This window comes from Micromonospora sp. NPDC003944 (genome assembly GCF_053605225.1).
In genome coordinates, this window is sequence record NZ_JBSGIV010000015.1 from 55,894 (window position 1) to 113,564 (window position 57,671).

The window sequence follows — 57,671 nt, forward strand, 5'->3', positions numbered from 1 at the left end:
TGACGCGGTCCTCGCCGCGATGGAGGTTGCCGGTGCCGCGCGTCGCCTGCCGGTCACCGAGGACGGTGACGAGCTGTGGGTGATCGCCGATGGTGACCTCGCCACGGTGGACCCGGCCAACGCGCCGACGCACACCACGTGCTCGCTGTGCGGGCACACCCGCAAGATCCGCCGCCCGTCGGTCCGGCGTGCCGCCGCCCCCGGCCGCACCCTCGGTGAGATCAACAGCGACGGGTCGGTCAAGTTGGGCAAGAACGAGTTGCGCAACCGGGTCGAGGCGTTCATGCGCGACCTCGGCCCCGGCCACGACGTGACCCCGGGCACCGTCGCGCGTGAGATCGGCGGACGCAGTCCCGGCGCGGTCGGCAACGGCATGCGGAAGATGGCCACGGCCGGGGTGCTGGTGCTGACCCGCGAGGCCCCGGAAACCTACGCCCTCGCCGACGACGCGCCCGCCCCGACGGCCGAGGTGCGCGCGTTCCTCACCCGGCCCCAGACCGCCGCCGCCCCCGTCGGTGCCGACGCCCTCACCGGCGACGAGGCCGACACCGACGAGGCCACCGCCGCGCCGCTCGCGGCCTGACCGATCACCCCGCCGGGGCCGGGCACCACGCCCGGCCCCGGTACCCGCACGCCCACCCCCAACCGGAAGGGACAACCCATGACCACCCCGCACGATCACCCCGACCACGAACCGACCACGCCCGGCCCGGGGTCGCTGCGCTGCCCGGAATGCAAGGAACCGGCGCGGCTGGTGCCGCCGCGTGACTGGCCCCTGAACGGGTTCGCCGCGTGTCCCGGCGCGTCCCATACCGACGGCACGCCGCTGTGCCCGGTGCCCGGCCCGAACGGGTCGCAACCGGCCGACCCGGTGGGCGCGCCGGCCCGGCTGACGCTGTGGCAAGCCGTCCGGCAGACGTGGCTCGCTCACCCTGATTGGACCGTCACCGATCACCTCGCGTGGCTCGACGGTGAGGGCTACGACACCGACACCTCGGACGGTGATCCGGCCGACCTCATCGGCCGGTGGCTCGCCGCACTCCGATGTGCCGCCTCGCTGTCCTCGCCGCCCGATCACGGCCGGGTGTATGCGATCTTCGGCGCTGACATCCTGATCGTCTTCGACGACGCGCACAGCGCCGGTGACGTCCTGACCATGTTGCGGGTCGCGCAGGTGCCATACGAGGTGTACGTGTTCAACGCGGCCGGGTGGGACGAGGTGGCCCGTGTCGTGCGCGCGGTCAACCCGGACCTCGTCATCAGGGACAGCCGCCCCGGCCCCGTGAGCAGCCAGTCATGACGCACCCGCCCGGCAATAGGCCAGACCTACCGCCCGCGCTGGCCGCACGTCCCCACGACGCGCGGCGCGGCCTACCCATCCCACCGGTCAACATCCACCGCAACCCGACCGGCGACGGGTCACACGTGGACTTCACCACGATCAACACCACCACCTCGACCCGCCTCGCCATCGAGCGCCGCTGCTCACTCTGCGGCGAGCCCATGGGCTACTGGGTGGCGTTCCTCGGCAGCCCTCGGGCGGCCGAGCTGATGCGCTACGCCGACCCGCCGGGACACCCCGACTGCATGACCGCCGCACTGTCACTGTGCCCACACATCGCGCTCGGTCGGCACCGCCGCGCCCGCGCCGACCGGCCCGGAGCGGGCATCATCCCGCCGGGGTCACACGGCGACAAACCCGACCGGCACCTGATGGGCATCACCCGCACCTACCGAACGCGGTTCATCCCCGAACACGGGTTCACCGTCTACCTACCGGCCCCATTCAAAACCGTTCGCGCGTACGCGTACGGCCCCGACGGGCTGCTACACCCAGTCGCCGACACCCGGTAGGCCACGCCCGGCGGTGGGCGTCAGATTCGCCGCAGAAACCTTCATCGACTCCACCCGATCGTCTTGATCGACCTGTGGAGGGTAGGAACCATTGCTGTTGACGGCGCGACCCGGGGGACGCAACCCCCCGGCCGCGACGCCAGACCGAATCCACCAAACCCGGAAGGGGTGCCACCGTGGCACACGAACTGGAAACTCTCGCGAACGGTCAGACGGCCTTCGCCTCCGCGCGGGTCACCGCCTGGCATCAGCTCGGCACTGTGGCCGACGAGTGCATGACCGCCGAGCAGGTTATGAGTAAGGCGTGGCTCGGCGGTTGGGAGGTCCGCAAGATCGCCCTTCAGGGCATCGAGGTCACCGAGCGCGGCGTGACGAAGGTCGACTGCACCGACAAGTACATGACCGTCCGGACCAACCCGGTCACGGGTGAGACCGAGTACCTCGGCGTGGTCGGCGAGGACTACAGCGTGGTCCAGAACGAGCAGGTCGCCGAGACGCTCAACCTCCTGGTCGACGCCTCCGGCGCGCACTTCGAGACCGCCGGCTCGATGCGCAAGGGACGCTCGGTGTTCGTCACCATGAAGCTACCCACCGCGATGCAGATCGCCGGGGTGGACGACATGGACCTCTACCTCGCGGCCACCACCTCCCACGACGGCACCGCCGCCCTGCGCCTTGATGCGACGCCCGTGCGGATCGTCTGTAAGAACACGCAGAATCTGGCTTTCGCCCGGTCGGTCAGCTCGTACACGTTCCGGCACACCTCGAACGTCACCAGCAAGATCGCCGAGGCGCGGCAGGCCCTCGGCCTGATGTGGAAGGCGTTCGGCGACTTCGAGACCGAAGCCGAAAAGATGATCAACGAGTCGCTGACCATGGGCGAGTTCGAGAAGATCATCGCGCAGGTATGGCCCGTGGCCGACGACACCTCGGACACCGCGAAGAACAACGCGAAGCAGCGCACGGCCGCGTTGCGGTACCTGATCCGGGACGCGGACACGCAGAAGGCGATCAAGGGCACCCGGTGGGCCGGCTACCAGGCGATCACCGAGTACGTGGACCACTTCGCCCCCGCCAAGACCGACCTCGCCCGCGCCACGCGGGCGCTGACCGGTGCCGGTGCGGATCTCAAGGCCCGCGCGTTCGAGCTGCTGGCGGTCTGACGTGGCCCGGCACGGGGGCCGGGCCACCACGCCCGGCCCCGGTACCGGCAAGCACCCCGCCACCGGTACCGCGCCCGTCCCCCCGCCCACCGCCGAGCCCATGCTCGCGCCGGAGCCCACCGCCGCATCCCTGATCGGACTGGCCAACCGGGTGAGCGCTCACCACGCGGCGGCCGAGGTCGCCCGCGCGATGGCCGAACACTCGACCAGCGAAGCCGAACACGCCCACTTGATCGCCCGCGCCGAGCACTGGGAAGCCCTCGTCAACGAGCAGTGGAACGCACTCTGCTCAGCGATCTGGGCGACTGCACCCGGCGGGGCGACGGTCGAGCGGTTCCTGCCGGTCCGGCCGCTGACCAACGGCCACGTCGAGCTGCACGCCTACAGCACGGAAGGCCGCCGACTCGTCGTGCTGCTCACCGGCGCGCAGGCCCTCGCTGTCGGCGCGCACCTGACCGCGTACGGGGCACTGAGCCTCGACCGCAGCGGCCAGAAACTCGACGCCGGCCTACCCCACGTCAAGGCCGCACCGCCGTTCGACGCGGACGGGATCGCCGGTGCACCGGCCACCCCGAACGCCGCCGCCGGGTCGCCGCCCGCCCATCCCTGACCGCCCGTGATGTGCCGCGCGGCCACGGTCGCACCCCGGGCCGTGCGGCACGCCCCGGCGTCCCCTCGACATCATTGCGGAGCACCCATGAGACCTGAACACCTGTTCACCGTCGCCGTCGAATTCGCGGAGGCGACCGGCAAAGCCGAACGCGCCCGCGCCCTCGCGGCCAGCGCCACCGGCGACGAGCGCACCGTCCTCACGAACACGGCAACACGCTACGACGCGGTTGCCATGCGCCGGCGCGAGTTCCTCCGCGCCTCGCTGGGCGAGGCCCTGAGCGGAACTGTCATCGCCGAGCCGGACACCGAGCAGCCCGCCGCACTGTGGCGGCGGCGCCACGTCGAGGTCCGCGCCCGCACCGGCGACGGCTCCCGCGTCCGCGTGCGCTGCACTCCGACGCAAGCCGTCGCCCTCGGCACCGCCCTCATCGGTCTCGCGGCCCTGACCGATCAACTCGGCGGTGGCGTCCTGGGCGAGACCATCGCCACCTTCCCACCCACCTCCTACTCCACCGCGGAGCCCGAGGCGAGCGGCGAGAACGGGAAGCTGGCATGACGACCTCGATCGACCCCTCCGAAAACACCGACGGTATCGGCGACGGCCAGCGCACCCTCGACGGTCAGCAGCTCGCGGAGGCGCTCGCTCTGCTCGGCGCGGTCGACCCTGTCTGCGTCGAAGTGCTGACCCGGCTCAACCTGCGGGTCTACCCCGGCGAGCCCGGCGACCGCACCGCCTACGTCGTCCTCGACGTGCACGGCGTCTCGATCGGCATCCGACGGCGCGCCGACGACCTCTACCTGCACGCCGACACCACCGAGACCGACGACCGGCTCATCGCCTTCGAGATCAACGGCTACGGCGAGACCGACCACACCACCAACCCCTCCCACCCCGGCCTCTGAACGGAGCACCGATGTACCGCTCCATGGAATGCGGCGACACCGCCCGCGTCATCACCCCCGCCGACGCCACCGAGCACCGCCTCGGCACCGTCACCGACGTCACTTACTCCACGCCGCACACCACCCACGCACGCCGCTACACGCTGCGCTTTCCCGGCGGCATCGAGCGCAGCTTCCCGGCCGATCACGTCGTCAGGTGCACCCGCGCCGACGACCAGGCCGCCCTGGAGGCCGCCTTCACCACCGCGTGTGTGGCCCTGCGCAACGCCTGCCGCCTCGCCCACGACTACGACCCCGACCTCAGCGTCGGAACCGCGAGCCTGATCCGGCGACTGGTCGACCTCAGCCGGCTACGCCTCGGGCTAACCCTCAACCCGTCCGGCACCGCTGGCGTCGCCGAGACCGGCTCGCCGAACACCCGCAACCAGGGTGGGGGCAATCAGTGATGCCGCAGCTTCCGCAACCCGACCAACCCGGGGAACCTTTCGGGCCGAGTGCGCTCGGCTACACCTCGCCGCCACTTTTGGAGTCGCCGTACTGCCGGCGCTGCCGACGAGGCGTCAGCATCCACATCAACGACTTCGGCATGGTGACGTACCAGCACGCCAACAAACGAAGCGACAACGGCGACCACGACCCCGAGCCTGCACCCGTCACCGAGATCCCGAACCCGATCATCGAGTGCGACTTCTGCTCCGCGCCCGACGCGGCCTGGATCTACCGATGCGCCAACCAATTCAGCGAGCACCGACGCGTCACCGCGCGAGTCATCAGCGTCAGCGACTACCGGTCTCGGCACGCAGCGGCCCGGTCACGCCGCACCGACACCGAGCACGCTGTCACTCAGGCGTGGGGTGAACGGTGGCCCGCTTGCCACGGCTGCGCCGACCTCATCGAGGCCCGCGACCTCTACGGGCTGATCCGCCGCGTGGTCGACGCACTGCCCGCCAAACTCACCCGAGGCAAACACCTCGTACGCGTTCGCGGGGAGCTGCACGCCACCTACTCCGAGGTATTCGACACCCTCGCACCCGGACGAGGCCGCATCGTTCCCGGCCATCCTCTCGGCATGTGGCCAGGCACGGAGACGACCTCATGACCGACACCTCACTGCACCAGCGGCCGGCGCTCACCCACGCGAAGGCCCGACGCCGCCTCGGCGCGGTATGCGCAGCCGACGACGGACCGCTGACCCGCATCACCGACGACCCGCACCTCGTCACCTGCCCAGACTGCGAAGGACTGGTCGAGTTCGACGCGCTACCCGACGACGCCACCGCAGGTGATCCCCGCGTCATCGAGGTGCTGCGCGAGGTCACGCGCGGCAACTGCCGCAAGATCGACGGGGTGATGGTGGACATGACCACCGCCGCCGCGATCCTGACCGTCTACGACGCGCTGAAACCCGCCACACGGGTGAAACTGGCCGCGCTGCGAATCGACCGGATGGCGCAGGTGGCGTGGCGGCTGCTACGCCCGCACGTGTAGACCGGGGCGGGACGGTGGCCGGCGGGCACACCCGAGGGTGTGCGCAACCCCGCCGGCCACCTCGCCCGTTCCGGGCTGACCAGCGGACCAAACAGCCGCCTTCACCCAGGCCGGGCGTGCCGCCGATCCTACGGCGAAGAACAGACCCACCTCGACCTTCGGCGCCGCCTGGAGCTACTCAGGGGAGGATGAACGGTGTGGCACGACACGTGATCGACGGACGGACCGCCCTCGATCGGGCCGGCGTCGCCGCGCACCTCGGCGCGGCGTACTCCACGGTCAACCACTGGCACCGCCACCGCGCCCGGTTCGGCTTCCCCGAAGGCTTCCAGCACGACGGGCGGGAGTGGTTCTGGCTCGACGACATCGAGGCATTCCGCGCCGCGCACCAGGTCGCGAAGCGCGCCGAGCTGACGAGGGTCGACCGCCGCGGCGACTCCGACGACCTCATTGGCTCGGGCACCGCGGCGAGGGTCCTCGGCTACGGCTCGTACCGCAACCTGCCCCACACCCTGCTCGACCACCCCGACCGCGTCGAGGTGTTACCAGACGGGCGACTGCGCCGACGGTGGTTCCGGCGCACCGTGTGGGCCGTAGCCGACGCGCGCACGGGCCGTCAGTCCACCGGCCGCACCCCCGGCACCACCGGTCCCCGCAAACCGCACCCGTACGCCGACGACCCTCGGCTTCCCGCCGCTATCGCGCTTTTGGCCGAGGCGGACCGCGCCGGGCGTGACCGGCGTGGCCTCGGTGTCGCGCTGGCACACAAGCTCGGCATCACTGAGCGCACGGCGCAGCGGCTGCTGCTTGCCGCCGCGTACGCAGCAAGCGGTACCTCTTCCGGGCAAACGGCCTGAGTACGACAGGTGCCGCCGAGGCCGGGCTGACCCGACTCGGCGGCACCTGTCGTACAAGCTGCTCAGTCTTCGACGTCGGCAGGGGCAGTCCGAGGCGTCGGAACCTCGATCAGGTAGCGCAGCGCACCGTTGATGTCGGTGTCTCGGCTGACGGCGGTGCGCTCCAGCACGTCGAACACATCGACATCAACCTCTACGGTGCGAGGCGCGAGTGGCTGGTCGGTCATGGTCAGTTCCTCCTGACAGGGTGTGACAGGGTGTCCCGGTTGGGCATCCGGATCCATCCACGCCGACCTCGGTCGAGCGATCAAGCCTGCCGGTGGCCGCGACCTGGGGCGCAACGACGTCTCTGCGTGAAATCGACGGCGATCCTTAGGGTGACCATCCCCGCTGCGGCTGCCCATCGTCCGTCTTCTCCCAGCGCTGGCCGGCACTGTCGATGAAGCGAAGCGTGACGGGCGCCAAGCCGCCCTCCGGGGACCAAGACTCCGCCGAGACCTCGATGGGTGTCTGGTAGCTCTCCGAGAAGATCTGGTGCTGTCCGGGCGGTATCAGCTCCGCAGGGGGAAGGATGAGCACTTGACCGCCGGGCAACTGGATGTGGGCGTTCGCCCAACGAATGAGTCCCGATCCGTAGTTGTGGACGGTGCAAGCGGCGTTATGGATCTTGCCGTTCACTGTGCCGAACCGGGCTGCGGTCACGATCACCGCCCGTGGAGCAATTAGGGCTGCTTCCGCTCGCTCGGACGCTAGCTCGGCTCGGGCTTGCCGCGCTTCTCCCCGCTCGTGTAGCAACAATGCCGTGGCAGCCCCGGCGGCAGCCAGGCCGGCGAACACCCCGGCGATGCTGCCCCACGCCTGCATCCAGTCGGTGACCTTAGGCCGCTCGGGGCCGCTCTCTGGGGCGTTAGCGACTGCCCACGCAGCGATGCACAGCACCACAGCAAACGCGAACAGGGCGGCGGTGGCGATGAACAGCCATGCCATGCGATTGAGCTTCACCCAGGCATCTTGCCCGCCGCTTGCCCGCCTAGCGCTGTCGGCTCGGCGACAGCAATGCATACCGTGCGTCTACATGCAAGCGAAACACATCGCACCCGCTGTCCGTTGAGCTTTCGCGTCTGCTCCGTTGATCGTCCGCGCCAGGTAGTCACCTGGCGCGAGGCCGTAAGGGGCGGTGCACCGATGACAGCGGGCACCGCCCCGGCCTCTGCCTCAGATGGGAGAAGGCACAGGCAATGTCGGTAACGAAGGGGAAGGGAAGGCGGGTGCGCCGAGAGCGGGGCAGAGGCCCCGCCTGGCTCGAACGGGCGGGGCTGATCGTGGCAGCATCCAGCCTCCTCCTGGGAGTGCTGGAGCTAGCCGGCCGCTGCTCGGCGTAGCGCCTCGACCGGCCCGTCAGGAGCGATTCTGGCGGGCCGGACGCCGTCAACGGCCTGGCTAATGAATCCGTTCACGCGCGGCCTCCTCGCGGGTGTGGTCGTGCGTGGTGAGCCGATGTCGGCGCGCTAGACCGACGTGGTCGTTCGGGAGCCGTTGACCGGGCGTTCCTCGCGACGCAGCGCGGCGAGCAGCGCGGACACTCCGCTGTTGCGAATGGAATGGCCGTTACGGCGTAGCCGCCGGGCGAGGGCATCGCGACTGACGGTGTGGCCTTCGCGGGTCAGTTCTGCGCGGGCAGCGCGGGCGGCGGGCAGCAGCGGCACCAAGTCCGGGGCGAGGTCTCGGTCAGCGTTGTCGGGGTCATCCTCATCGTGCGGATCGTTGTCGGGGTCATGGTCGCCCTCGCTGCCGTCGGACCGGGAGTCGTCGGAAATCTCGTCGGGGTGTGACGTGCCGGCGTCGATCTCGACGGACATGCGCTCGGGCAGGGGAACGGCCGCCACGGCATCACTCGGCACTGGCTTCGCCGGTGCCGGTGCCGGATGGTCGGTCGGGTGTGGCGTGAGCGGTGCCTCGGTCGGTCCCGACTGTGGTTGACGTTCGAGTTCGCGGCGGCGGGCGGCGAGTTCGACGAGAGATACCGAGGCGACGATGATTAACCCGTCCACCGACAGTGGCAAGAGGTACGGCACGCTGCCCGTCTCGCCATACTGAGCGACGACTCCGACCATGTGGTGATAGCTGATCCAAGCGGCAATGCCGGCGATCGCCGAGGCGGCGATGACCCGGAGGACACCGAGTGCCCGTCGGTGCACGGGTACGCGGGTGACTAGCTCGACGGTGATCAGCAGAGCCAGGGGCGGCCATGCTGCGATGGCCTGGGAGATCGGGTTCGTTTGTGCGTGCAGGATGTTCGCGGTGACCGAGGCGGCCACGCCGAGGGTTAGCGTCGCCCGCACGGCCCATTGCATACGCTGGAGCCGCATCCCGTTCATCGTGACCCTCCGATGGCCGATGCGGTGGGAGTGAGTTGTCGTTCGGCGACGCGGCGGGTTGCCTGCGACGGTTCGGCGTCGGCGAGGTCGGCGAGGTGTTTCTCCAGGCGGCGGAGGGTTCGCCGCACGGCGTCGGGTCGTTGCTGCCGGCCGTGGATCCGCATGATCCGCTGGTACAGCTCCTCGTTGATCGGGTCGAGGTCGGCGGCGCGTTCCAAGGCGGCAACTGCCTCGTCGGGGTGGTCAGTTTCGAGGATCTCGGCGATGCGCGCGTAGGCGGTGAGGATCTGATGGCGGTAGCTGGCGGCGTAGTCGATGACCCAGTGGTGGTCGTGGCCTTCGGCGAAGTCACCTGCATATAAGTCGGTCGCCTGGCGCAGCGCGGCTAGCCTCTCGGCGTCGGTCTCGGCGGTGTTGGCGGCCTGGTGGATTGCGGTGAGCATCTGCCAGAGATCCACCGCGACCGTCTGAGGATCCAGCAGGTATCGGCTGGCGGCAGGGTCGAAGGTGACGAACATCGGCTCGTCGTGGCCGGTCGCGGTGCGTAAGATCCGCCGGGCGGAGGTGATGTCGGTGCGGACGCGCTTGACGGCGGTGGTCGGGTCGATGTCGGGGTGTAAGTCGGTGGCGAGCTGGTCGAGGGTGCGGCCGGTCGGGTGGGCGGCGAGCACGGCGAGCACCGTGTAGGAGCCTTTTCGCATTCCGGTGGTCACCGGGCCGGTGTCGGTCGTGACGGTGACGCGGCCGAGCACCCTGAGCCGAACGAGGGCCGCTGTGCCGTCGCTCTGGGCAGGTGCTGGCTCGGTTGCCTTGGTGGGCGTCGTGGCCGGCTGGGTCTCGGTTGGTGGGTCGTCGATGTCGGTGCCGGGTTCGGGGCGTGCTTGGACGGTGGTGAGCATGGCGAGTACGGCGGCGAGGTGGTCCGCGCTGAGGGTGGACAGCCGGGCCAGCGGACATGCCGTCTCGCTGGTGACGATGCCTCCGGCAATGACTTCGACGGTGGGGATGCCGTTCTGGTGGCCCAGGATGACTGGGTGCAGGTCCAGGGCTGCGCGGTGGGTGGCGACGGCCTGGAGGCGGGCGGCGTGCCGGCGGGTGGACTCGATGAGCAGCAGGTACGGCGGTTGCGTCTCGGCGTGGTCGGTGCGGGCGTTGAGATTCGCGATGGTGGTGGTGTTGAAGGTGTCCAGCAGCCGCCGTCGGCCGATCATCTCTTCCTCGGCGTGAGCGATGGCTGCGGCGGTGTCGGCGAGGACGATGAGTTGGTCGCCGTCGTAGGCGGTGCCGTCGGGGTCCAGCCCCATTAGCGGGGCACCCGGGGGGAGAAGTCGGGCGAGTAGGTCTGCCGTGGTGACGACTACCGGGCGGGCGGTGGCGCTGTCGGTGACGCCGGTGGTCAGGACAGCGGCGAGGACGGCGCACGCTGCCGGGATGGCGTCGGCTCCCGTCAGGGCGAGACCGGGACCGGGCAGGTGGAACAGGCTCACCTCGTTGCCTTCAAGGTCGACGCCGACCGGAGCTCGTACGGCGGGGTTGGCACGGCGGTGGTCACCAACAGCGGTGCTGAGGTCGCGGCTGCCGATGGTCTCGATGTAAGTGAGAGACGGCGGTGTCAGGGTGGGCTGCGACCCAGGGCTAAGAGGTGCCGGAAAGATCAGCCGGGCGTGGCGGCGGCGGTGGAGACGGAGCAGCGCGGCCACGACGGCGATAGCGGCGGCCAAGCCGAGGCTGATCCAGCCCCGCGTTGGTAGTGCGCCCCCAGCCTCGTCGCCTGGTTGATCGGGCGGCGATTCGGAGGCGGACGCCGCACCGTCGGCAGGGACGGTCGCCGTGGCCGGCGCGGGGGTGGGCGGCCTCGGCGTACTCGTTGTCTTATCGTCGGGGGCCGGTATGGCGCTGGCGGGTGGTGCCTGCGGCGCGGTGGGCGCGGTGTCGGTTGCCCCGGGTGTCGTGACGTCAGGGCCGCCGGGGGTGGGGTCAGGTGGGGCAGGTGCTGGTGTGGTTTCACGGGCGGGAAGCGCGAGTGTCCACCCGATATGGATTTCGTCGGGGTCGGCGAGGGCGTAGCCGTTGGCCTGTTTGTGCCCCCGGTTGAGTGCGTAGATCTCATGCCAGCGTTTTGGGTCACCGAGATGCTTCGCGGCGAGATCCCACAGGGTGTCTGCGGCGACGACTCGGCACGTCCCACCCGGGGTGGAACGAGCCACGTTGGCACCCGCAACCTGGCGAAGGGTCGGCGGCGCGGCGGATCGGACGGAGACGGTCAGGGCCGGCAGCGTTCCCAGAGTTTCCCCGTGCGGCAACCGTGATGCGGGAGCCGGCGGGGCATCCAGGGCCTCGGGAATAGGTCGCCCCTCGTCTACCGACGATGGGGCGTCTGGTGACGGCTCGGCGTCCATCGCGGTGGTGCTGCCGGCGGCAGCGGGCAACGCGGCCACCGTGGTGACGGCAGTGCTGCCTAGCAGAACCGCCGTGAGCGTTTGCAGTGGCCGGGGTAAGTGCAGCACGACGTGCCACCGCCGGCGATCGGCGAGGTATTGGTGGGTGTGTTCCGCGATGGCCACGGCAAGGAGCAGCCACAGCAGCCAGGCCCCGAGTTGCCCCAGCAAGGCGAGGAAATCGGCGCTCAGTGGCTGGCTCAGCCACACGCGCAACTGGTCCGCCGACACCATCCCGGGGCTGATCCAGCCGGCCCGGTAGAGCAGCACCGGCGGTGCCAGCGCGAGCACGAAGGTACCGGCGCGTACGAGCATTGCTGAGGTTCGTCTCGCCATGGCGTGTCTCCCTCCCGAGGTGAGCAAGGGTCGGTGAACTGACCGTAGGAGCTGGATGAGCTGCTGATACCGATGCCGGTGCTAACAGCACCTCACACGGCCTTACACGGCCTTACACCCGCAGGTCACGGCCTTGCCGTTCCTCCACGCCTCGCAACGTGGGGGAGTGAGGTGACGATGCGGATTCGTTGCCGCTTCCTCCTCTCTTCACAAACACGCTCTTCGATGGACATGATCGCTGTAGACGATTGCCGTCTACCCGATGTCGAGGAGGCCGCTATGCGGATACGACTCTCTGCCCGCTCCCACCGCGCTGTACATGCCGTCACGGTTGCCACCACCGCCGTAGTCGTCGCGAGCGCTGGCCTCTTGGGCGTCAGCGCGCAGCCGGCGTCCGCCACGCCCCCGGGCATCCCATCGAAGGCGACAGCGCAATCGCAGCTCAACGCGCTGACCGTGGCCTCAGAAGGCTCGACTAGCGGCTACTCCCGGGACCTGTTCCCGCACTGGATCACCATTAGCGGCAGCTGCAACACCCGGGAGCAGGTCCTCAAGCGCGACGGCACCTCCGTCGTCGTCGACAGCGCCTGCGTGGCCACCTCAGGCCGTTGGTACAGCCCGTACGACGGAGCGACCTGGTCGGCGGCCTCCGACGTTGACATCGACCACGTCGTGCCCCTCGCGGAGGCGTGGCGCTCCGGCGCCAACTCCTGGACGACCAGCCGTCGGCAGAGCTTCGCCAACGACCTGAGCCGCCCGCAGTTGATCGCGGTGACGGACAACGTCAACCAGTCCAAGGGTGACCAGGACCCGTCCACCTGGCAGCCGTCCCTGTCGTCGTACCGATGCACGTACAGCAAGATGTGGATCACCGTGAAGTACAACTGGGGCCTGAGACTGCAGTCGTCGGAAAAGTCCGCGCTACAGGCCATGCTGAACACCTGCAGCTCCTGACCGCAACGTTGGCCAGCGGCGGCATCACAACAGGCCGCCGCTGGCCGGATGCGTCGTCAGGCTCGTCATCCACGCCGCGATTAGTTGCCGAGCGCGCGGAGGGTACGCGAGCAGACGGACCGAGGCCGGTTCAGGCTGGGTGAGTCGGGCTATTGCCGGCTGACGCCGGCTGCGTTGCTGGCCCTGCGCGGGAGGCGATCGGGGGCATCGTCGTCGAGTCCTGCCTTCGACAGGAGGTGCAGGTAGCGGCCCTGCAGTTCGGTGGCCGCTTCGTGGTCACCGTGAGCGGTGAGCGCGCTGCGGGCGCGGGCGTGTAGGTCTGCGTTGTATGGGTCGATGCGCAGGCCCGTCTGCAACAGGGCGAGGCCCCGCTGGGGGTCGAGTTCGGCGTCGGCGAGGGCGGCGCAGGTGTCGATGACATGCCGGCGGGTCGTTTCGCGGATGGGGTCGAGCCATGGCCAGGTGCGTCCGGCGGCGAGGTCAGCGGGGTAGGCGTCGAGGATGGCTTGCCAGGCAGCGGTGGTGTTGGTGACGGTGCTGGCGGCGTGGTGAATGGCGGCTTGCAGTTGCCACAGGTCGACGTTGAGGTGTGCCGGGTTGAGGCGATAGCGGTCGTCGGTGTGTTCGATGGCGTGCATCCCGCTGGCGTCCCGGATGACCGTGCGGAGTTCGCTGAGGGTGGTGTAGAGGCGTCCGGTGAGGGAGCGGCGGGGGACACCCGGCCAGATGGCATTGGCCAGCTGTGAGGTGGTAGCGCCGGTGGGGTGGTTGGTGGCGAGGAAGACGAGGATCTGGAGGGCGGCGCTGCGGCGGATGGTGACGGGTTCGCCACCGATCAGCAGGGTCGGCTCGCCTAAGACGCGTAGGTGAAACCGCCGAGAGGATGCATCGGGCCGGCTGCGGGGCTCGTCTCGGGTCGTCTGCCGCGGTAGGCGGGTCTTCGGTGGCACCACGTGCGGCAGGAGTGGGCCCGGAGCCGCTGAGGGCGGTGTCGGGTCGGGGTGGACGATAACGGCGAGTAGGTCAGTCGCCGCCACCTGGTCCAGCACACAGAGTCGAGGTCCAGGTTCGTCGGGGCGCAAGGGGTCGTGCAGGTGGCCTGTCGCTGCGGCTTGCCAGGTCGGGCCCGCCGGCCATCCTCCCAGAACGACTACCCGCCCAGCGGTCATGGCCGTCATATCAGCGAGGTGGCTGATGTCGTAGCCGTCGCACTCCTCCTTCAGCAGGAGGACGATTCTCGGTGAGGTGGTGGGATCGACGAGCCGCGTAACGTCGCGGATGGTGTCCACGGTAGTGAGCTGTGGTAGTCGCCGGTTGAGCGTCTGCGCGTCGCCGCCCAGGAGGCTGGTCAGTGTTGCCCTGGTGGTGATCAGCGTTGGGGTGCGGAGGTGGTGCCCGGCCAGCAGGGCGGTGATCAGCAGTCCTCGGCCGATCGATAGCGTGCCTGCTCCGCTGATGCCCAGACCGCTGACCGGGAGGGCACCTACGAGGGCGGCGAAGCTGGCCGACGACTCCGGTGCAATCGACGGGGCGGGAGCGTCGGCGAAGGCTGCCTGCACGGCCGCGACGGTGGGAGGCAGTCCTACGGCGTCGAGTTCCTCGGGTCGGTTCGGGCCGGGTGGGCGGGGCCGGTAGTCGCGGCGGCGGCGCAGCCAGACGAGGGATGCGGAGGCAGCGACCTGCCCGGCAACCTCGTCAGGCAGCCAGCCGCCAGCCAGGTGAATCCCGTCATCGCTCGCCGCTGTGTCGCCTCGAATGGGGCTAACTCTGTCGGAATCCTCGGACATCCCTGCTGCAAGCGGAGGCGACGGCTGCGGCGGGGCGACGGTGACCGCGTTGGTGGCGACGCCGAAGACTGCGGCTCCGGCCATCCCGCTGGCGGTCGCTTGCAGCGGCGTCGGTAGCGGAAGCCGGCGCAGCCATCCCACGGTCGTGCGTAGACGGGTTAAGACCCGTACGGCGACGGTGTAGGCGAGCAGCAGCCACAGTAGCCACGCGCCGATCGTCAAGGCGGCGGTGAGGGTCTGCTCGGTCAGTGGTTGCTGAACCCACGCCTGTACCTGCTCGCTGCTCGGCCACCTCCGTACGGGTGGGCCGATCAGGAGTAGCAGCACCATCGGCGGGCCGGCCAGGAGCGCGAGGACGACCAGCAGCGACATCAGCTGGCGCGGCCACCGCACCTCACCCACCCCCACCCGACGGGCCGGCACCCACAGATCCCTGCCCACCGACGAGGCTCGTGGCGGCAGGGCGAACGACACGGGTCCACAAGCGGGCCGCCCACCACATCGCCACGGCCACGGCATAGCTGACGCCGAGAATGCCGGCGGCCTGCTTGCTGACGATCGCGGCGCTGATCACCGCGACGGGGGCACTGAGGATGAGACGGAACATCACCGGAGTCACTAGCGCCATGACCAGCCCGACGCCGAGGAGGAGTCCACCGACGCGCCCGGCGATGTCGATTAACAACAGCCGGTCGGGCCACCTGTCGGCCGTCAGCGAGTATTGGATCATCCCCATGCCGAGCCCGGCGGTGACGATCGATCCGGTCGGGGCGGCCAGCAGCGCCGACCAGCCGCCGTGTGGGGCACGCCATTGTCGGGCGGCGACCACCGCCATCGCCACGGCCATCACCACGATCGGGGCGATCGGCCACAGGGCCCATTTCAGGAAGGGGCCTACGGGTTCGCCGAAGTACTGGCTGGTGACGACCGCGTAGAGGCCGGCGATGGCCGCGCCGAGGCTGACTGCGGCGAGGATGCCGATACTGACCTTCCCGCCCTCGGTTCGGGTACTCGGCGTCGGGTTGCGCGCGGCGATCAGGGAACCGAGAACGGTGCCGGCGGCGAGGCATGCCAGCAGGGCGAACACGGCGGCCATCGCGAACTCACCCCAGTTCAACTGCACCGAGCGGTATACGTTCATCACGTTGTGCTCGTCGGCAGTCAGCAGGCATTGCCAGATCAGGGCGAGCGACGCGAAGCCGGGCACCGCGATCGCCACCGCCCGTCGCACCGGCGGCACCGGCATCTCCACCGCGACCGCCATCCCGGGGTTCGAGGCACGAGCGTCCGCGGCACCCCGGGCCGCCACGAGCTGAGGCTCGGGAACAACCGTGGCGGCGATCCCTGTGTGCTCCGCTACGACCGTGTCCAACTGCGGCAAATGGGCACTGCCGCCGACGCAATAGATCCCCACCAGGTCGCTGGGGGAGAGTTCGGCGGCGGCGATGGTCTCCCCGACCAGCTCCGCCACGCGTCGAATTACCGGCAGAGCGGCTTCGACGAGCATGGCGCTGTTCGCGATGACCGGTGCCTGCCCGGCGAGCGGCACCGTGACGGCAGGGTGCGCGCCCAACGTCTCCTTCGCAGCGCGGACGCTCTGCGTTGTCGCCCAATCGCCCATGCCGTCGCCGGTCGCGTCCCGGCCGCCTGTCAGAGCGGCAGTCAAGGCCAGGTCGACGGCGGTGCCGCCGGCGGCAGGGTCAGCGAGGGTCGAGAGGACCTCGAACCCAGCCGGGCCCCGGCGAAGCACCGTCACCTCCGCGCCCGCGCCGACGTCGCAGACGACGATGAACGCCCCGACCGGCAGTTGCAGGCCGGTCGTCAGCAAATGGTCGCCAACGGCTACCGGGGCCTCGACGAGACGCGGCTGCGCAAGACCCGCCCGATGCGCCGCCTGCCTCATCCACGTACGGCGTCGCGGCCCCCAACCTGCCGGCACCACCAGCCGCACATCCCGCACCGGCCCACCAGCAACCCGCTCGGCCTCGGCCGCGACCGTGCGCAGCGGCGCCGCCGCCAGCGCGAGTGCCTCCACCGGCGTCTTGTCGACCATGACGTTGTCGTCGACGGCGCGGCGAGGGCTCGGAATGAAACTGCTCGGCTGCTCTACGGAGGCCTGCCACGCCCGATGCCCTGTCCGTACCTCCCCGTCGGGGCCCACGTACACAGCGCTGGGCAGATACGGCAACCCGTCAAACGAGAGGACAGACGCGCCGCCGTCAGCCCAGGCAAGAACAGCCACGGTGCTGGCGTCACCACAATCGATCGACAGCCGCGCTTCCCCCGCCTGCATGCACACAGTCAAACATGAAGATCTCGTTCACGTCATCTGTTGATCACGCAGAGGCAGCTCGGTGCCCGCCCCGCCTGCCGGCGATACCGCTACCAGGCGAGTGGGCGTCGCTGGGAGAAGAGCCCCCCGGCCGGGCCGTCTGGTGGCAGCGTGGCAAGCCAGACGAGGGTGTCCGCGGCTTCGGCGGGCGTGGAGGCCCAGCTCTCGTAGCCGGTTGGCTTGTGGGCGCCATAGGCTGGCTGGGCCTAGAGGTTGCAGCACTCGGCATTTTTGCTGGCCTGAATCTCCATAGCGTTTTCGCCGCGTTGCAGCGAATTTTGCAACACCGAGAGGCGCTGCAACCCCTGGGCCCGCTCTCTTAGCCGGTTGGTTCCTAGCAGTTGCCGTCGGTTCCTAACTCTACTGGCATTGCCCCCTCTCGTCGCGAAGTAGGCGATGCTGAAGTGCTGGGGCTTCAAGGTGAGGAACTAACCGAGTACGGTTGGGGTTAGCCGACTTTTTCAAACCTCTAGATACTGAACGATCTCTTCAGCTAGGGTGCGGCTTCCAGCGGCGACAAACTTCTGCCGTCGGTCCATCGCGGTCACGATATCCGACAGCGCCGTGAGTTCGTAGTCAAGCGAAATAGGTTGCGCTTCGAGGTCTAACACTGTTCCGCCTGCGGCATGGAGGATATAGTGGCCCGGAGCGAGATCCCAAATAGCAAAGCCTTTTGCGAACTCAAGCACGCCCTCGGTGAAGCCCGCCGCAACATGACAAAGGCTCACCGAACCGAAGTCGACGCCAATTCTGCCTCGGCTTCTACCATCTTGGTCAGGGCGATCGAGAGCATCCATGAGTCGCTGCTGGCGGCTGAGAGGCATAAGCCGTTCAGTCGGACGCATGAGGAAATTGGTGAGCAGAGATTCCGAGAGGCGCTTCGGCTCACGTCGTCGCAGCGCGTGCCCCGAGCCACTTTCCGTAAAGGCGAAGGCGCGATCCTCCCCGTCGTCGTATCGAGCGGCTACGTACAACCGGACGTGATGGAATATGTCGCCCACTACGGACACGATCGGTCGCGCGAGCGTGCGCGAGTAAATCATGACATGCGTGTAGCCTAGGAGTCCCCGTACTGCCAGTTCGCTTGTATCGAGTGGATCAACGAGAACACACAAGTCTGGGTCTGATTCAGTGCCCACAATTTCCGGCTCGGCTTCTTCGGAGGCGTAGACAAATGACTTCAGGTGTCGACTCATCAGCTCGCGGTACCGCTCGTGCATCCACATATCATGTACCGACAGAAAGTTGTCCGAGTGTCGTAGGTTCTCGCTCTCTCCGACCTTTCCGCTGAAAGCCGCTTCGAGCAGCTTAGGTCTGATCTCAAGCATGACGGCATCCACGACTTCTGCGGTTAGCCGAGCGAGGTCTGGCAGTTGATCCTTGTAGTCCATTGTGTCTCCTGCGTCGCTATCGTAATTCGAGTGGTGGCTCAATGCCGGGTGGGCTCATTGTTGCGGCTATGAAAACAGCCGAAAAGTCTGCCGCTCGCATGATCTGAGCCCCGGTCAGGTCGTCGAAGCTGGCCACCTCAAGATCCGAACCTTTAGTCATCGCTCCAAAGACGGCAAAGTAAAGCAATGCGTTGGGGTATCGAAGCCTGATCTCCTGCGCTAGGTAGCCGACGACGTCGGCGTGTTTGACCTCGAAATCACAAATCAGAATTGTCGGCGCCGCGCCCGAGTCGGGATAGAACGAATTGGAAGCGAGGGTGATTTCGTTTCGCACCCTGTTGCAGCGCAGATATCCAATTGCGCAACGGGAAAACTGGGCTGACGCAAGAAATGTGGCCATGACCAGCCCTGCCTCGTTTACGCCGAAGCAGATGTCTACGTCGAGCCGCCCACCTAAGTTCTTGATCTGTCGAATGATCCGCTCTATACCGAAACCGAACGTTTCCCAGGTGAGGTCGAGGAGGTTGCCAGGACGTAGATTCGGTAACGTGAAGACACAAATTTCAGGGTTTCCGAAGTCGACGGTTGGTACAGTCAGGTTAAAGTCGGGCCCAATGATGTTCGAGCCTGCCAACACGGACGTTGTTGTTGTGCCGATTGCAGCAGGACTCCTCGGTCCCTCGTTCCAACCGCTGTTCCTCGCCGAAACTGCCTTTAGTGCGATCTGGTCTTCCGGTGCCAGTCGTTCATAAGCCTCCGCAACGAGGTCGCTAGGCGATATGTTTTCTTTAGCGACTCCGAGAGGCCCCCTGCTGTATGCAGTGGCAAGAATAAGAAGGCTAGAGAAGGGTGGCGGGGACCCCGAACCACGCGTTCGCGCCCAAGTCTCCCAGGCGTTGATCGTCGTCCCCCCCAGGCTGGTCTGGTGTCCGGCGACCTCGTTATAGCGTACGGCGGCTTGATCCTGCGAAAGTCCGGCCGCATAGCGGAACGCCTGGATGCTGGGAACGTCGGGGTTCCGACTCATCAGCTCCCCAGCGACGGACTTGACAGAGCCCAACTCCCGCCACAATTGCTTGCCAAGTCGAGCAAGCTCTCGGCCCCGTGCCTGGGGAGTAAGACGCTGGTGCGGGGATGCGTTGGATCCCAATCTGCCTCCCAACGGCGTACAGAAGCGGCGCGTAGCGATCGACGCTGATGGCGTCGAACACCCTACCCATCCTGATGGGTATCCGCTGCCCTAGACACATGACTGCTGGTCAGGGCCACCCACAGATTTGTGCATGTACGGCCCGTCATCGAGGTGTCACGTGATCGGCCGACCTGCGATGGTCTTGGGAACGCCGTCAGCCAGGTGGGCGCGTCGGTGACCGGATACGAGCCGCACCGGAGAAGGAGGTGAGCCACGGCTGTTCGACAACGCCGTTCATGGCGGCGGCCCTGCTAGCCGGCTAGCTCCGCAGGACCGCCTAACCACCGCAAACGGATCACATCCCCCTCTGGAGAGGAATTACCGCGATGACGGTAGCCACCGCAGACCTTATCAAGGTCGACCTGCCCACGCCGTTCACCAAGACCTGGGAGCGCATCCCCGGCATCACCATCGACGGATCGACGCTGACCATCAGGCCGGAGGAATTTTTCTTCCGCTACGAGAACCCGAGCTGGCTGCTGTGCGACTGGCAGGGGGTCCGCGACGAGCTGCTGCCGGCGGTGGAGAGCGAGGACCTGACGATCGAGCAGCTCGTGCTGGACTTCGTCAAGGAGCACGGCTACTCCACCAGCGACCCGGCGCAGGTGCTGCGCACCGCGCACGACGTGTACGCCTACATGTTTCGCGAGGAGCACCTGCAGGATCCCGGCCTCGACTTTGTGCCGGACGGGACTCTGCGGATGCTGCGTGAATGCGGCACCCTGATGGCGCTGAACCGAGTCGAGCTGGACGGGCACATCAGCAACGTGTCCCCGGCCTGGATGCTGTGCGCCGCCGCCCGGGTCGTCTACGATCTGGACAAGGCGACCGCTGAAGTGCTCGACGAGCTGTATCACGGCACCTGGTTCAACGAGTCGCGGCGGCGCGAGAGCATCCTCGCGCACGCGGCTCTCGGCGGCAGGCTGGTCCACGCCTGCCAGGGCGCTCCCAACATGTCCGGCGGCTGCGTCGTGCCCTTCGGCACCGACGTCGAAACGATGCGCCGCGAGCTGGCCGACATGCGCGTGCCCTGGATCGAGCGCACCCTAGCCCCGCTGAGCTGACAGAACCGGTGGTCGCGCGGGGTCTCCTGCCGCTTCATCCTGCCCGCGCGGGCCACCACAATCCGAACCGGTGGCCGTGCGCGGCATCCCCCGCGCCGCGCACGGCCACCCCGGGAACCTTGAGGAGTGGCAGTGACGGTAGCCAGAGACACCAGCGGCCGGGTTGTGACGGTCCGAGACATGCTCGACGGCATCAGCACCTCGCTGAAATACACGAACTACCAGCTCGACACCGCCGGCACAGGTCACGAGCCCCACCCGTGGAACTGGACCGAATCTGCCGGCCACTTCCGCAGCGTGATGACCAAGGAAGCTGAACTCGCTGAACACGTCGCCCGCGCCATTGACCGCTGGGTCAAGGCCAACCCCCATGCCGACGCAGCGAACTTGGCCGCCATGCGCGCTGCTTCCAAAGACTTCAAGGCCGCTGCCCGCAGCCTTATCAACCTGGGCAAGAAGATGCGCAACGTTCAGTCCTGCCTCGACGTCACCCGGTCTTAACCGATGCGCGCCAGCATCTCCACCACCGTCAACCGGCAGGCTTGGGACCGCGAGGCGCGACTCGCGCTACCGCACGACCAGCCTATGGCACCCGGGCGGGTCGAATGGACGCAGTATCCCGGCCACGGCCCCAGCACCGAGCTATTCGGCGACGTAAACGGCCTGACCGTCGCCGAACTCGGCTGCGGCAACGGTGACAACCTCGCCCCCCTCGCGGCGCGCGGCGCCCACTGCATCGGAGTCGACCTCGCGCCCACGCAGATCAGTCGGGCACGCATCCGGTGGGGACATCTGCCGATCCGGTTCCGCTGCGGCGACGCGCGTGTCTTCCTCACCCGCACCCGCCCTCTTGACATCTGCTTCTCGATCTTCGGGGCGATCGGTCTCTGCCCGCCCGAGCAGCTACTGCCGCTGATTGCACAACAACTCCGCCCCGGAGGCCGACTGCTGTTCTCCGTACCTGACCCGACCTGGCTCGGACCGCGACGCGCCCTGATGCGACTGGCTGATGGGAGCCATGTACCCGTCGCCCGCTGGCTATCCGGTCTGGAGGGTTGGAAAGCCGCAGTGAACGCAGCCGGGCTGCACCACCGGCACGTTGACTCCATCCTCACCCCGGACGGCGACGCTACCTGTTGCCTACTGGTACGCGCCCAGAAACCCGCAGCGGAGCGCGATGGCTAACCCACCGGTCGGCTGCCGACCTCGGTTCAACGTCCTCGTGGGCCGGGAAGGCCCCGCGCTCAGCTACCGGGTCGCACGCGCATTGCCTGGTCGACCCGCTCTTGGAGGCTCGCCAATGGGACGCCGCAAATGGTTCCTGCCCAGCGCTGATCAGCCCTTCAGCCCTATGGGACTTGTGCCCGATGTTCGCCGCGGTGCGGCCGAGGACAAGCAGGCAAAGGCGGTCCTCGGTGAAGCATCCCGGCGCGACCCCGCCGAACCGTCTCTGCGACGGCTGAGGCTCGACATGAGTGAACGGTGCGTCCGGAAAACGCAGCCGACGCGAGCGCAAGGAGCGCGGCTGGCGGACCAGTCCGTCCCCGACACACCTCGTGCTCATGCTGTCGATTCCTGCCCGTCCGTCCCGCTCGAGTAGAAAAGGCCCTGAGGTGATCGCCGACGATTTCTTCCGCTTGACCCACGACGACACAAGTGGCCGGCCGCTACTGGCGGAACACACGATCGCGCTCGGACTGGCGGCTGCGCTGCTCGGAGAACTGCTCGTCGAGCAGAAGATCTGGGTTGAAGGCGGGCATCTCACCGTCACTCCAAGACCGACACCACCGCAGGACGCGACGGCGCACATGGTCTTCCAGAGCATCGCCCGCGAGCCCGAGGTCCACGACCTGTCCACCTGGCTCGCCTTTGTGAGCGTTCATGCCTACGACCAGGTCGCGGAGCGCTTGATGCAGTCCGGGGAGCTGAAGCGTGAAGCAACACGGCGCTTCCTCCGACGTGATGGCATCCAGTACGTCCCTACCAGCTCGACCCGCGCCGCCGCGCCGTGGGTGATGCTTGCGCATTACATCCGGCACAGCATGCCGATGGACTTCGAAGCGCTGGTCCTGGCGAGCCTCTCCGACGCCACCGGACTCACCGGCGTCGTTCTGCGAACCGCCAACAAGGACGAGCTGGCCTATCTGCGTCGCCAACTGCCGCAGCTATGGCGGCCGATGCGCGCAGTGGTGGATCAGGTACGCCTGTCCATCGGTGCAGCGGTATTGAGCTACCGCGCCTGAAACCGCACCACCGGTAACCCTATCTCTCACGCAAACAGGAGTTGCTTGATGATCACGGCTCCACGCTCTCCAGCCCGGGTGAGCAACGTCGCGAACACCCTCGCGCGCAACAAGCTCGGCGTCCTGTCGGTGGTCTTCTTCGTGATGGCCGCCGCCGCGCCGCTGACCGTCATCGCTGGCGGTGCCACCGCCGGGTGGGCCATCACCGGTCAGATCAGCATGCCCATCGCCTACATTTTTGTAGCCGTCATCCTGGCGATCTTCGCCGTCGGCTTCGTCGCCATGAGCCGCCACGTCCTCGGCGCGGGTGCCTTCTACGCCTACATCGCCCAAGGGCTCGGCCGACCCGCCGGCACCGGCGCAGCGTTCATTGCCCTCATGGCCTACAACGCGATGCAGATCGGCCTCTACGGAGGGTTCGCCGTCGTGCTGGCCCAGTTCCTCGACACCCATGCCGGGCTGAACGTGCACTGGCTGCCCTGCGCGCTGGTCGGCTGGCTACTGGTCTCGATCTTCGGTCAGCTCCGCGTCGACCTTAACGGCCGGGTGCTGGCCGTCCTGCTCGTGGCCGAGTGCGCCGTCGCCGCACTCTTCGGCGCGGTCATGATCGGTCACCCCGCCGACGGGAATCTCACCTTCGCCACCCTCAACCCGTCACTGCTGTGGGCAACAGGCATCGGCGCGACACTGGTCACCGCGATCACCGGTTACGTCGGGTTCGAGTCGACCGTCGTGTTCTCCGAGGAAACCAAGGACCCGAGACGCACGGTGGCCCGCGCGACGTTCATCGCGGTCGGCGTCATCGGTCTGCTCTACGGGGGCGCGGCCTGGGCGATGTCGGTCGCCACCGGACCGGACCGCATCGTCGAGCGGGCCACCAGCGACGGCACTCAGCTCATCTTCAACCTGGCCAGTCCGTACGTGGGCAACACCATCATCACCCTCGGCGAGTTGCTGTTCATCACCTCGTTGTTCGCCGCGCTCCTGGCGTTCCACAACACCGTCGCCCGGTACGCGTTCGCCCTCGGCCGAGAGCGGGTGCTGCCCGCCGCGTTCGGTCGCACCAGCCGGCGCAACAGTGCTCCCTGGGTTGGGTCGCTCGCCCAGAGCATCCTGGCGCTGGCCCTTTTCGTCGGCTACGCCGTGGCCGGTGCTGACCCGTACGTACACCTATTTTTTTGGGTGACCGTGATCGGTGGGCTGGGGGTACTGATCCTGATGGTGCTCACCTCCGCCGCGGTGGTCGCGTACTTCACCCGCGATGCGCGCGGTGAAAGCCCGTATCGGGTGTTCGGGGCTCCGGCGCTGGCGACTCTTGTGCTCGGCTGGGTCCTCTACACCACCATCAAGGAGTTCGACATCCTGCTCGGGGTCGCCCCAACGGACCCGCTCCGCTGGTGGATCCCGGCCGCGTACCTGATCACCGCCGTCCTCGGGGTTGTGTGGGCGCTGGCGCTGCGTGCGTTCAACCCCGACGTCTACGCCTCGATCGGTCGCGGTGCCAACCTTGCTCAGCCGGTCGCCGCAGGCCGGCCGACCCCGGCGCACGCAGGGGGTCGGGCATGAACCGCGACGGAGCCCGCTGGGACCAAGCGGTGGTGCTGCCCAATCGAAGCATCCGCCGCGCTACCCCGAATGACCTGCGTGCGGTCGCGGAGCTGCTCGCTCAGGCATTCCTGCACGGCCCGGTCGCCGATTGGCTGGTCCCAGGTGACCCCGAGGAGCGCCTGAAGACCTACCGCAACTACTTCACGATGTGGACTGACGACGCGTTGCGGCGCGGGACGATCGAGGTCAACGAGGAGCTGACGTGCGCAGCCCTGTGGTACCCGCCCCAGGCTCTCGACGGACACCCCGCCAACTACGACAGCTGGCTGGCCCTGGTGGCTGGCCCTCACCTGGAGCGCTTCGCACAGCTCGATCGGGCTATGGCCGCGGCGCACCCGAGGCTGAAACACGAGTACCTTGCCTTCCTTGCGGTTCACCCGGGCCGCCAGGGCCTGGGTCAAGGGACGTGGATGCTGGGCCACCACCACGCCCACCTCGACGAGCTGCAGCACGCGGCATACCTGGAAGCCAGCAACGAACGCAACCGCGACCTCTACCTGCGCCACGGCTACGAAGTGACCGGCGAGATCCGGCTGCCGGACGGCCCGTCGCTGTGGCCGATGTGGCGAAGGCCAGCGCCTGCCAAGAGCAGTGGTGGAGACGAGGGGTAATAGCAGTGGACGCGACGCCCCGCCTCACCGTGCGAACGGCGGCCGACCTTGTCGATGCGGTGCCGCTCATGCTGGGATTCCACCCCGATCACAGCATCGTGGCGGTAGGTGTGCGCAGGTACAACCTGGAGTACGCCGTCCGAGGTGCGCTGGACACCTCACCAGACGAGTTGCTGAATTGCCTTGCCCGGCAGGGCGCTGACGCTGCCATGGTGGCCGGCTACGGCCCCGCAACCGATGTGACCCCGGCTGTTGAGGGGCTCATCGCGGCGCTGGAACCAAGCGGGACTCGCATTCTCGAAGCGGTGCGCGTCACCGACGGCCTGTACTGGTCGTACCTCTGCACCTTGCCGGACTGCTGTCCTCTCGAAGGCAAACCCGTCCAGCTCGGCAGCAGCGCCGCAGAGGTGGCCGCCGTCGTGGCTGGCACGGTCATCCAGCCAAACCGCGAAGCGCTGGTAGCCACCGTGCAGCAGCATCAGTCGATTCCCCGCGCCATCGAGGAAGCCTGGGCGACGCTGCCGCCACCAGCGACGGCGGCACCTCAACACTGGCTACGCGGCCTGCGCATCGCCGTGGCATGGGTCAACGCCATCGGTAGCGCCCTGACGCACTATCACCGAGGCGATCGACTGCGTGACGTCGACGTGGCACGCCTGGCTGTCCTGCTCACTCACAAGCAAGGCCGATTCATGGCCTGGCGAGGCAACACCGGGTGTCAAGACGAGATCGCGATCTGGGCCGAGGTGGTTCGCCGACTGGACGCGTCGCTGTCAGCAGCACCTCTCGTGCTGCTTGCGGTGACCGCGTGGCGTGGCGGCAACGGAGCCCTCGCGAGTGTCGCGCTGGAGCGTGCCACGCACGAGCACCCCGACGACGAAGTAGCCCAGGCCGTCGGCGGGCTGCTGCAGGCCGCTTTCGGCCCCGCCCTGGTGCCGAACTGGGAATCGGAAGCGGTGGCCATGTGGCGGCATCACCTGGTCGTCGAGGGGATCGAAAGGGTGCCACCACCGCCCCCATGAGACCAGGGCGGGCCGCTGCTGTGAGGGAAGCGGCCCGCTCGGGTGCACAACGGGGGCACCGAGCGAGTCCCGCGCGGGCGTCCACACCTCTGCGCCGACAACTGGCGACCGGCCCCGACCTGCCGGGGAGATCGCTACGACCACGCAGACGAACGGCGTCACCATCCGGACCGGAGGGGGCAACTCATGTTCTTGGAAACGGCGCTGTTCAACTATGAGTCCGGCGGGTTCAACAAGACCAGCCGCCGACACGAGTTCAGCAAGCTCTCCGCCGCATTCGCCCACCTCACCACCGCACCGGCGGTAATCGTCCAATGCGAGGGGCGCGGCTACGCCGACCTCGGTGGGGAGGGTCTGCATGGGGCCGCCGCGGCCCTGTCCGCGACGCTCGGCGTGCGGTACGTGGGGCTGCTCGGGCACTTGGATCGAGGGCCGATCGCGCCGGCCGTCTTCTACAACCCGGCAGCACTGACCGTGCGGTCGTGGGTGGGACACGGTGCTGAGGGCGTCTTCGACGACTGGCGCAACATCGGCTGGTTCACCGTCAACGCCACCGACACCCGGCTCGGCGTCATCGCGCAGCACTGGGACTCGACCTGCGGCGACCGGCGCCTGTTCGAGGCCAAGCAGGTGGGCCGGTACGGACCACACAAGGACCCCATCCTGGTGTGCGGCGACCTCAATTGTTCTGCCTCCGGACCGCACCTGCCGCAACGCAACTGGCGCAACGCCGAACCGCAATGCCGCCACCACGAAGGCATCAACGTCGGCGACGACGTCATCGCCGACACCCGGGCACTGGACTACCTCATTGGCGTTCACGACGAACACTGCGGCGAGCGGCACGACGACATGGGATTCCGTGCCGTCTGCGAGCAAGCCCACGCCACCGGCACCCCACCCGAGCTGGCGTACGCGCCGACCGTGAACCGCGTCGTGCCCAACGGTGCCGTCATCAAAGACTGGCTCCTCGCCAACACCGCCCTCGCCCCGCGCTACGTGCCGGGCACCTACCGCGTGCACCCGCCACCCGACGATCCCCAGAAACGCAACAGCGACCACAACCTCGTCACCGCAGCTTTCGACCTGTGAGAAGACGCGGCAGTCACCACTCGACGCCGCGAGCGCCGACGCCGGGCAACGCGAGCCGAGTCAGCGCCGCCGAGCCACCACCGATCGGGCGGGTGGCGGCGGTGTCTGATGCCGACGGCATCACCCTCCCTGATGCCCTAGCCGCACTCTCTGGATCTGACGTCAGACCACGGTCAACCCCTGACAGAAGGACGCCACACCCTCGGCATGCCCGCCTACGTTCCTCCCTCCTACGCCAACATCATCGCGCCCGTGCACCGCCGCAGTCTCAACGACCGCATACGGCTGCGACGGTGCGTCGTCGAGCGTCTCATCGACAACCCGGGCACACGCCTCTGGTTCGCCGGGATCTCCGCCGCCGTGGCGTTCCACGAACGCGAAGGGCACCTTGTAGTGCCCCGATACCACCTTGAAGACGGTTACGACCTCGGCGGGTTCATCCACAACCTGCGCCGCCGTTACCTGAGACCACGCGACGAGGGCGAGCAGCTCGACGCGGAACAGGTGTGGATGTTAGACGCCCTCGGCATGGTGTGGCGGGTCAACAACGCCCGGTTCGCAGATGTCTACATCCCCGCATTCACCTCGTTCGCCCGCCGCGAGGGACACCTTCGAGTACCGCGCGAACACCGCGAGCACGGAATCAAGCTGGGCCACGTCACGCACAACACCCGCAAGCAGCGCCGGCTTGGCAAGGTCCCGCAGTGGCGCATCGATGTCCTCGACGCGCTCGGTTTCGTGTGGCAGGTCCTCGAGCCACGAGGGCCTGCTGTGCCGCAGCCCCTTCCTACCACCCGTTCATTGGCCTCGCGTTCGACCTGCTGCCACGACGGAGCGCTGACGGTCGGCGGCCCAGCTTGCGCCGGACCACCCATAGCCGGAGGAACGTCGAATGCCGCAGGTCAGGATCGCCGTAGCGGAGGCAAGGGGTAGGCCGCTTCGATGATCAGCACACCCCATGGGGTGGCGCTCTTAAGCAGTGAGTCGCTGCCTCGAAGATCGGCAGGGCCTCCAACAGTGCTGCGATTGCACTGCCCGGCCAACGGGCAGTCGCGGGCAGGCCGCGCCGTGCGGCTTCATGGGTTGTCATGGTGATTCGTGGAACCGGACTGCAGAGGCACCTGGGCGTAGCGCCAGCCGGCTGTAGACGACCAGCGGAGTACATCTACGTTGTCCCCCCCCCCGGTACGTCTGTCTACGGCAGGTCGTCGCCGCATGCCGGATGACTATGAATCGGGGAGTGCGACGGTATCTGGATCACCATCCTGGACGAGCTGTACGTCGCCCCAGATTGGACGGGCCGTATTGTCGGTTGGGACGTCAGTTTCGGTTTCCGCCATCTCAGTGTCGAGCAGGATGTCCTCATCGGCGTACACGATCAGCCGCCGGGAAGCCGGGTAGTACTCAGTGTGCGTCACCCCAGGAACCGTATCGAGGCCAGCGTCAGCGGCGCTGCCGACAAGTACGAGGTCACCATCGTGGGCTGGATACACGGTGGTGTACCACACGTTGCTGCCGCTTCCTCGGTCCATCTCATCGGCCCGTGAAACCTGATCAGGTTCCATGACGAGCGGCACGACGTCCTGTTCCTCGTGGCGCACACAGTCGAGCAGACACGTGCGCATCTCGGCCGCTGATACTGGTCCGGTCATGACCTCGTCAACGAACCGGTTCGAGAACACCTGGTGGAACTCGTCGCGCGTCCACCGTAGGAACAGGCCATCCTGCAGGGTCAGACCGATACCGTCGTCGTCGCGCTCCTCGAAGATGGCGAGATCGACCAGGCGGACCATTACCAAGTCGGTCTCCAGCAGCGCGGCCCGAAACTCCCAGTCGATTGGGTACGACAGGATCGAGCGGCAATATGGTCGCGGCTCGTTCAGCTGCTCGAAGTGCACAGACAGACACGGTTGGCGCAATGGGGGAAGGGCAAGCACGACGTCTCTGACTCGATCGTCGTCGAACTCGTGCCGATCGGTGATCAACAGGTAGTCGCCAGCACCGATCTCCACCAAGCCCACTCCGTGCGGCGACTCCCCGTACCGCACGCATGCCGTGGCCAGCCACTCGGGATTCGGCTCGGGCAGGTCGACGTCCATCGCGACGAGATTCTGACCTGCCGGAAATGTACGCGAGGGTGCTGGAACGTCGAGGGCATCAGCGATCGCAGCAACGGTCGGCTGGGTCTGCTGGGGGTAGGGCATCGCACTCTCACGCAGGTAGCGCGTGAGCCTCTCACCGCGTTGCCGCTGCCTGGCGAGCCTCCCGCTGGCCGGCGGTCGCACCGGAATACGAGTGTTCTTGCACTCCACGACCTCTATCCCGCCGCCGGGTTCGACCGCGACGACGTCCCCGACCAGCAGGACGTTCGTCAGGTCCGCGATGATGGGCACCCTGCCAGCGCGGAACAGTTGGTCGACCACCCGCATGACGAACGCGGCGTCCTCGGCGGCCACCGCCGCCGCCGCGCGACCCGGGTGTTTGGACAGCGTTCGGATGGTGTGCGCAGGCAGCAGCAGCCACGCCAGCGCGTCGCCGATCGCCCGCAGCTTGGTCCGATGACGTTTGAACAGCTCGCGCTCGGCTCGCGTTGCGCCCTTCCGGGCGTGCTCACCGAGAAGTCTCCGCTGTAGGTCGACGACGGATGCCGAGTTCGGCAGGTCAGCGAAGGATTGCACCAGATCCCGTCGGATGTCGTACAACTCTTCGGCCAGTGCGGTCAGCGCCGGTTCCTCATCGGGGTCCATGCACCCATTGTGGCGGAATGCCCAACAACTCGCGTATGCGATTCCCCGGCCAGGTAACGCGCACGGGGAGGTTGTGGGAATGGATCACAGCGGTGGCACCGACGAGCAGGACACGCGCGGTGCCGGGCTGCCACCGGCGGTCAGCCGTGGCGCGAGACCCGGCAGATATTCGACGGTTAGGCAACGGGTCGGTGCGCCATGCTGATGGCCGTGACCGATCCGCAGAGCCCCGTCGCCGTGTCCGCTCGCGCCTTCCTCACCGAGGCGTGGGCGAAGCTTCATCAGCGTGGAGTCGTCCCGCCCTCGCCGTACCGCCGGCACCTTCGGGTGGGCCGGGACTACTTCGGCGACGACATCAGGCCCCTGTCGACCTACACGGCGTTGGAGCGGGCGATCGGGACTGCCTACCCGCGCTTCAGCGAGCAGACGGCGCTGCACGACCGCGCGTTCGCCGGGACCTATATTCTTCCGCTTTTGGAAACCTTCATCGCGCGGCTGGCGGCGCGGCAGGACTTCGCCGCCAGCAACCCGGTCGCCACAGAGGTGGTCCGCGAGCTGGAGGCGGCCTTGGCAGCCGATGCGTACGAGGTGGTTTGCTGCCGCACGGTTTCGCACATGACCACCAGCAACGGGCAGCCGGTCGACTTCACGCAGGTGCGGGTTGTGCCGGTCGACGCGCCGGCGCATGACCACACCCGTCGGCTGATGGCGATCATCGAGGGCGAACTGCCCGGCGGAGCGCACACCTACCTCGACGTTGACCCGCATATGTACGCCCCGCCGGAGGCTGTCGTCGTCGCCCGGGGAAGCCAGCCCACGCTGGAGAATCTCAACAACGCGGTGTCGCAACGGATCGAGCGGTTCCTGCTGCTGGTCCGGCTGCTCAAACCGGGGGCCAGCGAGTCGATGTTCGAAGTGCAGGGCGCCAGCCGCCCGCTGCACCCACCCCAGCCCAGGATCGTGCAGTTCCGCGGCGCCGGCCCGGTGTACTTCTCCATCGCACCGCCAGTCGCGCGGGACATCGTGCTCAGCGCCGACGACGTACCTCGCATTGACGGCCTGGACGCCTTGCTCGCCGGAGTCGAGGGCAGCACCCAGCCCGGCATGGTCTTTACCTCCTTCGGCATGGCGTTGAACAAGTTCGTGCTCTCCTACCACTCGTTCGGGTGGTTCGAGCAGGTTGTGGATCTCGCAACCGCCTTCGAGGCCGCCATATCCGGATCGAGCACCAGCGACGTCACCCTACGACTGCGAACCCGCGCGGCGAGTCTGTTGGCCACTACGTCGGACCCAGCCACAGAGATCTTCAACGACATTAAAGTGCTCTACGACCTGCGCTCCACGCTGGTACACGGCGGCTCGTTGTCGCTGAAGGCCCTGCTCAGAAAGATCAGCAAGTTGTCCCGCCTGCCCGCTGGCGTCCCAAATGGCGAATTGCCCACCCACGCAGTGGAACGGCTCCGCGACCTGGTACGCCGGGCCATCCTGGCTCGCATATGTCTCGCGGCCGGCACCGCGCCACTATGGCCAATCGACGGGGAGTCCGACGACCAGGTCGACGCCGCCCTCGTCGACGACGCCGGCCGGGCCATGTGGCGCGACGCATGGCACCAGACGCTGGCGTCCGTTGAGGCCCTCGGATCGGTCGAGCGACCCGTGGTCGGCTGACGCGTAGTCGCATTTTCGGCCGGACTCCGTCCGCACGTCGGGTGCCCCCGTGTCCCACCGTCCGGTCTACCTGGCGTTGGCTTCCGAACCGCCCGGGGTAGCGTCGGACGAGCAGCAACGACGATCAACGATGACATGGTCGTGTCGACGGCGATGGACGACCATCGCCACCCATACGGGACGGTCGCGGCGATGGCTCGGCCGGCCGGTCGGCGCGCGCCCACATCCCCAGCGAGGCGATCACACCGGAACCCATCTATCCGGCCGGGACCAGCGCACGCTGAGCGGCAGCAATGTCGCCACTCCGGCTGGTGCGTACATCGCGGCATAGAAAGACGTTCACCCGCAAGACTCCCCGAGGCGCGTTGTGGAAGCCTGTCAGACGTGACCCCTACTGTCAGATACAACCCACACGACGACGCATGGTTCTTCGGCGAGCATCGACGGTCATACGACGGTGCCGGCTCGCTCATCATCAAGCGCAACGACCTTTCTACTGCAACCGCCACAGACCTCGCCCGCGCTCTCCGCAAGGCGCGCCGATGCGACACCGATCCCGAGGCGGTCCTCATTGACCTCGCTCCCGACGATCAGTACTCGCCCAAAGAGTCCGTCGTCGACTCCGTCTCTTTCGCCCTGCTCGACGACGGTCGCCTTGCGGTCCAATGCGCGCTCACCAGCGACGACTACATCGGCGACGACAGTCAGCTTTACGCCACGGTCACGCCGCTCATCGAGCCATTACTGCGACGTCTCAAGGCCCACCTGGCCGTCGTACAGGCGGACGCCCACCGCTCCACCGCCCCTTACTATCACGAAGCCCTCATCACAACCCCCACCCGAGGAAAGACCCTGGACCAGCTCTATGAACTCGCCGAGAGCGTCACCACGCTCTTCGACGCAGCTAACACCGGCCACCTGACCCGTGAAACCGTCGCCGACCTCATCATCGGCGGCCGGGCTGACCTTCTTCTCGACCAGCCCGAAGGGGCGTGGCTCGACGTCAAGTCGCAGCACTACGACCTGACGACAGCCCGGGGGAAGATCTCACTGGCCGAAGCGGTCAGCCGGTTCGCGAATGCCGAGGAAGGCGGCATCGTCGTCGTAGGGATGGACACCAAGCGCATCCCGGGCGGCGAACTCGTCAGGTCCGTCAAAGCTGTTCCCATCGACACAGCAACCACCCGTCGCTACCGCCAAGCCATCGAGAATCGGCTCTTCCCGCTCCCAACAGCCCTCAATGTTCAGACCGTCGAAACCGCTACGGGCCAGGGGCTGGTTGTCATCTCCATCCCACCCCAAGAAGACGAACTGAAGCCCTTCCTCGTTCACGGCGCCATCATTGACGGTCGCATCGAAGGCGCGTACATCAGCATCGTGCGACGTAGCGGCGAGGACTCTATCCCCATCACCGCACAGCAAATTCACAGCACCCTCGCCGCAGGGCGCGCACTTCTGCGGCGCGGCCATGTACCGCCCACTCCTGAGAAGTAGTCGGTGTGGATGTCGCCAACTTCATCGCGTCCCACGGGGCCTCGCGTGCCAGCGAACTCGTGGCCGCCGACCCGCATCCCGACGGCCCCGCGCCCTGTCATACTTTCACACGCCGCTATGCGACTATCGGGCCTCGCTATCTCCGAACCCGAGGTGTGTATGCGGCGTTGCAGGGGCACTGCGTCTCCGACCGCCCGTGGAGCCGCAAGGAGTGCACGGGGCGGTGTTTGGGGTCTCCGCACGCCAGCGAGCGTGTCGGACACGTTAAGTACCCCGATTGCGTGTTGCCTTTCAGCCCCCGGTAGGGCCCGCCACCGTGCCGTCCGGGTTAAGGCCGAAGCGTCGCAGCAGGTGCGCCTGTTCGACTTGGCCTTGATCAGTCAGCAGGTTGACCAGCCACCGTCCAGCACAGGGATTGCCCGCACGCAGCTCTGCTTTGAGTTCGTCGATGAGATTGTGTGAGGCCAGCAATTCGGCGAGCTGCTCGGCGGGATCGATGTCGCCGCCGTTGTCGAAGTCTTCCTCGATTTGTCGTCGCAGTTCGGCCACGGCCTCGTCAACGCGGCCGACGTCGAGCAGTGCCGTCAGGATGAGTGTCTCCGCCTCCTCGTCACCGCCGGCAACGCGGGAACGAAGCTCGTCTACGCGGCCCTGCCGGGCTAGAAGCCGAAGTTCGGCGTATCCATCGCCGGCATCCGCTCGTGCTTGCAGTTCTTCGAGGCGGTCGAGCAGTGCTAGGCAGTCAACTACGCAGGCAGTCGCCCATAGGTTGGGCGGGGTGGCGTCAGCCTGAGGACCCACGAGGGCAAGGGCTTCCTGCGGACGCCCGCGCCGAGCGAGCTGGAAGGCCAGCCGTCGGGCCGCGTACTCATCGCCCGCTTCGGCCAGTACCCTCAGCTCGTCAAGCCGACCGTTGTTCGACAACAAGCCAACCAGTTTGGAGGCGGAGTAGTACCAGTGGTTTCGGGACCGTAGCTCGGCCGCTGCCGCATTCACATAACCCAGGTGCTCTAAGGTCCAGATCAGGAGGTCAAAGGCGTCCCGATCCCCTTCGAGTTCCCATTCCCGCACCAAGGCGACCGCGCCATCGAGGTCGCCTTGCTCAATTTTGATGTGGATCTGGGCATAGCGGTCGCCGGCCTCTGCCAGCCGCCGAAGGATGGGACGGCTGTAGCCGTACAGCATCCGGGCGTCGGCACTAGCCGCCAGCTCTTCCAGCGCATCGTGCTCATCGACATGGTCGACCAGGGCCTGCCATGCGGAGGCGGGTGGGCAAACGGTGCGGCGGGTATGGCGCCCGCGCTGGAGTAGGTAGTCAGCCGAGATGTACCCGGCGATCCCTCCCATGGTGCCGTCGTCGACTGGACTGAGAGCGGACGCGGCACCGCGCAGCGGTGTGGCGGCGTAGTCGAGGGCGCACTGAAGCCAATCATTCGGGGCGGTGGCGCGCTGGACGGCGGTCAGATACCCGGGGACAGCATCGGCGAGAAGCTCACGCGTCACTGGAGTCTCCACGCCAAGGCGCCGCGCATCGATCGCGGCCGTGATCACAGCCTGACCGTATGCATTGGCGGCTTGTTCCCACCACCGAACCAGCTCTGGTCCCGCTGCCAACACCTGGATCACTCCGGCGTCAGCGTTGTCGAGAGCCTCCAGGATGCGCCCATCGGCGACGGCCAACTCCTGGGCCCGGCGATACTCCGCAGTGCTGAAGACCGGCGCCACGTCGACAACCTCGGCCAGATCAAGCAGTTCCCTGTCAGAAACATGGTGGTCTTCGCTGCCTGGCCGGCGGGGCGCGACACGGATGGCGTACTCATCGGACCATATAGTGCCGACCAGCACCGTTCCGGCCCCAAGCAGCGCTCGTGCCGTACCGGCGGTTAGGCCGCCATTGCGGCCGAGGTAGCGCTGCAGTTCGTCCAGCCATATCACTGTGCGCGCCGTCGGGGTCGCGGCCAGGGTGCGGATCTCCGCGGAGTCGGCGGGGTGGACCAGCCACCACTCCGAGAGGGTAGCTCGGACAGCTTCATACAGGGTCCGGGATTTCCCTACCGATGATCCACCTACCAACAGCACGAAACAGCCTTGTCCGGCACCCGCGGCCAGCGCTGCTCTGACCTGGTGGTCGACATCCCGAGGGACATACGTGGGCAGTTCGCCGAGCACGCCGTCAACGTGGATCGCGGCATGGACGCCGAGCCGCCGCGGTGCAGCTTCCCGCACCCGTATCGCACCGACGGGTTGGGTGAGATCGGCGGTGCCCGCCCGCTCCCACGCTGCCAGCCACTGAGCGAGGTCGGCCGACGCAACCTGGCAGACCGCCAGGTAGGTCAGCAGCTTGCCCTTACTTGGCAGTCGTTTGCCTTTGACGATCTCTCCCACGGTGCTCTTGCCCAGGACGTCCCACCGCGATTCACCGGGCCGCGACCGCAACTTTCTCGACTCCCGCTCCATGCCCTCGTACGACAGGTCCCGGCGGCGGCGTAGCCCATCCAGACAGGCGGCCAACTCGACCGGTGTGTTTACCCGGGACGGATCGACTCCCGGTACTGAACTTGATCGATCCACACCTATCCTGCCCATTCCGCTTGCCGTCTGACAGCTCCCACCGCCTCCGACGGCCAGCGTAGTGGCTGATCGCTCATCGACTGTAGTACCAGGTCCTCGGCCTTTGTACGACATCCTGACGTTCGGGTTCCTCCGACGCCATGGCCGGAGGGCCTACTCGACCGCTGTATTGGAACCCGTCAGACAGGGAGCCGGCCGGCCCACTACTACACAGGGAGTTCCGATGCAGCAGTGGCTCGATGTCATCCAGGCCGCCGGCGACCTTCTCGCCTTTGCCGCCGCACTTACGAATCTCACCACCACGATCACCAGCCGCCGCAGGCATTCTTCGTGAGCGGTTGCACAGCGACACAGTGAACTGACCTGCCATCCAGGCTGGTACTGGGATCGGCTCGGTGCCAGTACCAGCCCCGAAGATGTCGTCCTCGGCATCCGGCATAGGAGGGCGTCTCGCATAAGAGGGGACGCCCGGCGTCGTGGTCCGGCCGGCTCATCCGGCGGAAGGGGTACCTAGCTTGGATGGTCAGCACGCGGGACAGTGTGGCGCAATTGTTCGTGGTGCCCGACAAGGCCACCAACCTGCGCCAGCGCCGGCTTCCGGGCGCTGCTGACCAGCGACAGGGCGCCTGGAACGCGAAGGCGAACGAGGAGGCCAAGTCAGCCAGACCTGGCGGTCAATGGCCCTCCTTTGTTGCCGCGAGGGGTGCCTGCTCGACCGGCGGCACGATTACCGTTATCGGCATAGTCGTTGTATCAATCGCGCAGGGCAAGTACCAGGTTCCGTGAGTCTGATGCTCGGCGGTAAAGGCTAGGCGCACGATGGGTCCCCGCTGTTTTAGCCAGCCCTGTTGCGTCATGCTTCTCATCCAGTGTCCCGGCATGGTCTGCTCAAGTTGATACGGCAACTCTTCGCCGATCGGCAGGGCCGTGTCGTACACCGTCTCTCGGCCTAAGCGATCGGCGCGGGCGTCGTCTGGGCCAGTTCCAGGCGTGAAACGGTATGGGCCCCAGATGTAATCGCGGATCTCATCTTGTGTCGGGCCGTCCATCGACTGTCGATAGTCGCCCTCTCCCCGGCGGAAGTGATCATTCCGAATGGTTACGGTCAAACGATCGAGGCGGTCGAGCCCTGACGGGCCAATCAACATGACTCGTAGGCGCAATATATCTGAGCCAGGATTGAGGGCCTCGCATGTTAATCGGAACCGAGGCAACAATTCGCTGTGGCGGCGCTGAACCTCGATTGATGACAACGTGGTCGAGGCCGCATTTGAGGAGCGCGACGATGACCGCGCCTGCATCGCGGCCCAGGCCGCTACCCCTACGGCGGCAGCGGTACCTAGCGATTCGAGGGCACCCCAGGCCGGCGAGGCAAGGAAATTCCAAAGGGTCAAGAACTGCACCGTTTCAAGAGTTGGTACGTTCGGGTTTCACGCTAGGGAAGTACAGTGTGGCGGCTGATGCCGAACTGGTGCAGGATGTCGGATGCGATTGTCCGAGCTGTGTCCAGCAAGTCTGAGTTGTCGCCCGCGATAGGTACTTCTCCGTAGAATGGGTGGAAACGGCGTACGTCCCGGGCTCCTGCTGGCCTTTCCAGGTGCGAGGAGATCATTCCGCCTCCTCGTAGGTTGTCCACTGGGGTTATGGGCGTGGCCGGATCCGCCTTCCACAGGTCGATCCGAAAGCCCATGGGTGCCTGCCCACCCATCTGTCCTCCGTACACGCTGGCCAGTGCCACGAGATCGATAGCGAAGTTCTCGACGAAGGGTGCATAGATCTGGCATGGCGTCTCCGGCTGGCCGGGTGCCCAACCTCCACTGTCGACCGCAAACGCCAGCGACCCGTCGCCGTGCAGCTCCACGAGCAGGTATGCGGCGCGTGGTTCCGGGCCGTAGTCAGCCAGTGGGCTGATGATCCATCGCCTTAGCCCCGTCCTCGGATTGAGCGCCGCATCGCCGAGCGACTGGAGAAGCAGTTCCCGGCCGAACCTGTCCTGCGGCACGAGCTGGTTGGCGTACCGAAGGACCGCCTCTAGCAGCTCTCGTACCTGCCCGCGCGTGAGTGGCTTGACCAGGGGCGTTAGAGGCGTGATGGGTCGCGCGACCCCACTGAGCCAGGCTTTGCTGCTGCCTTCCAAGTGGTCGGCGATGTCTTTGGCCATGGACACTAAGCGCTCCGTCTGGTCGTGCTGCCGGTCGAAGCGCTGGCGGTAGGCGTGTTCGATGTTCCGCTCCCGCATCCACTCGTTCTTGGATCCGTCCCGGTAGGGCACGCGAAAGCTTTCCCGTTGACCGATCATGTGTGGTGCGTCAGGGCTGCGCGGCACCGACAGCACCAGCACAGACTTGCCGTCGCCGGTCAGCGACACCATCTCCACACCCGGCACGATCGGGTCGATGCGGTTGTTGGCGATCTGCCGCAGCCGTCGCTGGGCAGCGTCGGATGCGTCGACCCCGACGATCTCCCGTGCTCGGCTGGTGCCGTGCTCTTCGGCCACGCCGTAGACGATGATCCCGCCACCGGTGTTGGCCATGGCGGCAACGTCTGTGGCGAACTTGTCCAGGTCACCGGGTTCCTTGCCGGGGAGCGTCCGCTTCCAGTCCAAGCCGTCAGACTCTACGACGCCTTGGTCCCGGGCAGCCCGGATGATCTCGTAGCTGAGGTCGCACGGTGGTTCCCCGAGCTGCTGATGGATGGAACTCCAGCGGATGGACACGTAGGCACGGTAGCGGGGTGCGTCCACCGTCAAGATGCCGGCGTTCTAGCTCCGTCGCTGAGGCAGGTACGAGGACGATCGGCTACTGAATTCCCGCACGGCTCTCGTGTTCTGCGATCTCGTGCATCAGGCCATCCCGCACGGTGGTGGACAGGAGGGCATCGTCGAGCAACGCCGCAACTCGTTTGGCTCCGTGATAGGCGGCTAAGGCGAGCCATCGTCGTATGATTATCTTTACGGTGCTTGTCAAAAGTGCATGGTCTACCTGCCTGGTGCGGCCGCTGCCGTGGGCGAAGGCAGACCGCGCGCTGTAGGCACTTTTGATAATGTCGCGGACGGCGAGACGGCTATTGTCATCCTGGTTGGCGAGTACCGCAGCCCGCTGGGATATCTTGCGACCAATACCCTCATGGTCGCTGTCCGCGCTGGCGAGAAGCGCTTCCAAGGTGACGGTACGGCGAAAGGAAACATAGCTCCCATCGAGTTTGGGTTGCGTCGGACCTTCGTGATATGCCAGATACAGGTGATGCTCTGTTGCGCGGGCCAGAACCCGGCGGTCACCAACACTCAACGCGGCTAAACAAGACCCCATCTCGGCGGCATAGCGCCCCAATCTGTTCGCTATGGCCCGATCGAGGTTGTGTGGCTTGCGCGGCAATATGGTTAGCGGCTGCGGATGCCACAGCTTGACCTCGGACGGCAGATATCCCTCCCTGAGGCCGCCAGCCGGGCAAAGTATCCTCCGGCCAGGCTCCACCAGATAGGCCGTAAACGCGCGTACTGGAGGAATATCCAGCAAGTTGAGAGTGAGCAGGGGCCAGATTAGGTCGTTCTCCCCGGCAGTGGCCTCGTCGAGTCTGCGAGCAGACCTTGGCCGCCGCAGCGCGCCGAAACCGCGGTCGTGTAGTAGATCTGGTGTCCAAAAATCGCCTAGGAATCCACCATATGAGATTGGTAAACTTGGGTCCTCGGTGCGGTTGATGCTGGCAAGTTGCCAGCCGTCAAACAATTGCACGCTGGTTATGGGTAGGTTGAGGTCTACGGTGACATACTCCCATGCTGGAATCTGCTTCCCGGCCAGATCGCCCGCTATCCGGAGGGCGATGTCCGCAGTGTTTGGGTGCTCGCCCGCATGTTCAAGCAATTCCAGGGCGTCGTCTTCGAACGACGGCCAGATCATGGCTGCGGAGCGGCGATCTGCGTCGCCGATCCACCGGACGTCACGGCCGTTTTCTCTGCCGGCAATTAAGGCCAGCTCAGCCCAATCGGGGAGTTGCTCGCGGAGGATCTCTGGCAGCCGAGAAACAGATAATTGAAATCTGGGCTTCCGTGAACGTTTCGCCCTTGGCGGATTGGCTTTCTCCGCGAGGTGCACGTCGAGTGTGCGCCGAAGACCGTCAACAAGTGCACCGAAGGCCGACAACTCACCACTCATGAATCGGTACGGTAGCTGTCTTGGTAACGCATGCCAACGGAGTTCCGACCTTCGCGTCGACAGGGGCGCGGGGTGCGGTGTCGGCTGTCGCCAGCGCGGCGGAACTAACCTCGGCTGGCGGACGCGCCCTCGTGCGGCGGGTATGGGCTGTCGGCAAAGTCCGCTGGCCCGAGCACGACCGGCTCGACACCACTGGGCGGGTTTGCCTCTTTCAAAAGACTCTGGCCCAATATGTCCGGACACCGGCCGGCGAATATCTCGCTTCGCGTGGCGTACCCGACCGACGTGGTGCTTCCACCGGAGCTGGTCATCTGCCGCTGGCCCTTGTAGATGCCGAAGACCTTGTAGGTCTTCGAGCCGGGGGCGTCGTAGGCGATGGCGGGTGCACCGGAGCATCCGTCCCCGGCGAGCTGTGATAACTCGTAGAACGACTCGCCGCCGCCGCGCATGCGGTGGTCCGGGTTGTTTACCAGCCTCCGGATGTAGGCACGAGTGTTGACGATCTGGGGGTGGTACGGCGCCGTGCCATCGGGCCGAAGTCGCTCGTAGAAAGTCTCCTCCGGGTAGCCCAGCACCTCGACCTCGTGCTCCGGGCTTAGCCGCCGATCGTCAAGGCGGAGCATTCCCCAGATCTGCCCCTTGATCGATAGCCGCAGGAGCGCGACGTCTTCGGTCGGGTGGCGCTCCACGGCCAAGACGTGGACTGCCGCCCACCGGTTCGGTAGTCGGAAGAACGCTCGGAGGTTGGTGATGTCTCGCGGGACGCAATGCGACGCCGTCAGCGCGAAGCCCGAGAGCCGACAATGAAGCCAGTCCCAGTCGGGTTCGCAACCCGCTCGCCTGCCACCTCGGCGAGCGGGAACACCGCGTCCTGAATAGCGGGTGTGTGGATGAAGGAGCCGTTCGGTCCGTACTGCACTGATCTCCCCTCCGGCTTGTTGACGTCGACATGGTAGACCGGTCGCTACCCAGAGTCGATCATGCAGGTGCAGCATCGGACCGCCAGATCCGCAGGTCAACGGCGTCTCCTGACCTGCAGACGTTACCACGCACTGGAAGGCACACCGCCCGAACGACAGTTTTGCCCTCCCGATCTTGAGCAACTACCGCCACGGAATCGAACTCGCGCTCAAGGCGGTCATCCGCTGCGCCGCCCGCTGCCTGCGGGCGGATGGCGACCTGGACACCGAACTCCAGCAGACCAACCTTGACGCGATCCTGGCGGCAACGCACTCGATCGGTGGGCTTGCCGAGCGGTTGGCGGGTTACTTCGCCCGGCTCGACCTCGAAGACAGTCAGCGGCTTCCCGACGACGTCAAGAAGGTCCTGGACGCCCTGCACGCCTTGGACGACAGCGGGCAGTGGTTCCGGTACAGCACGGTGAAGAAGCGCACCGGTAAGGGCAAGGACCGCGCACTCGTATTCGTCCCCGCGCGTCCGGACCAGATCAACTTCGATCTGGAAGCGGTTACGGAGGCGCTACACGACGCCGGCGGGATCGTGCTGCACGGCGGGCTTGGGGTGCTAGACGAGTACGCGGAGTGGCAGAGCTACCTCCGGGATGCCGCCGGCTGGTAAGCCGCAGACCCGGGCCGGTGCGTGCGGTGATAATTCGTAGGCGATGGCGGGTGCGTCGGAGCATCTTGTCCTCGGCGAGCTGTGGCAAGTCGTAGAACGACTCGCCGACGCCGCGCACGCGGTAGTCCAGGTGGTTGTTCACCAGCTCCGGATTTGGACACGAGTATTGACGAACTGTGGGTGGACCAAGTGTCAGAAAATGCTATTTACCGATGTTGCGGATCGCAACTGTAGACGCCACTGATCCCAGCGCTTTTGGGTTTCATCGTGGGTCTGTTCGAGTGTCTTGCCGTCGAGGAAGCCATCTAGGCACATACCGAGCGCCCACACAGAAACTTGCTGGCTGAAGGGGTGGGTCAGAACTACAGCGTCCTCGGTGAACGGACCACCGTGGGTGACCGCGTTGCGAATTCGTTCGAGTCGGAGCAGCCATCGGGACCAGGAGTTCTCCAGATCGCTTCGCCATTCGTTTAGTGCCTGAGCACTGGCTGTCCGCTGTTTGATGCTGCGGAGTTCGCGGGCCATTGGCAGCCTTGACGGGATGAAGCCGATGACTTCGTCGAGATGGCGTGCGGCGACCTGCACATCGAAGCCCTGTTCGCCGCTCTGGTATGTATTTGCCTCTAGGAACAGCTCACGCTGGCGAGCCAGCTTGTCTGGAGGTAGCGATCGATAGTGTAGCGCCTCGAAGAGTGGATAATACAGTACCTCAAGCATGACGTTGTACAACCAGATGTTTTTGATGTACTTCTCTAGGTAAGTAGTCCAGGATGCGACGCCAAGTCGGCCTGCTACCAGCTCAAGCACTCGTACGTTTAGAAGAATTGCGGCCGCAGTCGGATGGTCAATACCGACGCGCCACCAAGATAGTGCATCGATGATGTCCTTCATGTTAGGGTCCAGCACCGGCAGGTGAGGCGCTACCCGTGGAGCCATGCTGGCGAACCGGGCTGTGGGGTCCTGCCATGCGTAACGCGAGGTCACCGGGAGTTCTTCGTATCGAAAGACGCCTTGGGAGATGATTTGGCCGTCTACCGCATGAATGTAACCCGGCATTCGTTCCCACGGATCATCAACACCGAGCATCGACATGGTCACCAGTGCGTCGAGCTGCTCGCCGGCGACGCGGATAGCGTCTGGTGGTGCAGCGATACCGAGGTCAATCCGAGCGAGTATCACGTCTTGCTCATCCGGGATGTCCAGAGGCATGTCGGTCGACGTTAGTTCGCCGGGAAGCCGGTCCATGGCTCCCTCGGAAGCCAGAACGCTCCTTAACCACTGTGCCCAATATAGCTGAATGTGGCCGAGTTCCAGTCCCATGGACTCCAGGTGGGCGTTTTTGTACGCAAGCCAAACAACATGCGTCTTTGCGGCCGGCGTCAAGGAGAGCAACTTCGCCGCGAGATCGAGCCGATCCGATAGGCTTACCAGCGGGTCGCCCCTATAAGCGGCACGGTTGAGATCGATCTCCTCAAGCTCGCCAAGGTGGTACCGCGCAAGTTGTGCTTGAAAGGGGTCGCCTGTCAGTACGGAAGTCAGACTGCGTGATAGCTCGGTGGTGTTGCGGTCGGTTGCACGGACGACCATCCAGAAGCAATCACGTCGTGCCGCTACCGTCTTCATTGGCCTGGTTGGCTGACTGCACGCGCTTGTTAGGTCTTTCCAAGCCGCCAGCAATGTGGCGGTTTGTCCTAGGGCTAGGCGTAATGCTTGAGCCTCGGACGCCAACCTTGTGCGGCTTGCCTGGTCGCTACCAATATCCGGATTTAGAAGGCTGGCGACTCCGTCGATGTGCGGCTGCACGACCTGCAAGACACTCGCACCAAGGGCTTTGGCTGCCTCGGTAAAGTCGTGCATCATGGAAATCCAGCCCGGCCTGTGCTGTCCGTCGTAAGTCCTGGTGTCACCGGCCCAGGCCAGCAACTCGCCGATCGCCGGAAGAAGGTCGGGACGATTCGGGTGTGTCCAGGGATGATCGGCGTAGGTCAGGGCATGCATCAGCTCGCGGAGAGCGTCGTCTCCAGAGAACCACCGCGTATCGCTGCGCCGTACCACATGTGCAGTGTTTCATGATCCGATTCCGTGGCCCAGTTCGCCGCCGGCAATCGCCTTCGCGGGCTCTGGCGGCACCCGAGCCCCCTCCTGGAAGGATCTCAGCGCCGCTGAGTAAGCACCCACCCGCGCCCGTGTCCTTGTTGAGGACGGTGCCTCGTAGCGAGTCACCGCCCACCCACCCAGCCGCCAGCCCCTGGGCAGAGCGACCACGACATCAGGATGTGGCCGGTGATCTTTGACTGGCTGCCGCGACAAGTAGCTGCCGCGCTGAACTGCCTGACCGTGATGCAACCGATCCGCCCTGGCACGATGCCCCCGCTTACCCCCCGAAAACCCCGTCCCAGCGTGGACTATTCGTGACAAGCGTCAATCAGTAGATCTTGGCGTTTGCGCAGCTCAATGACTAATTTTGAGGATCAGTGACAAGTTCGGGACCGTCCCTTTCGGTAAGAGGGGGTCAGAGGTTGACAACAAGTGACAAGGCGCGATGAAGTTCGAGAGTAAAAGGTCGTGGATTCAAATTCCCTCCTTCGCGACGAGTTGTCGCCGGAGCGAGTGCCGACAAAGCTGACACCCCCGGTCACCATAGAGGCGAGACTGTCAACGAGGCCGCTTGCCAGACAGGATCAGCGGAAGGGCACGGGCAGTGCATCGCCGGGCCGAAGAACGATTATGCCGTCGAACTCCACGAAGCCGTCGGGCTCCAGCCCATCAGGCAACCTGAACAACCGTGCTTCCAGGCCCCCGGCAAGTACGCCAGTGTGTGTTGCCGGGATCGGTCCGTGGTTCCGCTCGGCGAGCTCAAACGAGGCTCGGTGGCCGAACAGCCCAACCGACCTGGCTGGCACGAGCTCGTCGCCGGGAATATATACCTCCCTATGCCGCACGCCGGGGTCGATCTGCATTACGTGGATGACGCTCTTCGGTGACAGCGATCTGCCTGCCGCCACCGGCAACTCCATCCGTTCCGCCGCCGTAATCCACCGGCACCGATGTTCGGCGTCAGGCCGCTGCTCGAACCAGGCCGCATCCGCAACCATGAGCGCATCCAACGACGTCCCCATGGGGCAAGTAGGCTCATGGACGAGGTTGCCGCCCGACGGGCGCTTGCCACAGTCCGGGCATTTAGGTCCGGCAGGGTGGCCGCTGCGACGTCGACTTGCAGGCACCGTTGATCAAACTCCTCGCCCCGTCAGGCCGCCCCAAAGCGGATCTCCGAACCCATCATACCGATCGATGCCACCATCAGCGGACATGAAGGGGCCAAGCCAACAGCTAGCGGACGCTGGCCGAGGGTGAGGTCGTGGAGGTCAAGCCGGGCCACGGGTTCGGCAAGAAAATCGGGTTCAAGCGGGGTGGTCGGTGAACGGCTGGCGGTGCAGGAGCTACGGCTCCGACACCGCTGTTGGCCGGCGTTGGTCCACACCGAGGGCGCGAACTGGTGCGGCTCGGCCCACACATGACCTGGCCGGGGTGGCGTAGGCGAGGAACACGCCATGCTGGCAGATCTTCGTCCTGCCGGCGGTACCTGAGTGCTGCGGGTGCACATCCGTTGAGTGAACTTGCCCGAGCGATCTCACCAGGACCGCTGACGCACCTCGGCGTGCCCCTCGATCCGCGCCAAGGCCGGCATCGGCAGACGCAGTAGGCTGCGCGTTGTGCCGTCACATCCCGAACTTGACCTGGTCATCGAAGGGCTCTTGTCCCGGACAGAGGCCCGACGTGGGGCCCTGATGCAGGCAATGGAGCCGGTCCGGCAACGGAGCCTTGGCCAGTATTTCACTCCGAGGGTAGTGGCCGAGCGGATCGCGAGTGAACCGCGACTGGCGGATCGCGGAGTCGTGCGGTTGCTCGACCCCGGAGCGGGGTCGGGTTCGCTGACTGCGGCGCTGGTCGCCCGGGTGTTGCGTGAGTGTCCCGGTCTGCGAGTTGAGGTGACTGCGGTCGAGGTGGAGCAGGCGTTCCATGAGCAGCTCCAGGCGACTCTTCGAGACTGCCGAGATACCGCTCGTGCTGCTGGCGGCGATGTTGATTTTGTGGTCGTTAAGGCTGACTTCGTCGAGTGGGCGGCCGATCACGCCGGCAGTGCCATCGGGTTCCATGAGCAGCCCGCACGCTTCGATCTGGTGATCCAGAATCCGCCCTACGGGAAGGTCGGGAGGAATTCGTCAGTTCGAGCGGCGCTGCGTCAACTCGGGTTGGATGTGCCGAACCTGTATGCGGCGTTCCTCGCGCTTTCGACAGCCCTGCTGGCGGAAGGCGGTCAACTGGTTGCGATCACGCCTCGCAGCTTTGCCAACGGCGCGTACTTCAGGTCGTTCCGCGAATGGCTGTTCGCTCGGCTGGGTATCGACCGAATCAGTGTCTTTCAGGACCGGGGCGCGCTGTTCGCTGACCTGTCGGTGCTACAGGAGAACATCATCCTGGCGGGCACGCTCGGTCGCAGCCCGGACAAGGTCGCCGTCGTCGCCTCGCGCGGCTACGCGGACCCGGCCCACGAGCACTGGGTTGACTACGCAGAGATCATTAGACCGGGCGATGCTGAGGCGTTCCTGCATGTCCCCACCGACGTTGACGACGGGCACGCGGCGAGCCTCTTCGCCGACCTGCCGGCCAGCCTGGCTGATCTCGGGTTGAAGGTCTCTACCGGCAAGGTCGTGGACTTCCGCGCCAAGCACGCCCTACGCGCCATGCCGAGCGGTGACACGGTGCCGCTGATCTATCCAGGCCACCTGCGCGATGGGAAGGTGCAGTGGCCCCTGCCCGACTACCGCAAGCCCAACGCCATCGTGGCCGACGAATCGACTGCCAGCCTCATGCTGCCCGCTGGTGTGTATGTGCTGGTCAAGCGTTTCTCGGCGAAAGAGGAAACTCGCCGGGTCGTGGCGACCGTCATTCACTCCGCCGACCTGCCTGGCGACACAATCGGAATCGAGAACCACCTCAACGTCTTCCACGACGACGGTGCCGGCCTCGACGCAACCGTGGCCAACGGTCTCGCGGTCTGGCTGAACTCTAACCTGCTCGACACCCAGTTCCGCCAGTTCAGCGGCCATACCCAGGTCAACGCCACCGACCTGCGCAACCTCCGCTACCCCGACACCGCCCAGCTTCGCCGGCTGGGTGAGAATGTCCAACCAGGACAGTGGCCCACCCAAGCGGAGATTGACGTGCTGGTGCACCAGCACGTGCTCGCTGAAGCAGACGCCACGCAGCGGGGAGGATTCGTGAATCAGGTGCCGGAATCGGTGCAGCAGGCACGGAAGTTGCTCAAGACCTTCAACTTCGACGACGAACGGTGCAACGAACGCTCCGCTCTCGTACTGCGCGCGCTGCTGGGCCTGCTGCCCGACGAGCCATGGTCGCAGGCCACTAACCCGACGCTGCGCACCGTGGAAATCATGGACTCCCTGCGACAGCACTACGGCCGTGACTACAAGCCCAACACCCGAGAGACCATCCGCCGGCAGACACTGCACCAGTTCGCCGCCGCAGGGCTTGTCGTGCAGAACCCGGACAAACCCGACCGGCCCATCAACTCGCCCCACTGGTGCTATCAGATCAGCGATCCCGCCCTGGCCGTTATCCGCTCCTACGGCAGCGACGAGTTCGACACCACCATCAGGAACTACCTGATCGACCTCCCCGGACAACTGGACGCCTATGCCGCGGAGAGGAAGATGCGCCGTATTCCTGTAGTGCTGCCCGGCGGCCGAGAGGTCACTCTCAGTCCCGGCGGCCAGAACGAACTCCTCGACGTCATGATCAGGGACTTCTGCAGCTACTTCACCCCCGGCGGCGTCGTGCTCTACGTCGGCGATGCCGGGGACAAGTGGTCAGTCTTCGAGGAGAAGGCCCTCGCCGACCTGGGTGTGGTCCTCGATCCCCACGGCAAGATCCCCGACCTGATCGTGTACATGCCGGACAAGAACTGGCTGGTGTTGCTGGAGGCCGCCCCCAAGCACGGACCCATCGATGCCAAGCGACACGCCGAACTCCGCACTCTCTTCGCTGGCAGCACCGCAGGTCCTGTCTTCGTCACCTGCTTCCCGACCAGACAGAACGCGAGGAAATACCTCCACCAGATCGCCTGGGAGACCGAAGTGTGGTGTGCGGACAACCCGACCCACATGATCCATTTTAACGGCGAGCGGTTCCTCGGCCCCTACCCACTCGAAACGTGACTGCGTCACTGAGGCACTACGAACCGTGGGGGCGGTTGGCGGCCTGAACAGTGCCGTCACGAAAGTCGCAGCCATCACTACCTCGGCACGGAGCGTCGGCGAGTAAGCCGTGCGGGGGGCCGCGCGCTAACCGACAAGAACCCGGGTGTCTCACCACAAGATCTTGTGGGTGAGATTGAACTCTTGCCCAACATGTGTCGGGTGCGTCGTACGGGTGTTCGTCTGCGGGGGTGCTTCAATGAATTATCCGTGGGAGGGACATCGGATCACCATGACGAAGGGGATAGCGTGCCGACGCCTGACTACCTGAAGGCTCAGCTGGCGAAGCTGAAGAAGGAAGAAGCGGACCTGTCGAAAAAGCAGGGTGCGGAACGCACCGCCGCCGCCAAGCTCCGGGAGAAGGCTGCCGCGAAGGCCGGCCAGGCGCAGCGGACCAAAGTCGGGTCGTCGATCCAGCGATTGATTAAGGAGGCCAACCGGGCAGAGCAGGATGCCGTGAAGCACGACGACAAGGCTGCCGACTGCGGCAAGAAGTTGGCCGCCGTGGCGAAGAAGATCGCGACGACCTCGAAGGCGCTTACCCAGGCCGAGACCAGTACGACGAAGGCGCGCGACCGCGACGACCAGCGTCGGCGGCGTGTCGAACTGGCGCACGCTCGCCAGGTGGCCGCGGCATCTCGCCCGCAGTCTGCGGAGCCCGCGCGGCCGAAGGCAGAACCGCTGCGCGTCGCGTACCTCACCGCGAGCCCCGATGGCGAGGATCGGCTGCGGGTGGACCGGGAGGTGCGCGAGGTTCGGGAAGCGGTCAAGCGGGCCATCCACCGGGACCAAGTGACGATCGACCATTGGCCTGCGGCGACGTTCGACGACCTGTTCAACGCACTCAACGACCAGCGGCCGCATGTCATGCACTTCTCGGGGCATGGCTCGGCGGTTGGGCTGTTCTTCGACGGTACTGACACGGACAACCCTGACGGTGTGGACGTCGACTTCGTGCTGTTGGCCCGGCTGTTGAAGGGCACGGATCACCCGCCGACTCTGCTGGTGCTCAATGCATGTGACTCGTATGAGGGCGCGGAAACGTTGCTGGACGCCGTCTCAGTGGTCGTGGCGATGGTCGATGAGATCAGCGACGCCGCCGCGAAAGCATTCGCGATCAAGTTCTACGCCGCTATCGCGAGCGGCCAGTCCCTTGCCTCGGCGCTCGCTCAGGGGCAGGCGGCGAGCGAGTTCCTGACCGGCGAAGGGAACACCCCTGAGGTGCTCACGCAGCCGGGTCTGCGCTTGGAGGACGTGCTCTTGGTGACCGCCCCCCCTTCATGACACCGCGCTACAACCCTGGCGTCCTCGCTCCGGCGATAGACCGTGCTGCGCTCACCCGGTACCGTCGCTCTGCGGCCGGAAAAGGGGCGGAGAGCAGCTTCTGGACATCGCCCGACGCCTGGCAGTACCAGTCGCCTCGCCGTCGATAAACGCCATTGCGGCTGTGCCGCGAACCCGCAACTTCAGCCGGTCTCGATCAGGACTCCCAAGGGGCGCGACCTGGCCGGCAGAGCTTCTCGGGCGCCAGGAGCAGGGCTGTCCACCACAGGCTCGCCATGTCACATACGAGCTGGACGTTGGGAGTGTGGTGGGCCAGCAGGCGAAGCGTTGTGAGTCGCGAGTTACGAGGGCGTGCCCCTTGGCCGCCAACACCATGGACGAGGTGACGCAACTCCTCTAGGTGGCGGGTGCACTGCTCAAGCGTTTGGCCGGGAAAACCAGAAAGCAACTCTTTCTCATAATTGGCGACCAATCCTGTAGCCCACGCTCGATGGGTCGGATCGGTGAGCGTCGGAAGCACGTGGTCGCGGATGCGTTGGGGCGTGAGTAGTTGCCGGAGCGGGACGGCGCCTTGCCTGCGCCCCTCCCAAACACCCTGAAGGGTGCCGAGGGCCCGGAACGCATGCCAGATGGCGTCGGTCGTGCCCCACGTGCAGGCCACGCTGTTGACCGCGTCAAAACCAAACCGAATGTTGGCCCACGAGATTATTTGCTCGTCACGGTCCAGGCACCCATCGGCATCTGCGAACTGAGCTGGGTCGGTGAGTCGGAGCAGTAGGCGGTTGGCCCCCTCCACGGCCTGGCGAAGCAGCACATCGGCGTGTTCGGGCGGCAGCTCCTCAAGGCCGACGGCATAGATGCCTTCACCCGGTCCGGTTAAGGACGGCCGTCCCACACCAACGGGCCAGAGATCCATGCGTGGCATCCGGACGAAGCCGCTGCCATAGGAAAGCATGGCGACCTCGGCACCGGAACTGGTCATCAAGACCGCCGCCAACGGCTGAAAGCGAGCAGTCAGCGGAGCGCAGATTACGGCGCCGGGCACCGCCTCCAGCAGGCCGGTCAAGAGCATGTCCTCGCGGCGGCCGCTGCCGAGCGGCATGTCCTCAGGTGCGATGCCGTCGAGGAGGTGCTCTAAGATCCGCCAGGTGACTTGGCGGCGCATGAGGGCCGGTGTTCCGCCGAGTCGATACAGACGGCAGTCCGGCTGAGCCTCAACCAGGTCACGTACCGCAGTGAGGGGGTCGGACTCCGTCAAGAACGCCAGCCGAAGACCCATCCACAGGCCTATGTCCATCTGGTGCATGCCGGATGCCTGCAGCAACTGCCGGGCTTCTCCGTCCAGGCCCCCACCGAAGACATCACGGGCAAGTCTCTTAGCCGCGTCCGCGCGGACCCGCCCATCGATGGTCTGCAGGGGCAGCGCGTACACCAGCGGGCCGGGATCATCGGCGCGTAGCTCGATGCGGCCAGCGCGGTCTCGCCACCGGATACCGGCCGCGGCGAACAGGCTCCGCATGTCGACCTTCAGTCGGCTCTGGACGGCAAGCCACTTCGCGCCCGTAACATGCGCCGGCAGACTTACCCATGCGTTCACGCCGAGGCCCCGAGACTGCCAACCGGAGGCGGCGGCGTGTTCGGATTGCTCACGGCACCTCCACCAGAGGCAACCGACCCAGCCTCCAGGATCTTTGCCCAGCCGCGTTCGGCGGCGGCCTGAAGGAGTGGATTGCGAGGCGTCGGCACGCCGAGCTTGGCGGCGTGCTCGCGAGCGACCGCGTTCGCGTCGATGCCGTCAGGACCCCAGTCGGTCAACGCGCGGAACAAGTTCGCCGGCTCACCTGCCAGGGCGGCCGACACCGCGAACTCAAGCTCGCTCAGAGACAGGATGACGGTTGGGTAGCCAGCGTCCGGCAGCAAGGAACGGAACATCGGGCTATTCAGCATGTAGTGAGGCTCCGCTGTCACAACCACGCCGCGGATCTCAGCGGCCGAGTCGATCCCGTGAAAGGCCGGATGCCCGGCCTTGATGAGGTCCGCCGTGACTTTGATCTGTCGCTTCATCGCGTCTCCGACATCCTTCTCGGCGTCGGCGAGGTACCCGTCCATGTCGAGCCGTCCGGGGTGAGCCACGCGGGCCGACTTGACCTCCACGATGATCGTGAGGCCGGGGTATCCGATCACGTAGTCGGAGGCGTTCTGGCCCTTCTTGTACTCGACGTCGTGCAGGAGGATGGGCGGGTTGACGAGGCCGAGCTGCTCACCGACGTACGCCTCCGTGACCTTGCCCAAGTCGCGGGTGAACTTTTTTTTCCACTTGTCCCAGCCCACGTAGTACAGCGAGGCCGGGCTGACCCGCTGCGCGACCAGGTGCACGCACGGTGCCAAATTGGTGCCGTCGGGCATCCGGACGAACGGCGCCCCCAGCAAAGGGTTCGGGTCGAACCGGCGCAGGTGCGGATCGGGGTTGCGGTTCGCTGCCGCCTGGGCGTGTACGTCGGCGAAGTCGGCGACGAACACGCGGTCGAAGACCTCCACCACCTCGGCAGCGACCATGTCGTACGCGTCGAATACCGGTGCAAAGTGAGGCATTGATAGCCAGTCCGTGTCGAACCGTCCACCGTTGCACAGGGCGCCGACCAGGATGAAGAACGCCGACCGCATGAACCGCTCCAGGGGAGCGCCCAGCAGCTCCTCCCACGCGGCGACGGAAAGCACCTCGCAGTTCAACGAGGAGTAGTCCCGATCGAACAGAAGCAGGATGCGCGACAGATCCTCATAGCGGGAGTGAGCGAACGGGAACTGCTCGAACACCGTGCGGACCATCAGCGACTCCACCGCACCGGGCTGACCGGCCGTGTTGAGGATGGGATCATGCACTTCCTGGTATGTGTACCGGAGCCGGTGCAGGTCCTTGCGGGACACTGTCCGTTGCCGGAACTCGTTGCCGTACGCGATGTTCTCGCGAGCCGCCGCCGCGATGATCCACGCCTGGATTACCTCGTCCGCACGCGGACGGTAGACGCTGCTCCCGCGGAGCTGCTGGATCGATGCGTTCGCCAGCACGGGCAGCATGACCGACGGCGCAACGCGCCGGGCGGCAGCGATGAAGTCCGCATATCGAGTGCTGGGGACGGGGGGCATGGGGTACATGATGCAGAAAGCGGCGTCGCATCTCAATCCGCTTTTTGTTGGGCCAAACAGGCATGGGAGAGTCGCTACGTCTGGGGTTTGGCGCCGTGCCCGGCGGTCCGCTGCGCGCTGCCTCCCGAACGTGGACGGTGAGGTCCTCCGGGGCGTCGTGGCGGTAGATGGCGCGGACGTCGACGATGGCCTGTTGCACAGTCGACCCCACCGCTCGGAGGCGTGGCCGGTCGAGTGTGAGAGTCACCGCGCCGGCGCGACCTTCATGTTGGCCCCGGGGTCCGGACAGCGCATCAACCTGCGATAGTTCGTTGCCGTTGCCGTTGCCGTTGCCGTTGCCGTTGCCGTTGCCGTTGCCGTTGCCGTTGCCGTTGCCGTTGCCGTTGCCGTTGCCGGCCCTAGGTACCGGAAGCCCCCCGTTTACCCCCCGAAAACCCATGCCAAGGAATGTCAATCAGTGACAAGCGTTGAAAGGGGCGCGTTGGCGTCGGTGCAGGTCAGTGCCTGAATTTGACGATCAACGATGAGTCAGGGGCCGTGACGTTCGGTAAGAGGGGGTCAGGGGTTCAAATCCCCTCAGCTCCACCAGCACGACGTTTTACCTGGGGAAACCCCGCCGACCAAGATCGGCGGGCACAGATCAGCGAGAGCATGGGGCCTTCGGGCCCCATGCTTCGTTTGACGCTCGAGTCGCGCAGTGCGCCGCTGATGATGGTGCGGCGGCGGTCCGCGACTACCCTCATCGGCGTGCCTGCTGGTGATATGCCGTTGCCTCCCACGTTCGAAGCGGTCACCGTCTGGGCGGGTACCGGGCGGGTGGTGCGTGCTACCGAGCTGGACGTGGCGAGGTGGCGGCTTCCCGAGGCGCAGAAGGCCGCGCTCGTCTCCTCGGGTGTACCGCTGATCGACGACCTCGTCGGTGCGGTGTCATTCGACGCGGAGCCCACGAGCTACCGGTTGGCGACCTTCGACGACCCGGGCTGGGTGTACGGCGCCGCGCCGACCACTGGTGAGGTGCACCTGTGGTCGGCGGACGGCAGCACCGGGTTCGTCAACTCGACGATCGTCCACTGGCTCTGTTCGCTGCACATGGTTGGTAGCTGGCTGACCAGCTCAACCGTCATCGACCGCTGGGACGAGGACGAACAGGCCGAGGAGCAGGCGCTCGCGGAGCTCGCCGACCTGTTGGAACGTATCCGGGACCTCGACCCGCCCGCGTTCGGAGACGGCGACCATACGACCCACTTCTGGCCCGGGGTGCTCGACCGGTGGCTCTACTGATCGATTCTCCAGGTGCACCGAGCCGGCACGTCGGCGCGCCCTCAGGAGAAGCGTTCGGTCGTCACGGGTATCAAGCCGTGCTCGCGCAGGACCGTGGTCAGCTCGGCCAGGGTCGAGCCCACCGCCTCGGTCGCACCGGTGCTCAGCAGGACTGTCAGGTCCAGACCCCAGGCGAGGTGGCGGCCGACCCGTCGCAGGTCCCAGGTGATCTGCTCGGTGCCCGTGTCGCGGTGACCGCTCGCGGCCGACGCGCTCGGGTCGTCCGCAGGTGTCCGCCAGGCCGTCCGGAGGCTCGCCACCTGCTCGGCGTCCAGATCCTTGACGAAGAGAACGCGGTACACCCGCCGCTCGTGGAAGCCGGCCGGCGGTTGGACGGGGCCGAGCCGCAGCGGCGGGGTGGTGGCGATCGATTGGTGGTCGCGGAAGTGCGTACGGAGCACGGTCTCGCCCGGTAGTTGCCCGCCACCGAGCGCGCGGTAGACGGCCTCGGCCTCCTGGCGCGAGGCGGGGAGCACCCGCGCCAGCACCTCGGGGTCGGTGCGCATCCCGCGGCTCAGCGCTGCCGAGCTCCACCAGCCGGCCTGCGGTGTCCAGCCCGCGCTGTCCAGCCCGGTCGTGGTGAAGTCGTGGTGGCGGGTGAACTCCTCGACGAGGACTCCATCCACAGTGGAACCAGGGGTGCGGACGCCGACCAGATAGTAGTCAAGTGGCGGCCGTTGGTCGGTCGCCGGCACGGGTGCGGTGCGCGACAGGTCGGTGCTCATCGGCGCAACCGTAGCGAGAAGTGTGGCCCTGGGAGGGCTAGCATCCGGACCTCTAGGTGAGGAGCGCGGATGACATCGGTGGCACAGACCCGGTTCGGCCTCGTCGGCAGTGGCTGGCGAGGGGAGTTCTTCCTCCGCCTGGCGCGGCTGCTCCCCGAGCGGTTCCGGGTGACAGGGGTGGTGACGCGTACCGGATCGCGGGGAGCTGAGGTGACCGCGGACTGGGGCGTGCCGACCTTCCGTACGACGGCGGAGTTGCTCGCCCACGAGAGGCCGGACTTCGTCATCGTGTCGGTGCCGTGGCCGGTGACACCCGAGGCGACCCGGGAGTTGGTCGCGGCCGGGGTGCCGGTGCTGGCCGAGACGCCACCCGCCCCCGACCTGGCGGGTCTGCGCTCGCTCTGGGCCGACGTCGGAGGCAGCGGCCTGGTGCAGGTCGCCGAGCAGTACCTGCTGATGCCCGGGCACGCGGCCCGGTTGGCGCTGGTCCGTGCCGGGGTGCTCGGGGAGCCGACCTCGGTCCAGATCTCCTCGACCCACCTCTACCACGCGGTGTCGCTGATCCGTGGCCTGCTCGACGTCGGTCACGAGAGCGCCGAGGTCAGCGCGCGCGCCTTCGCCGCGCCGCTGGCCAACCCGCTCTCGCCGGCCGGCTGGAGCGGCGACGACACCCCGCAGCAGCTCTCCACCACAGTCGCGACGATCGACTTCGGCGGGCGGATGGGGTTGTACGACTTCACCGACAACCAGTGGTGGAACCCGCTGCGTACTCGCCGGTTGGTGGTACGGGGCTCCCGCGGTGAGCTGGTGGACGACCGGGTGGTCCGCCTGGTCGACCCGACCACGCCGGTGGAGTCCTTCCTCACCCGACGTCAGACGGGTCTCGACCTCAACCTGGAGGGGCTGGACCTGAAGCACATCAGCTTCGACGGCGACGTGGTCTACCGCAATCCGTTCGTCGGCAGTGGGATGTCCGACGACGACATCGCGGTGGCCGACATCGTCGCCCGCGCCGGGGCGTGGGCGCGGGAGGAGGGCCCGGCGCCGTACCCCCTCGCCGAGGCCTGCCAGGACCACCTGATCAGCCTCGCCATCGAAGAGTCGGTACGCACCGGCGAGCCGGTCGTCACCGGCCAGCAGCCGTGGGGCCGGTAGGCCGGGCCGATCGAACTCTGTCGCGTGGCCGACATGGTGCAACCGGGTCGGCAGATCACGTGTGAAACCGGGTATCAACCGATGCCCGGGACTACTCGGGCCCCACACGGGGAGCAAGGATGAATCGAACCACTCGACGCAGGATGCTCGCAGCCACCGCAACCGGTCTGCTGGCCACCTCGCTCGGCGTCGCCGTCTCCGCCACGGCGTCCGCCGCACCTGGCGGAGCGGCCTTCCGCACCTGCAAGATCAGCACGCTGCCGTACCCGACCGACACCTATCGTGCCGACGCGAACGCGATCGACCCGACCGGGCGCTACGTCGCGGGCACCGCGCTTCGGGTCGGTGAGACCGACAACCAGTACCTGCTGCTGTTCTGGGACGGGCAGCGGGTCACCGAGGTGGAGTCGCGGAGTGACGCCACTCCCGTCGACATCAACGCCGACGGCGTGGTGATCGGCAACGGTTGGGGGGCGAACGGCCAGGGGCAGCCGTGGCGGTACCGCAACGGCAAGCTCGAGCAGTTGCCGGTGCTGCCGTCCACGGGCATCTTCGTCAGCGCCATCAACGACGCCGGCGACATCGTCGGCTACGGCTCCGACGTCGTCCCCGGGGAGTTCGTCGCGCTGCGTTGGCCGGCCGCCCGGCCGGGCACGGTCGAGGTGCTCGACGCCCCGGTCGACGCCCAGGCGGGTGGGATCACCGACAACGGGACCATCGTCGGTAGCGCCGGGCCCTTCGGGGACTGGAACAGCTGGGTCCGCCGGCCGAACGGCCGGATCGACGCGCTCACGTTCCCCGGCGCCGAGTGGAGCACGGCCAGCGCGGCCGCCGGCCGCTGGGCGATCGGTCAGGCGTGGCTGGGCGGCACCAGCTCGACCAGGGTGCGGTGGGACCTCCGCAACGGCGCGCACACGCTGCTCGACGCGGACATGCCGGCACTTACCGACGTCAACGCGAAGGGCGTCGTGGTGGGCGGCGACCGTGTTGCCAGGGGCTCCACCTCGCGGGTCCTGCCGGGCGGCGGCGAAGGGGTGGGCGTCGGTGCCCGGTCCATCTCGGACACGGGCACCATCGTCGGGTTCCGCAACGTTCTCGCCGACCGGGTGACCCCGGTGCGCTGGACGGGCTGCTGAGTCACCGACACCGCTTACCGCGTGGGGCCGGCCCGGACGGGCCGGCCCCACGTCGCGTCACGGCTTCCAGGAACCGGCGGTCTGGAACTGGTCCTGGTACTCCAACGCGCCCGAGGTGTCATGCACGTCGAACACCACACTTCCGGTGCGTCTGGTGCCGGCGGTCAGGTCGTCGACGGCCGGCATCGGTTTGCCGCAGCCGGAGAAGGCCCCACCGATCGCGGTGGTCTTGCTGCCGTCGGCGGCGACCCACTGGAAGTAGAGCGGGTTCGTCGACGCGGTGCCCCTGGTGACGGCCACCGTCACGTCGGCGATCACGTACATGCCCTCACCGGGCTTCAGACCGTGGGACTTGCAGGGTTTGGTGGCGCTGCTGAACTTCGTCACGGTGATCTCGACGGTGCCGGCCGCACCGTCGACGACAAGGGTGTCGCCGGGTGACATCTCACGGGTGTCGCCGTACACGGATGGTGGGCTCGACGGTGTGGCCCGTGCCTCGCTCACCGTGGTCGAGGTGCGCTTGGTGCCGATGACGACCGCCACGATGCCGCCGGCACAGGAGAGCAGAGTGAGGACTGCCGCGCTGACCGCGACGACCACGGCGGCCTTCTTGGAGCGGTCCGTCTGCACCGCTGGTGGTGCGATGATCGGGTAACCCGGACCACCGGGTGTCCGATGACCGCCGCCGGCGTCCGGGTGCCCGCCAGCCGCCGGGTACGCCGCCCCCGAGAACGGTGGCTGCGGTGTCGCCGCGAACGAACGGGTCGGCGGCTGTGGGTTCGGCTGCTGGAGGTCCTGCGGCCCGACGGAGGGCTGGGGGTGGGTCACCGTACTCCTTGACGCATCGGTACGTGCGGTGCGGGAACTCTTCGACGTTACCGTGGGTGGCGGGGCGCCCGGCTGCCACGCTGGTGGGCTTCCCACCGATAGTGACCCGACACCCCACTGGCCAGGGTGGACGGTGATCGGCCGGTTACCGAGGGCCAAAGTGGATCAGTATCCCATTCGTTGCTGTAAGTGACCGGGCGAGGTCAGCGCAGCGGAAGAACGGCGGCGGTACGGACCAGTCCGTCGGCGATCACGAAGCGGCCGGCG

General features: G+C 66.6%; 50 protein-coding genes and 1 pseudogene (2 of these 51 only partly in view). 29 read left to right on the forward strand and 22 right to left on the reverse strand.

Features of this window, described 5'->3' with window-relative positions; all coding sequences use genetic code 11:
• From ACWER9_RS10265 to ACWER9_RS10315, 11 genes are all read left to right on the forward strand, one after another.
• A protein-coding gene (locus ACWER9_RS10265) for a hypothetical protein (protein ID WP_452301517.1) crosses the window boundary here: on the forward strand, positions 1-583 show its end. Its footprint begins 716 nt before the window's first position; only the last 583 of its 1,299 coding nucleotides appear in the window; its start codon lies off the left edge, out of view; its stop codon occupies positions 581-583.
• A 78-nt stretch (positions 584-661) separates the two neighbouring features.
• The gene (locus ACWER9_RS10270; RefSeq protein ID WP_452301518.1) at positions 662-1,300 is read left to right on the forward strand and encodes a hypothetical protein; all 639 of its coding nucleotides are present in this window, start codon (positions 662-664) and stop codon (positions 1,298-1,300) included.
• Positions 1,297-1,854, forward strand: a complete 558-nt coding sequence (locus tag ACWER9_RS10275) for a hypothetical protein (RefSeq protein ID WP_452301519.1) — start codon at positions 1,297-1,299, stop codon at positions 1,852-1,854. The genes ACWER9_RS10270 and ACWER9_RS10275 overlap by 4 nt, the downstream gene beginning before the upstream one ends.
• A gap of 176 nt (positions 1,855-2,030) precedes the next feature.
• On the forward strand, positions 2,031-3,017 hold the full coding sequence (locus ACWER9_RS10280) for a DUF932 domain-containing protein (RefSeq protein WP_452301520.1): 987 nt from the start codon (positions 2,031-2,033) through the stop codon (positions 3,015-3,017).
• 100 nt (positions 3,018-3,117) lie between these two features.
• Positions 3,118-3,627 (forward strand): hypothetical protein, encoded by a 510-nt coding sequence (locus ACWER9_RS10285; RefSeq protein WP_452301521.1) that lies wholly within the window; start codon positions 3,118-3,120, stop codon positions 3,625-3,627.
• A gap of 87 nt (positions 3,628-3,714) precedes the next feature.
• The gene (locus ACWER9_RS10290) at positions 3,715-4,185 is read left to right on the forward strand and encodes a hypothetical protein (RefSeq protein ID WP_452301522.1); all 471 of its coding nucleotides are present in this window, start codon (positions 3,715-3,717) and stop codon (positions 4,183-4,185) included.
• Positions 4,182-4,532: a hypothetical protein gene (locus ACWER9_RS10295; protein WP_452301523.1), complete on the forward strand. Its 351-nt coding sequence runs from the start codon at positions 4,182-4,184 to the stop codon at positions 4,530-4,532. The genes ACWER9_RS10290 and ACWER9_RS10295 overlap by 4 nt, the downstream gene beginning before the upstream one ends.
• A gap of 11 nt (positions 4,533-4,543) precedes the next feature.
• Entirely contained in the window at positions 4,544-4,978 is a 435-nt protein-coding gene (locus ACWER9_RS10300; RefSeq protein ID WP_452301524.1) for a hypothetical protein, read from the forward strand.
• Positions 4,978-5,631 carry a hypothetical protein gene (locus tag ACWER9_RS10305; protein ID WP_452301525.1) on the forward strand — a complete coding sequence of 218 codons (654 nt, stop codon included), beginning with the start codon at positions 4,978-4,980 and terminating at the stop codon, positions 5,629-5,631. The genes ACWER9_RS10300 and ACWER9_RS10305 overlap by 1 nt, the downstream gene beginning before the upstream one ends.
• Positions 5,628-6,020: a hypothetical protein gene (locus tag ACWER9_RS10310; RefSeq protein ID WP_452301526.1), complete on the forward strand. Its 393-nt coding sequence runs from the start codon at positions 5,628-5,630 to the stop codon at positions 6,018-6,020. Before ACWER9_RS10305 ends, ACWER9_RS10310 begins: the two co-directional genes overlap by 4 nt.
• Before the next feature lie 188 nt (positions 6,021-6,208).
• Complete coding sequence (locus tag ACWER9_RS10315) at positions 6,209-6,877, forward strand: hypothetical protein (protein ID WP_452301527.1); 669 nt, start codon at positions 6,209-6,211, stop codon at positions 6,875-6,877.
• A 62-nt stretch (positions 6,878-6,939) separates the two neighbouring features.
• Here ACWER9_RS10315 and ACWER9_RS10320 read toward each other — a convergent pair whose 3' ends face one another.
• The 4 genes from ACWER9_RS10320 to ACWER9_RS10335 all read right to left on the reverse strand — a co-directional run bounded on the left by ACWER9_RS10320 (position 6,940) and on the right by ACWER9_RS10335 (position 12,029).
• Positions 6,940-7,104: a hypothetical protein gene (locus ACWER9_RS10320; RefSeq protein ID WP_452301528.1), complete on the reverse strand. Its 165-nt coding sequence runs from the start codon at positions 7,102-7,104 to the stop codon at positions 6,940-6,942.
• A 145-nt stretch (positions 7,105-7,249) separates the two neighbouring features.
• Entirely contained in the window at positions 7,250-7,879 is a 630-nt protein-coding gene (locus ACWER9_RS10325) for a hypothetical protein (protein WP_452301529.1), read from the reverse strand.
• Positions 7,880-8,385: 506 nt separating this feature from the next.
• A complete protein-coding gene (locus ACWER9_RS10330; RefSeq protein WP_452301530.1) occupies positions 8,386-9,255 on the reverse strand; it encodes a DUF2637 domain-containing protein in 870 nt (289 codons plus the stop codon).
• Positions 9,252-12,029 (reverse strand): BTAD domain-containing putative transcriptional regulator, encoded by a 2,778-nt coding sequence (locus ACWER9_RS10335; protein ID WP_452301531.1) that lies wholly within the window; start codon positions 12,027-12,029, stop codon positions 9,252-9,254. Before ACWER9_RS10335 ends, ACWER9_RS10330 begins: the two co-directional genes overlap by 4 nt.
• Positions 12,030-12,308: 279 nt before the next feature.
• Between ACWER9_RS10335 and ACWER9_RS10340 the strand changes: the two genes are divergently transcribed.
• On the forward strand, positions 12,309-12,983 hold the full coding sequence (locus ACWER9_RS10340; protein WP_452301569.1) for a GmrSD restriction endonuclease domain-containing protein: 675 nt from the start codon (positions 12,309-12,311) through the stop codon (positions 12,981-12,983).
• A 149-nt stretch (positions 12,984-13,132) separates the two neighbouring features.
• Here ACWER9_RS10340 and ACWER9_RS10345 read toward each other — a convergent pair whose 3' ends face one another.
• The 5 genes and pseudogenes from ACWER9_RS10345 to ACWER9_RS10365 form a co-directional block, all read right to left on the reverse strand.
• Positions 13,133-15,211, reverse strand: coding sequence for an AfsR/SARP family transcriptional regulator (locus ACWER9_RS10345; RefSeq protein WP_452301532.1), 2,079 nt, complete (start codon positions 15,209-15,211; stop codon positions 13,133-13,135).
• Entirely contained in the window at positions 15,165-17,063 is a 1,899-nt protein-coding gene (locus ACWER9_RS10350) for an Hsp70 family protein (protein ID WP_452301533.1), read from the reverse strand. The genes ACWER9_RS10345 and ACWER9_RS10350 overlap by 47 nt, the downstream gene beginning before the upstream one ends.
• A gap of 89 nt (positions 17,064-17,152) precedes the next feature.
• Positions 17,153-17,254, reverse strand: a pseudogene (locus tag ACWER9_RS10355) (short-chain dehydrogenase); the annotation flags it as partial.
• Between the two features lie 309 nt (positions 17,255-17,563).
• A complete protein-coding gene (locus tag ACWER9_RS10360) occupies positions 17,564-18,493 on the reverse strand; it encodes an inositol monophosphatase family protein (protein ID WP_452301534.1) in 930 nt (309 codons plus the stop codon).
• Between the two features lie 16 nt (positions 18,494-18,509).
• Entirely contained in the window at positions 18,510-19,520 is a 1,011-nt protein-coding gene (locus ACWER9_RS10365) for a hypothetical protein (protein WP_452301535.1), read from the reverse strand.
• Positions 19,521-20,011: 491 nt separating this feature from the next.
• On the opposite strand from ACWER9_RS10365, the gene ACWER9_RS10370 reads away from it, so the two are divergent.
• The 9 genes from ACWER9_RS10370 (at position 20,012) to ACWER9_RS10410 (ending at position 28,258) form a co-directional block, all read left to right on the forward strand.
• The gene (locus ACWER9_RS10370; RefSeq protein WP_452301536.1) at positions 20,012-20,749 is read left to right on the forward strand and encodes a hypothetical protein; all 738 of its coding nucleotides are present in this window, start codon (positions 20,012-20,014) and stop codon (positions 20,747-20,749) included.
• Positions 20,750-20,929: 180 nt separating this feature from the next.
• Entirely contained in the window at positions 20,930-21,250 is a 321-nt protein-coding gene (locus tag ACWER9_RS10375; RefSeq protein ID WP_452301537.1) for a hypothetical protein, read from the forward strand.
• A 3-nt stretch (positions 21,251-21,253) separates the two neighbouring features.
• Positions 21,254-21,934, forward strand: a complete 681-nt coding sequence (locus ACWER9_RS10380) for a class I SAM-dependent methyltransferase (protein ID WP_452301538.1) — start codon at positions 21,254-21,256, stop codon at positions 21,932-21,934.
• Positions 21,935-22,362: 428 nt separating this feature from the next.
• Positions 22,363-22,992 carry a GOLPH3/VPS74 family protein gene (locus ACWER9_RS10385; RefSeq protein ID WP_452301539.1) on the forward strand — a complete coding sequence of 210 codons (630 nt, stop codon included), beginning with the start codon at positions 22,363-22,365 and terminating at the stop codon, positions 22,990-22,992.
• A 45-nt stretch (positions 22,993-23,037) separates the two neighbouring features.
• Complete coding sequence (locus ACWER9_RS10390; protein WP_452301540.1) at positions 23,038-24,558, forward strand: APC family permease; 1,521 nt, start codon at positions 23,038-23,040, stop codon at positions 24,556-24,558.
• On the forward strand, positions 24,555-25,211 hold the full coding sequence (locus ACWER9_RS10395) for a GNAT family N-acetyltransferase (RefSeq protein WP_452301541.1): 657 nt from the start codon (positions 24,555-24,557) through the stop codon (positions 25,209-25,211). The genes ACWER9_RS10390 and ACWER9_RS10395 overlap by 4 nt, the downstream gene beginning before the upstream one ends.
• Before the next feature lie 5 nt (positions 25,212-25,216).
• Entirely contained in the window at positions 25,217-26,233 is a 1,017-nt protein-coding gene (locus ACWER9_RS10400; RefSeq protein ID WP_452301542.1) for a DUF4192 domain-containing protein, read from the forward strand.
• 186 nt (positions 26,234-26,419) lie between these two features.
• Positions 26,420-27,325 (forward strand): hypothetical protein, encoded by a 906-nt coding sequence (locus ACWER9_RS10405; protein ID WP_452301543.1) that lies wholly within the window; start codon positions 26,420-26,422, stop codon positions 27,323-27,325.
• A 207-nt stretch (positions 27,326-27,532) separates the two neighbouring features.
• On the forward strand, positions 27,533-28,258 hold the full coding sequence (locus tag ACWER9_RS10410; RefSeq protein WP_452301544.1) for a helicase associated domain-containing protein: 726 nt from the start codon (positions 27,533-27,535) through the stop codon (positions 28,256-28,258).
• Between the two features lie 293 nt (positions 28,259-28,551).
• Here ACWER9_RS10410 and ACWER9_RS10415 read toward each other — a convergent pair whose 3' ends face one another.
• A complete protein-coding gene (locus ACWER9_RS10415) occupies positions 28,552-30,072 on the reverse strand; it encodes a hypothetical protein (RefSeq protein WP_452301545.1) in 1,521 nt (506 codons plus the stop codon).
• 210 nt (positions 30,073-30,282) lie between these two features.
• Between ACWER9_RS10415 and ACWER9_RS10420 the strand changes: the two genes are divergently transcribed.
• Both ACWER9_RS10420 and ACWER9_RS10425 read left to right on the forward strand, forming a co-directional pair.
• A complete protein-coding gene (locus ACWER9_RS10420) occupies positions 30,283-31,740 on the forward strand; it encodes a hypothetical protein (RefSeq protein WP_452301546.1) in 1,458 nt (485 codons plus the stop codon).
• A 384-nt stretch (positions 31,741-32,124) separates the two neighbouring features.
• The gene (locus ACWER9_RS10425; protein ID WP_452301547.1) at positions 32,125-33,234 is read left to right on the forward strand and encodes a hypothetical protein; all 1,110 of its coding nucleotides are present in this window, start codon (positions 32,125-32,127) and stop codon (positions 33,232-33,234) included.
• Between the two features lie 291 nt (positions 33,235-33,525).
• Here ACWER9_RS10425 and ACWER9_RS10430 read toward each other — a convergent pair whose 3' ends face one another.
• From ACWER9_RS10430 to ACWER9_RS10450, 5 genes are all read right to left on the reverse strand, one after another.
• Positions 33,526-35,691 (reverse strand): hypothetical protein, encoded by a 2,166-nt coding sequence (locus ACWER9_RS10430; protein WP_452301548.1) that lies wholly within the window; start codon positions 35,689-35,691, stop codon positions 33,526-33,528.
• Between the two features lie 788 nt (positions 35,692-36,479).
• Positions 36,480-37,208, reverse strand: coding sequence for a hypothetical protein (locus ACWER9_RS10435; protein WP_452301549.1), 729 nt, complete (start codon positions 37,206-37,208; stop codon positions 36,480-36,482).
• 32 nt (positions 37,209-37,240) lie between these two features.
• Positions 37,241-38,521, reverse strand: coding sequence for an AlbA family DNA-binding domain-containing protein (locus tag ACWER9_RS10440; RefSeq protein WP_452301550.1), 1,281 nt, complete (start codon positions 38,519-38,521; stop codon positions 37,241-37,243).
• Between the two features lie 82 nt (positions 38,522-38,603).
• Positions 38,604-39,956, reverse strand: a complete 1,353-nt coding sequence (locus tag ACWER9_RS10445; RefSeq protein WP_452301551.1) for a hypothetical protein — start codon at positions 39,954-39,956, stop codon at positions 38,604-38,606.
• 104 nt (positions 39,957-40,060) lie between these two features.
• Positions 40,061-40,645: a hypothetical protein gene (locus ACWER9_RS10450; protein WP_452301552.1), complete on the reverse strand. Its 585-nt coding sequence runs from the start codon at positions 40,643-40,645 to the stop codon at positions 40,061-40,063.
• Between the two features lie 406 nt (positions 40,646-41,051).
• On the opposite strand from ACWER9_RS10450, the gene ACWER9_RS10455 reads away from it, so the two are divergent.
• Positions 41,052-41,534 (forward strand): hypothetical protein, encoded by a 483-nt coding sequence (locus ACWER9_RS10455; RefSeq protein WP_452301553.1) that lies wholly within the window; start codon positions 41,052-41,054, stop codon positions 41,532-41,534.
• Between the two features lie 192 nt (positions 41,535-41,726).
• On the opposite strand, the gene ACWER9_RS10460 is transcribed toward ACWER9_RS10455, so the two are convergent.
• Positions 41,727-43,589, reverse strand: a complete 1,863-nt coding sequence (locus ACWER9_RS10460; protein WP_452301554.1) for a hypothetical protein — start codon at positions 43,587-43,589, stop codon at positions 41,727-41,729.
• Between the two features lie 626 nt (positions 43,590-44,215).
• A complete protein-coding gene (locus ACWER9_RS10465) occupies positions 44,216-44,629 on the reverse strand; it encodes a hypothetical protein (protein WP_452301555.1) in 414 nt (137 codons plus the stop codon).
• A gap of 693 nt (positions 44,630-45,322) precedes the next feature.
• On the opposite strand from ACWER9_RS10465, the gene ACWER9_RS10470 reads away from it, so the two are divergent.
• Positions 45,323-47,773, forward strand: a complete 2,451-nt coding sequence (locus ACWER9_RS10470) for a BsuBI/PstI family type II restriction endonuclease (protein WP_452301556.1) — start codon at positions 45,323-45,325, stop codon at positions 47,771-47,773.
• Positions 47,774-48,061: 288 nt separating this feature from the next.
• Entirely contained in the window at positions 48,062-49,096 is a 1,035-nt protein-coding gene (locus tag ACWER9_RS10475; RefSeq protein ID WP_452301557.1) for a CHAT domain-containing protein, read from the forward strand.
• 196 nt (positions 49,097-49,292) lie between these two features.
• On the opposite strand, the gene ACWER9_RS10480 is transcribed toward ACWER9_RS10475, so the two are convergent.
• Both ACWER9_RS10480 and ACWER9_RS10485 read right to left on the reverse strand, forming a co-directional pair.
• Positions 49,293-50,693, reverse strand: a complete 1,401-nt coding sequence (locus ACWER9_RS10480) for a hypothetical protein (RefSeq protein ID WP_452301558.1) — start codon at positions 50,691-50,693, stop codon at positions 49,293-49,295.
• On the reverse strand, positions 50,690-52,240 hold the full coding sequence (locus ACWER9_RS10485) for a hypothetical protein (RefSeq protein WP_452301559.1): 1,551 nt from the start codon (positions 52,238-52,240) through the stop codon (positions 50,690-50,692). Before ACWER9_RS10485 ends, ACWER9_RS10480 begins: the two co-directional genes overlap by 4 nt.
• Positions 52,241-52,987: 747 nt before the next feature.
• Between ACWER9_RS10485 and ACWER9_RS10490 the strand changes: the two genes are divergently transcribed.
• Positions 52,988-53,521 (forward strand): SUKH-4 family immunity protein, encoded by a 534-nt coding sequence (locus ACWER9_RS10490; RefSeq protein WP_452301560.1) that lies wholly within the window; start codon positions 52,988-52,990, stop codon positions 53,519-53,521.
• A 41-nt stretch (positions 53,522-53,562) separates the two neighbouring features.
• Here the strand turns inward: ACWER9_RS10490 and ACWER9_RS10495 are convergent, their stop codons facing one another.
• Positions 53,563-54,285, reverse strand: a complete 723-nt coding sequence (locus ACWER9_RS10495; RefSeq protein WP_452301561.1) for a hypothetical protein — start codon at positions 54,283-54,285, stop codon at positions 53,563-53,565.
• Positions 54,286-54,354: 69 nt separating this feature from the next.
• Between ACWER9_RS10495 and ACWER9_RS10500 the strand changes: the two genes are divergently transcribed.
• Complete coding sequence (locus ACWER9_RS10500; protein WP_452301562.1) at positions 54,355-55,440, forward strand: Gfo/Idh/MocA family protein; 1,086 nt, start codon at positions 54,355-54,357, stop codon at positions 55,438-55,440.
• Between the two features lie 119 nt (positions 55,441-55,559).
• Positions 55,560-56,576 (forward strand): hypothetical protein, encoded by a 1,017-nt coding sequence (locus ACWER9_RS10505; RefSeq protein ID WP_452301563.1) that lies wholly within the window; start codon positions 55,560-55,562, stop codon positions 56,574-56,576.
• A gap of 57 nt (positions 56,577-56,633) precedes the next feature.
• On the opposite strand, the gene ACWER9_RS10510 is transcribed toward ACWER9_RS10505, so the two are convergent.
• On the reverse strand, positions 56,634-57,404 hold the full coding sequence (locus ACWER9_RS10510) for a hypothetical protein (RefSeq protein WP_452301564.1): 771 nt from the start codon (positions 57,402-57,404) through the stop codon (positions 56,634-56,636).
• 203 nt (positions 57,405-57,607) lie between these two features.
• Positions 57,608-57,671, reverse strand: the final stretch of a protein-coding gene (locus tag ACWER9_RS10515; RefSeq protein ID WP_452301565.1) for a 4'-phosphopantetheinyl transferase family protein. It continues 593 nt past the right edge of the window; only the last 64 of its 657 coding nucleotides appear in the window; the start codon falls outside the window, past its right edge; it ends in the stop codon at positions 57,608-57,610.

Coding starts and splice junctions, on each gene's coding strand:
- ACWER9_RS10320 (WP_452301528.1), bottom strand. CDS start 7,104: ATGACCGACCAGCCACTCGCGCCTCGCACCGTAGAGGTTGATGTCGAT.
- ACWER9_RS10340 (WP_452301569.1), top strand. CDS start 12,309: ATGCGGATACGACTCTCTGCCCGCTCCCACCGCGCTGTACATGCCGTC.
- ACWER9_RS10465 (WP_452301555.1), bottom strand. CDS start 44,629: ATGGTTGCGGATGCGGCCTGGTTCGAGCAGCGGCCTGACGCCGAACAT.
- ACWER9_RS10305 (WP_452301525.1), top strand. CDS start 4,978: ATGCCGCAGCTTCCGCAACCCGACCAACCCGGGGAACCTTTCGGGCCG.
- ACWER9_RS10495 (WP_452301561.1), bottom strand. CDS start 54,285: ATGAGCACCGACCTGTCGCGCACCGCACCCGTGCCGGCGACCGACCAA.
- ACWER9_RS10445 (WP_452301551.1), bottom strand. CDS start 39,956: ATGAGTGGTGAGTTGTCGGCCTTCGGTGCACTTGTTGACGGTCTTCGG.
- ACWER9_RS10375 (WP_452301537.1), top strand. CDS start 20,930: ATGCTCGACGGCATCAGCACCTCGCTGAAATACACGAACTACCAGCTC.
- ACWER9_RS10285 (WP_452301521.1), top strand. CDS start 3,118: ATGCTCGCGCCGGAGCCCACCGCCGCATCCCTGATCGGACTGGCCAAC.
- ACWER9_RS10395 (WP_452301541.1), top strand. CDS start 24,555: ATGAACCGCGACGGAGCCCGCTGGGACCAAGCGGTGGTGCTGCCCAAT.
- ACWER9_RS10335 (WP_452301531.1), bottom strand. CDS start 12,029: ATGGCGAGACGAACCTCAGCAATGCTCGTACGCGCCGGTACCTTCGTG.
- ACWER9_RS10380 (WP_452301538.1), top strand. CDS start 21,254: ATGCGCGCCAGCATCTCCACCACCGTCAACCGGCAGGCTTGGGACCGC.
- ACWER9_RS10415 (WP_452301545.1), bottom strand. CDS start 30,072: ATGGACCCCGATGAGGAACCGGCGCTGACCGCACTGGCCGAAGAGTTG.
- ACWER9_RS10275 (WP_452301519.1), top strand. CDS start 1,297: ATGACGCACCCGCCCGGCAATAGGCCAGACCTACCGCCCGCGCTGGCC.
- ACWER9_RS10430 (WP_452301548.1), bottom strand. CDS start 35,691: ATGGAGCGGGAGTCGAGAAAGTTGCGGTCGCGGCCCGGTGAATCGCGG.
- ACWER9_RS10270 (WP_452301518.1), top strand. CDS start 662: ATGACCACCCCGCACGATCACCCCGACCACGAACCGACCACGCCCGGC.
- ACWER9_RS10315 (WP_452301527.1), top strand. CDS start 6,209: ATGAACGGTGTGGCACGACACGTGATCGACGGACGGACCGCCCTCGAT.
- ACWER9_RS10500 (WP_452301562.1), top strand. CDS start 54,355: ATGACATCGGTGGCACAGACCCGGTTCGGCCTCGTCGGCAGTGGCTGG.
- ACWER9_RS10290 (WP_452301522.1), top strand. CDS start 3,715: ATGAGACCTGAACACCTGTTCACCGTCGCCGTCGAATTCGCGGAGGCG.
- ACWER9_RS10370 (WP_452301536.1), top strand. CDS start 20,012: ATGACGGTAGCCACCGCAGACCTTATCAAGGTCGACCTGCCCACGCCG.
- ACWER9_RS10405 (WP_452301543.1), top strand. CDS start 26,420: ATGTTCTTGGAAACGGCGCTGTTCAACTATGAGTCCGGCGGGTTCAAC.
- ACWER9_RS10300 (WP_452301524.1), top strand. CDS start 4,544: ATGTACCGCTCCATGGAATGCGGCGACACCGCCCGCGTCATCACCCCC.
- ACWER9_RS10350 (WP_452301533.1), bottom strand. CDS start 17,063: ATGCAGGCGGGGGAAGCGCGGCTGTCGATCGATTGTGGTGACGCCAGC.
- ACWER9_RS10470 (WP_452301556.1), top strand. CDS start 45,323: ATGCAGGCAATGGAGCCGGTCCGGCAACGGAGCCTTGGCCAGTATTTC.
- ACWER9_RS10485 (WP_452301559.1), bottom strand. CDS start 52,240: ATGCCCCCCGTCCCCAGCACTCGATATGCGGACTTCATCGCTGCCGCC.
- ACWER9_RS10505 (WP_452301563.1), top strand. CDS start 55,560: ATGAATCGAACCACTCGACGCAGGATGCTCGCAGCCACCGCAACCGGT.
- ACWER9_RS10360 (WP_452301534.1), bottom strand. CDS start 18,493: ATGGACTACAAGGATCAACTGCCAGACCTCGCTCGGCTAACCGCAGAA.
- ACWER9_RS10295 (WP_452301523.1), top strand. CDS start 4,182: ATGACGACCTCGATCGACCCCTCCGAAAACACCGACGGTATCGGCGAC.
- ACWER9_RS10330 (WP_452301530.1), bottom strand. CDS start 9,255: ATGAACGGGATGCGGCTCCAGCGTATGCAATGGGCCGTGCGGGCGACG.
- ACWER9_RS10410 (WP_452301544.1), top strand. CDS start 27,533: ATGCCCGCCTACGTTCCTCCCTCCTACGCCAACATCATCGCGCCCGTG.
- ACWER9_RS10365 (WP_452301535.1), bottom strand. CDS start 19,520: ATGAGTCGGAACCCCGACGTTCCCAGCATCCAGGCGTTCCGCTATGCG.
- ACWER9_RS10310 (WP_452301526.1), top strand. CDS start 5,628: ATGACCGACACCTCACTGCACCAGCGGCCGGCGCTCACCCACGCGAAG.